33 protein-coding genes (1 of these 33 cut by a window edge) are annotated in these 40,749 nt (G+C 31.6%); 27 read left to right on the top strand and 6 right to left on the bottom strand.

Translation table 11 applies throughout. From position 1 onward, the window contains the following. Positions 1-1,231: DUF1542 domain-containing protein (locus tag NR218_RS03150; protein ID WP_265883243.1), on the top strand; the 1,231-nt coding region annotated here is incomplete at its 5' end. A 96-nt stretch (positions 1,232-1,327) separates the two neighbouring features. Here the strand turns inward: NR218_RS03150 and NR218_RS03145 are convergent. Next, complete coding sequence (locus NR218_RS03145) at positions 1,328-2,578, bottom strand: NAD(P)/FAD-dependent oxidoreductase (protein ID WP_011275468.1); 1,251 nt, start codon at positions 2,576-2,578, stop codon at positions 1,328-1,330. Positions 2,579-2,851: 273 nt separating this feature from the next. On the opposite strand from NR218_RS03145, the gene NR218_RS03140 reads away from it, so the two are divergent. The 8 genes from NR218_RS03140 (at position 2,852) to NR218_RS03105 (ending at position 11,155) form a co-directional block, all read left to right on the top strand. Next, positions 2,852-4,489, top strand: a complete 1,638-nt coding sequence (locus NR218_RS03140) for a putative polysaccharide biosynthesis protein (protein WP_016931417.1) — start codon at positions 2,852-2,854, stop codon at positions 4,487-4,489. Beyond that, positions 4,486-5,178 carry a pseudouridine synthase gene (locus NR218_RS03135; protein ID WP_011275470.1) on the top strand — a complete coding sequence of 231 codons (693 nt, stop codon included), beginning with the start codon at positions 4,486-4,488 and terminating at the stop codon, positions 5,176-5,178. Before NR218_RS03140 ends, NR218_RS03135 begins: the two co-directional genes overlap by 4 nt. Positions 5,179-5,198: 20 nt before the next feature. Next, on the top strand, positions 5,199-5,624 hold the full coding sequence (locus NR218_RS03130; protein ID WP_011275471.1) for a YtxH domain-containing protein: 426 nt from the start codon (positions 5,199-5,201) through the stop codon (positions 5,622-5,624). 290 nt (positions 5,625-5,914) lie between these two features. Beyond that, entirely contained in the window at positions 5,915-7,324 is a 1,410-nt protein-coding gene (gene pepV / locus NR218_RS03125) for a dipeptidase PepV (RefSeq protein WP_011275472.1), read from the top strand. A 3-nt stretch (positions 7,325-7,327) separates the two neighbouring features. Next, on the top strand, positions 7,328-8,176 hold the full coding sequence (dat, locus tag NR218_RS03120) for a D-amino-acid transaminase (protein WP_011275473.1): 849 nt from the start codon (positions 7,328-7,330) through the stop codon (positions 8,174-8,176). A 454-nt stretch (positions 8,177-8,630) separates the two neighbouring features. After that, entirely contained in the window at positions 8,631-9,422 is a 792-nt protein-coding gene (locus NR218_RS03115; protein WP_016930811.1) for a phosphotransferase family protein, read from the top strand. Positions 9,423-9,436: 14 nt separating this feature from the next. After that, on the top strand, positions 9,437-10,081 hold the full coding sequence (gene trmB, locus NR218_RS03110) for a tRNA (guanosine(46)-N7)-methyltransferase TrmB (RefSeq protein ID WP_016930812.1): 645 nt from the start codon (positions 9,437-9,439) through the stop codon (positions 10,079-10,081). A 252-nt stretch (positions 10,082-10,333) separates the two neighbouring features. Next, entirely contained in the window at positions 10,334-11,155 is an 822-nt protein-coding gene (locus tag NR218_RS03105; RefSeq protein WP_011275476.1) for a YtnP family quorum-quenching lactonase, read from the top strand. Positions 11,156-11,271: 116 nt separating this feature from the next. Here NR218_RS03105 and NR218_RS03100 read toward each other — a convergent pair whose 3' ends face one another. After that, on the bottom strand, positions 11,272-11,592 hold the full coding sequence (locus NR218_RS03100) for a hypothetical protein (protein ID WP_029376628.1): 321 nt from the start codon (positions 11,590-11,592) through the stop codon (positions 11,272-11,274). 83 nt (positions 11,593-11,675) lie between these two features. Here NR218_RS03100 and NR218_RS03095 point away from each other — a divergent pair, with 83 nt between their 5' ends. From NR218_RS03095 to ccpA, 10 genes are all read left to right on the top strand, one after another. Beyond that, positions 11,676-12,749: a M42 family metallopeptidase gene (locus NR218_RS03095; RefSeq protein WP_029376629.1), complete on the top strand. Its 1,074-nt coding sequence runs from the start codon at positions 11,676-11,678 to the stop codon at positions 12,747-12,749. 13 nt (positions 12,750-12,762) lie between these two features. Further along, positions 12,763-13,074, top strand: a complete 312-nt coding sequence (locus NR218_RS03090) for a thioredoxin family protein (protein ID WP_011275479.1) — start codon at positions 12,763-12,765, stop codon at positions 13,072-13,074. A gap of 110 nt (positions 13,075-13,184) precedes the next feature. After that, complete coding sequence (locus NR218_RS03085; RefSeq protein ID WP_033080129.1) at positions 13,185-14,042, top strand: DUF1444 domain-containing protein; 858 nt, start codon at positions 13,185-13,187, stop codon at positions 14,040-14,042. A 21-nt stretch (positions 14,043-14,063) separates the two neighbouring features. Beyond that, complete coding sequence (gene ytpR / locus NR218_RS03080; RefSeq protein ID WP_033080128.1) at positions 14,064-14,660, top strand: YtpR family tRNA-binding protein; 597 nt, start codon at positions 14,064-14,066, stop codon at positions 14,658-14,660. A gap of 20 nt (positions 14,661-14,680) precedes the next feature. Further along, entirely contained in the window at positions 14,681-18,574 is a 3,894-nt protein-coding gene (locus tag NR218_RS03075) for a DNA translocase FtsK (protein WP_016930817.1), read from the top strand. Positions 18,575-18,594: 20 nt separating this feature from the next. After that, positions 18,595-19,908 (top strand): UDP-N-acetylmuramate--L-alanine ligase, encoded by a 1,314-nt coding sequence (gene murC / locus NR218_RS03070; protein WP_011275483.1) that lies wholly within the window; start codon positions 18,595-18,597, stop codon positions 19,906-19,908. 81 nt (positions 19,909-19,989) lie between these two features. After that, positions 19,990-20,496, top strand: coding sequence for a DUF948 domain-containing protein (locus NR218_RS03065; protein WP_011275484.1), 507 nt, complete (start codon positions 19,990-19,992; stop codon positions 20,494-20,496). Between the two features lie 71 nt (positions 20,497-20,567). After that, entirely contained in the window at positions 20,568-22,148 is a 1,581-nt protein-coding gene (locus tag NR218_RS03060) for a smooth muscle caldesmon (RefSeq protein ID WP_237450727.1), read from the top strand. Between the two features lie 282 nt (positions 22,149-22,430). Beyond that, positions 22,431-23,522, top strand: coding sequence for a bifunctional 3-deoxy-7-phosphoheptulonate synthase/chorismate mutase (locus NR218_RS03055; protein ID WP_011275486.1), 1,092 nt, complete (start codon positions 22,431-22,433; stop codon positions 23,520-23,522). Positions 23,523-23,842: 320 nt separating this feature from the next. Next, complete coding sequence (gene ccpA, locus NR218_RS03050; RefSeq protein ID WP_016930820.1) at positions 23,843-24,835, top strand: catabolite control protein A; 993 nt, start codon at positions 23,843-23,845, stop codon at positions 24,833-24,835. A gap of 146 nt (positions 24,836-24,981) precedes the next feature. Here the strand turns inward: ccpA and NR218_RS03045 are convergent, their stop codons facing one another. Beyond that, the gene (locus NR218_RS03045; RefSeq protein WP_237450728.1) at positions 24,982-26,139 is read right to left on the bottom strand and encodes an acetoin utilization protein AcuC; all 1,158 of its coding nucleotides are present in this window, start codon (positions 26,137-26,139) and stop codon (positions 24,982-24,984) included. A 34-nt stretch (positions 26,140-26,173) separates the two neighbouring features. Continuing rightward, positions 26,174-26,806, bottom strand: coding sequence for a GNAT family N-acetyltransferase (locus tag NR218_RS03040; RefSeq protein ID WP_011275489.1), 633 nt, complete (start codon positions 26,804-26,806; stop codon positions 26,174-26,176). Between the two features lie 164 nt (positions 26,807-26,970). Between NR218_RS03040 and acsA the strand changes: the two genes are divergently transcribed. Both acsA and NR218_RS03030 read left to right on the top strand, forming a co-directional pair. Further along, a complete protein-coding gene (gene acsA, locus NR218_RS03035; protein WP_037569825.1) occupies positions 26,971-28,680 on the top strand; it encodes an acetate--CoA ligase in 1,710 nt (569 codons plus the stop codon). A gap of 333 nt (positions 28,681-29,013) precedes the next feature. Then, a complete protein-coding gene (locus NR218_RS03030) occupies positions 29,014-30,681 on the top strand; it encodes a formate--tetrahydrofolate ligase (RefSeq protein WP_265848383.1) in 1,668 nt (555 codons plus the stop codon). Positions 30,682-30,823: 142 nt separating this feature from the next. Here the strand turns inward: NR218_RS03030 and NR218_RS03025 are convergent, their stop codons facing one another. Next, positions 30,824-31,738, bottom strand: coding sequence for a biosynthetic peptidoglycan transglycosylase (locus NR218_RS03025; RefSeq protein ID WP_011275492.1), 915 nt, complete (start codon positions 31,736-31,738; stop codon positions 30,824-30,826). A 382-nt stretch (positions 31,739-32,120) separates the two neighbouring features. Here NR218_RS03025 and tyrS point away from each other — a divergent pair, with 382 nt between their 5' ends. The 3 genes from tyrS (at position 32,121) to NR218_RS03010 (ending at position 35,507) form a co-directional block, all read left to right on the top strand. Further along, the gene (gene tyrS, locus NR218_RS03020) at positions 32,121-33,383 is read left to right on the top strand and encodes a tyrosine--tRNA ligase (RefSeq protein ID WP_011275493.1); all 1,263 of its coding nucleotides are present in this window, start codon (positions 32,121-32,123) and stop codon (positions 33,381-33,383) included. A 124-nt stretch (positions 33,384-33,507) separates the two neighbouring features. Continuing rightward, positions 33,508-33,978: a MarR family transcriptional regulator gene (locus NR218_RS03015; RefSeq protein ID WP_016930823.1), complete on the top strand. Its 471-nt coding sequence runs from the start codon at positions 33,508-33,510 to the stop codon at positions 33,976-33,978. 119 nt (positions 33,979-34,097) lie between these two features. Further along, positions 34,098-35,507, top strand: a complete 1,410-nt coding sequence (locus tag NR218_RS03010; RefSeq protein ID WP_046464760.1) for a DHA2 family efflux MFS transporter permease subunit — start codon at positions 34,098-34,100, stop codon at positions 35,505-35,507. Positions 35,508-35,586: 79 nt separating this feature from the next. Here NR218_RS03010 and NR218_RS03005 read toward each other — a convergent pair whose 3' ends face one another. Beyond that, positions 35,587-36,864, bottom strand: coding sequence for a S1C family serine protease (locus NR218_RS03005; protein WP_046464761.1), 1,278 nt, complete (start codon positions 36,862-36,864; stop codon positions 35,587-35,589). 167 nt (positions 36,865-37,031) lie between these two features. Between NR218_RS03005 and NR218_RS03000 the strand changes: the two genes are divergently transcribed. From NR218_RS03000 to NR218_RS02990, 3 genes are all read left to right on the top strand, one after another. Next, complete coding sequence (locus tag NR218_RS03000; protein ID WP_011275497.1) at positions 37,032-37,655, top strand: lysophospholipid acyltransferase family protein; 624 nt, start codon at positions 37,032-37,034, stop codon at positions 37,653-37,655. 335 nt (positions 37,656-37,990) lie between these two features. After that, positions 37,991-39,454 (top strand): N-acetylglucosamine-specific PTS transporter subunit IIBC, encoded by a 1,464-nt coding sequence (gene nagE, locus NR218_RS02995; RefSeq protein WP_011275498.1) that lies wholly within the window; start codon positions 37,991-37,993, stop codon positions 39,452-39,454. Positions 39,455-39,670: 216 nt separating this feature from the next. Continuing rightward, on the top strand, positions 39,671-40,749 hold the 5' portion of the coding sequence (locus tag NR218_RS02990) for an HAD family hydrolase (protein ID WP_011275499.1). It continues 46 nt past the right edge of the window; the window shows 1,079 of its 1,125 coding nt (coding positions 1-1,079); its start codon is at positions 39,671-39,673; the stop codon falls past the right edge of the window.

The following is a 40,749-nucleotide window of genomic DNA, read 5'->3' as shown; positions in this document are numbered from 1 at the left end:
TCAAGCAACAAATAATGACGGTGTAGACACTGCGAAATCAAATGGTTTAGATTCAATTAACAATATCCAACCAACGGTTGTTAAGAAAGATGAAGCAAAAGCGGCGATTGATAAAGCCGCGGAAGCTAAGAAAGCAGAAATCGATCAAACACCAAATGCGACAGATGAAGAGAAGGCAGCAGCAAAAGCTAAAGTTGATGAAGCAGTAACAACAGCTAAGAATGCGATAGACCAAACAACAAATAACGTAGGAGTGGACGCAGCAAAAGAGAGTGGAGTCGAATCAATCAATCAAGTGCAACCAGCGGTTGTTAAAAAAGATCAAGCAAAAGCAGAAATAGACAACGTTGCACAAGCTAAGAAAGCAGAAATCGATCGAAACTCAAATGCGACAGAAGAAGAAAAAGTAGCAGCAAAATCAAAAGTAGATGAAGCCGCAACAACAATAAAACAAGCGATAGATAAAGCGGTTAACAACTCTGAAGTCGATAATGCGATTGATGTAGGTAAAACGGCCATCAATAATATTGAAGCTGATAATTCAGCAAAATCAAAAGCAATTAAGCACTTACAGGAATTAGTCAAACAACAGATGACAAAAATAGATTCTAATCATTTGGCAACTGAAGAAGAAAAAGCCAAAGCAAAACAAATGATTAAACTACTTTTTGAAAAAGCTAAAATTGAAATAGAAAAAGCTAAGACATCTTATGAAGTGACTAAAATAGATGCAGAATATAGCAAATTAATTACTAAAACTTTACCTGAAAATAAAGCTAAATTAAATGCAAAGAAAAAAATTGAAAAAATAGCTAGACAATTGAAAAATAAATTAAATAATATGAATGGCGTTTCAAAAGAGGAAAAAGATAGAATTAAAGTCATCATTGAACAAATAGTTAAAAAATCATTCAAAGATATTGATCTTGCTTCAAGAAATAATACAATAAATAAGATAGTAAATGATGTTAAAATTCAATTTGCAAATATTAAAATTAACAAGCAAAATAATAAAAAATCACTTATCAATAATGAAAATGCATCTGTGATAATAACTACTGAGCAACATAAAACTAATAAAGCTTATCATAAAGTTAGAAATGAAAAAGGAAGATATCAATTACCAAACACTGGTATAAATAATGATACATCAAGTCCATTAATTTCATTCACATTTGTAAGTGGTTTATTCTTAATTTTAAGATCAATGAGAAGAAGAGCGTCGAAGTAAAAAATCACATTTATATTTATTGGATTGCAAGATGAATAGTAAACTCCCTAAGATTATTCTACATATTACTAGAATAATCTTAGGGAGTTCTTTTTATTAAAATTTACCTGCTTCGTAACCTGCTACATGTCCTGTAACAAGTGCACTTGTAATATTATAGCCACCTGTATAACCGTGAATATCTAATACTTCTCCACATAAAAATAATCCAGGTTGTAATTTTGACATCATCGTTTTTGGCCAAATTTCTTTTAAACTTACACCACCACCAGTTACAAAGGCTTTATCAATTGGTAAAGTGCCGTTCACTTTAAAGGTAAAGGCTTTAAAACAGTCAACTAATTGTTTTAGTTGTTGGTTTGATAGGTGATGATATGTAGTATTTTCATCGATTTGAGCTTGATTCAGCATAAATAACAAATAGCGTTCTTCTATAAGTCCTCTTAAACTATTTTTTATATATTTATCAGGTTCTTCATTTAAAATAGATGTTATTTTTTTCTCTAGAACATGATTTTTGTATTCTGGAAAAACATCTAATTGCATATTAATTTCTTTTGTCTTTTGGTTTTTTTGTTCTTTATAAACAAATTGACTACATCTTAACGCTGCAGGACCACTTATACCAAAATGAGTGAATATCATATCCATTTTATGACTTATTCTTTTTTTACCATTTTTCTTAAGTACAGATAATTCTACGTCTTTTAGGCTTAAACCTTTAAGTTCTTTGGATTTAATAAAGTGCTCTGCTGAAGTGATAGGGACTTCAGTAGGGAAGAGTTCAGTGATACTATGTCCTAATTTTTTAGCAAACTTATAGCCGTCACCCGTTGAACCTGTTTGAGGCACACTAGTTCCACCAGTTGCAATAATGACACTTTTACTTGAAAAAATACCTTTATCGGTTGTAACTTCAAAAGTTCCGTTATCTTCTACATTAATCTCATTGACGATAGTTTCCTCTTTTATGTCAACTTTGTTTTGTTTTATGGTATTTACAAGTGTATCAACTACATCTTGAGATTTATTTGAGACAGGGAACATACGGCCATGGTCTTCTTCTTTTAATTTGACGCCTCTAGATTCAAAGAAGTCGATTATCGATTCATTATCAAATACTGAAAAGGGACTATATAAAAATTTTCCATTACCAGGGATATTTTTTATAATTTCTGCGTAAGGTAAACGATTTGTAACATTGCATCTACCACCACCTGAAATTTTAAGTTTTCTACCCAGACCCTTTTTCTTCTCTAATAAGAGTACATTTTGACTTTGTTCTGATGCAGCAACCGCTGCCATAAGCCCACTAGGTCCACCACCTATAATAATCGTTTGATACATAGAGTAACCTCCATTTGTTAATCATAGTTCTCTTATTATAAATTAAAATACGTTTGAATTCTCAATAAATTTAGTTATAATTTAAGATTGGTTCATCATTAATTAATTATATATCTTGATTTATTATGCGTTTAAACTTAAATTTAGTAAAACTATTAAAGTAATTAGTAAACAATTAGTATTTTGTGATATATTTTATAGTAATGCAAGCCCTTAAAAATTACAGTTTTTAAATTAAATAATTTGATTATTAAAAAGGCAGGAAGATTAAATATGAGTGAAAATAAGGAAATGGTAAGAGGTACCTTTCTCATTACATTAAGTATTCTTATTACTAAAATTTTAGGTGTACTTTTTGTAATTCCTTTTTATGCCATTATGGGTGCAAATGCGGAAGAAAAGTTAGCACCATTTAACTATGCTTATGTTCCATATAATATTGCAATTGCAGTAGCAACCGCAGGCATACCGTTAGCGGCTTCAAAATTTGTAGCTAAATATAATGCCTTAGGTGCGTATAAAGTTGGACAAAAATTGTATAAATCGAGTTTTATAGTGATGTCCATTTCTGGAATAATTGGATTTTTAATATTATTCTTCTTAGCACCAGACATTGCTGCTTTAACGTTAGGACGTAAAGAAGGCAAAGGCGGTTGGACAATAGATGATATCACATGGATTATCCGAGTTATTAGTATGGTAGTTATGTTCATACCATTACTTGCTACTTGGCGTGGAGTATTTCAAGGTTATGAATCTATGGGTCCTACAGCAGTTTCAGAAGTAACAGAACAAATTGCTAGAATAGTTTTTATTCTTATAGGTAGTTTTTTAGTATTAAATGTTTTTCATGGTTCTTATCTACAAGCAAATGGTATAGCAACATTTGCAGCTGCTATAGGTGCAATTGCTGGTTTGTTAACGCTTTGGTATTACTGGCGTAAACGTAAACCACATATACAGAAAATGGTAGCTTCTGATCATACCGGTTTGGACGTGCCATACACAAAAATGTATAAGGAAATTATTTCATATAGTGTTCCATTTGTTATTGTAAGTTTGAATTTCCCTTTATTTAATTTAGTGGATCAATTTACACATAATAATGCACTAGATGCAGCAGGATTTCATGCGAATAAAGACTATTTCTTTACAATTTTAAACTTTACAACAAATAAAATTGTCATGATACCAACATCTTTAGCAGCTGGATTTGCTGTTAGTTTAATACCATTTATTACCAAAACTTTTGCAGAGGGTCGCTTAAATGAAATGCATCGCCAAATTAAAACTTCAATTGGTGTATTAATGTATATAACAGTTCCGGCTAGTCTAGGTATAATGGCATTGTCTTCACCATTATATACAGTATTTTACCAGTACAATCCAGATGGTAATAAAATATTATTTTATTATGCGCCTGTTGCAATATTAATTTCTTTATTGAGTGTTACTGCCTCAATGTTACAAGGAATAAACAAACAAAAATTAACAGTTTTTGTAATTTTAGGCTCAGTATTTGTTAAATTAATCTTAAATATTCCTTTAATTATGATATTCCATACATCAGGAGCTGTTTTAAGTACTGCAATCGCATTAATGGTTGCCAATGTTGCAAACTTAATGATTTTAAAAGTTTATGCCAAGTTCCACTTTACAGATACATTGGTTCAAGTTGCTAAAATTTTCATTTATAGTTTAATCATGATGATAAGTGTTGAAGTAGTATACTTCTTACTAAGCTTATTTATTTCTGTAGATCGAAAATCTGGTGCATTTATAATACTAATTATAGGTGTTATAGTTGGTGGACTGATTTATGGAACAATAACAATTAAGAACAGATTAGCTGATGAGTTTTTAGGGGATTTACCTGGTAAGATTCGTCGTAAAGTTGGATTCCTAAGATGAGACTAGATAAATTTTTAGCAAATATGGGTGTTGGAACGCGTACTGAAGTTAAACATCTTTTAAAAAAAGGAAAGGTCACAGTTAACACCTCAGTTGAGAAGTCACCTAAATCTCACATTAATCCTACAGAAGATATAGTTCATGTAAATGGCAAGCAAGTTGAGTTCGTTAACAATGTTTATATTATGCTTAATAAGCCAAAAGGTTATATTTCAGCTACACACGATGAATCAAATCGTACTGTAATTGATTTAATTCCGGAATACCAACATCTAAATATCTTTCCTGTTGGAAGGCTAGATAAGGATACTGAAGGTTTACTACTTATTACTAATGATGGTCAATTTAGTCATGATTTAATGAGTCCCTCTAAACATGTTTCTAAGACATATGAAGTGACATCGAAAAAACCCGTTACTAAAGTTGATATTGACGCATTTAAGAAAGGCATCATCCTTTCTGACGGTCCAGTCAAACCAGCACAATTAACTAGAATAAATGAAACTATATCACATGTTACTATCTATGAAGGTAAATATCATCAAGTTAAAAGGATGTTTCACGCCATTGAAAATGAGGTATTAGAATTAAAACGTCTTAAAATCGCTAATTTGGCGTTAGATGAAAATCTCAAATCTGGAGAGTATAAGTTACTTTCAGATAAAGAATTAAAACTTTTACAGCATTAACAAAGGAGAAGGTGTTTAATATGGCTAAAACTACAGGTTTATTTAGAATAATTGCTGGTGTTGGCGCTGCAGCTGTAGCAGTAGTATTATCTCGAAAAGAAAGCAGAGATAAATTAAAAGAACAATATAATAAATATAAAGAAGATCCAGAGGGTTACAAAGAAAATGCAAGAGGCTTAGCAAGTCAATTAAGTTCTAAAGCTAATGAAACAATTCAAGAAGTTAGAAATAATCCTCAAGACTATGCTAATCGTTTAAAAAATGATCCAAAATCATTTTTAGAAGAAGAAAAATCAAAATTTACTAATTTAGATGCTAATAAAGAAGATTCATTAGAAGAAGGTAAATTTGATGATGAAGGTGGCGCAACTGTTAATAACAATTTAAGAGTTGTCACTGAAGAAGACTTAAAGAAAAATAATAATGCATTAGAAGATAAAGACTAATCTTGATTTTATCTAAGATGTTTTTGAACCTGAACATTGAAAAATGTATCAGGTTCTTTTTTATTTAATAAGAAGATACGTTAGAAAATAAGTAACTATAATTATTACTAAACATGCTAACGTACAATCTTGTTAAATATAACTACATAAAAGGGTGTCAAATGTATAAACTCAATATAGTTAATAATATTTTTTATAAAATCTATAAATATTCTGACATCTTACTGTAATTTATCGCCATAGTTATGTAGAATAATATGTATATCTATTGAAAAGGAAGTTGATCTCGAATGTGGAAAGAAAAAGTTCAAGAATATGAAGGTCAAATTATCGATGATTTGAAAGGTCTGCTTTCAATTGAGAGTGTCAGAGATGATTCAAAAGCATCTGATGAAACTCCAGTTGGTCCTGGACCACGACAAGCACTCGATTATATGTACGAAATTGCACAAAGAGATGGTTTTTCTACCCATGATGTAGATCACATTGCAGGCAGAATTGAAGCGGGCAAGGGTGACGATGTATTAGGCGTTTTATGCCACGTTGATGTTGTACCCGCCGGAGATGGTTGGGATTCAGACCCATTTAACCCAGTTGTAACTGATGATGCAATTATTGCTAGAGGTACGTTAGATGATAAAGGCCCTACAATAGCTGCTTATTATGCAGTTAAAATTTTAAATGACATGAAAGTTGATTGGAAGAAACGTATTCATATCATTATAGGTACGGATGAAGAATCCGATTGGAAATGTACTGAAAGATATTTCCAAACTGAAGAAATGCCTACATTAGGATTTGCACCGGATGCAGAATTTCCAGCTATTCATGGTGAAAAAGGTATAACAACTTTCGATTTAGTCCAAAATAGCACTTCTGAAGACCAAGATGAACCAGATTATGAATTAATATCGTTTGAATCTGGACAACGTTATAATATGGTGCCAGATCATGCACAAGCTAGAGTATTTGTAAAAGAAAATATGACAGACGTTGTACAACATTTTGAACACTACTTAGACCAACATAAATTACAAGGTGAGAGTGTTGTTGATAGTGGTGAGTTAGTTTTAACGCTAGAAGGTAAAGCTGTTCATGGTATGGACCCTTCATTAGGAGTTAATGCTGGTTTATATTTATTAGATTTCATATCAACATTAAATTTAAATCAAACGGCAAGAGAGTTTGTAGACTTTAGTAATCGTTATCTTCATGAATCACACTTTGGTGAGAAAATGGGTATGAAATTCCATACAGACGTCATGGGTGATGTAACAACAAATGTTGGTATAATTTCTTACGATAACAAACAAGGTGGACGTTTTGGCATAAACTTACGCTATCCTCAAAAATTTGAGTTTGAAGAAGCAATACAACGATTTACAAAAGAAATTAAAGCATATGGATTTGACCTTGAATTAGGAAAAGTTCAACAACCTCATTTTGTAGACAAAAATGATCCATTTGTACAAAAATTAGTTAAAGCTTATAGAAATCAAACTGGTGATATGTCTGAACCATATACAATAGGTGGGGGAACATATGCTAGAAATCTTGATAAAGGTGTAGCGTTTGGGGCTATGTTTGAAGATTCAGAGGATTTAATGCATCAAAAGAATGAGTATATTACTAAAAAACAATTGTTCAACGCGACAAGTATCTATTTAGAAGCAATTTATTCACTATGTGTGGAGGGATGATCTATGACAAAAGTTTTTATTAACGGCGAATTTATCGACCAAAATGAAGCTAAAGTATCTTATGAAGACCGTGGTTATGTATTTGGTGATGGAATTTATGAATACATTAGAGCATATGATGGGAAATTATTTACAGTAACAGAACACTTTGAACGATTTATTAGAAGTGCAAGTGAAATTCAATTAGATTTAGGCTATACTGTCGAAGAATTAATAGATGTAGTTAGAGAATTATTAAAGGTAAATAATATTCAAAATGGTGGTATCTATATTCAAGCTACGCGTGGTGTAGCACCAAGAAATCACTCGTTCCCAACTCCAGAAGTAAAACCAGTTATTATGGCATTTGCTAAAAGTTATGACCGTCCATATGATGATTTAGAAAATGGTATTAATGCAGCTACTGTTGAAGATATTAGATGGTTACGTTGTGATATTAAAAGTTTAAACCTTCTAGGAAATGTACTTGCAAAGGAATATGCGGTTAAATACAATGCTGGTGAAGCAATTCAACATAGAGGGGAAACTGTTACAGAAGGCGCTTCTAGTAATGTATATGCGATTAAAGATGGTGCTATTTATACGCATCCCGTTAATAATTACATTTTAAATGGTATTACTCGTAAGGTTATTAAATGGATTTCTGAAGATGAAGATATTCCTTTTAAAGAAGAAACATTCACTGTTGAATTCTTAAAAAATGCTGATGAAGTCATTGTTTCTAGTACATCTGCTGAAGTGACACCAGTTGTTAAGATTGATGGTGAACAAGTTGGTGACGGTAAGGTAGGTCCTGTGACTCGTCAATTACAAGAAGGCTTTAATAAATATATTGAATCTAGAAGTAGTTAATTCATTAAAATAATTAATTGAAGAGCGTACTAATTCTTAAAAGATAGAATTTTAGTACGTTCTTTTTTATTTTTCAGTGTGAATAAATTAAATGAATTAAATTAAAAATACTCAGTTTAAAGATATGAAAATGTGTTATAATGAAACCTAAAGATTGAATCGAATTTTAGCAAGTATCGACTAGTAAAATGTATCTTTTTGTTTCTCATTTTCAGTTGAAAAAGAAGGCTAAAAATTATAAAATCAACATTGAGTGATAAAAGAGACGTATTTATTTAAATAAGTGTTAGGGGACAATAACATATTATTTAAAATTATGACTTATATGTAAAAACATAACTATTTTGAAATAAATAATCTATTTTCCAACAAATGATTATAATAAATTAGAATATATGGCTCTTGAAAACTATATTTCTCGAGCCATTTTCTAATTGAAAGTGAGGTGAACGAGTTGGAGCAGTTTTATCAATTAGGGTGGACACTTGATTCTGCAGGTGGCGCTTCAGGTGAAGCATACATGGCTGAACAAGATGGACAAAAGCTATTTTTAAAGCGTAATTCTAATCCATTTATAGCAGCGCTTTCAGCTGAGGGGATTGTACCTAAATTAGTTTGGACTAAACGTATTGAAACAGGTGAAGTAGTTACAGCACAACATTGGAAAAATGGCCGAGAATTAGAACCTGATGAAATGTATCAATCACGAGTTGCTGCATTATTAAAAAAGATTCATGGTTCAAAACCTTTACTCAATATGCTTAAACGAATGGAAATGGAACCAATCACACCTAATATTATGTTAAAAAAGATTAATGCTTCATTATCAAGAGAAGTATTAACACATCATATTATTCGTAAATCATTAACATATTTAGAAGAACACATACCTAACCTAGATTCTCGCTTTTTTACTGTTGTACACGGAGATGTGAATCATAATAATTGGTTATTATCTGATAGGGATGAGTTGTTCTTAGTAGATTGGGAAGGTGCAATGATTGCTGATCCTGCAATTGATATTGGAATGCTGCTTTATAACTACGTTCCCGAAAAAAACTGGTCAGACTGGTTTAAAACATACGGTGTAGAAGAGAACATTGAATTAAATAAGCGTATGAAATGGTATACGGTAATTCAATCAATCGGAATGGTTCAGTGGTATGAAGAACAGAAAAGATTTAAAGATATGAATAATTGGTTGAAATTCTTAAATGAGGTTATGAATAGTAATTTATTTATCTAAGGGAGATTTCGTGTATGAGAGTTCGCTATAAACCATGGGCGGAAGATTATTTAAAAGAACATCCTAATTTAGTTGATATGGATGGGGCGCATGCTGGAAAAATGTCAGAGTGGTTTGATAAAGAGCAACCGATTTATATAGAAATTGGATCTGGTATGGGGCAATTTATAACAACACTAGCTTCTAAATTCCCAGAAATAAATTTTGTTTCTATGGAACGTGAGAAAAGTGTAATGTATAAAGTGTTGGATAAAGTGAAGGAACTAAACCTGACAAATTTAAAAATGATATGTAATGACGCTATAGAATTAAATGAGTATTTTAATGATGGTGAAGTCTCTCGAATCTATTTAAATTTCTCAGATCCTTGGCCAAAGAAAAGGCATGCTAAACGTCGATTGACATATCATACTTTTTTAGCTTTATATCAACAAATTTTAAAAGAAGATGGAGAAATTCATTTTAAAACGGATAATAGAGGTTTGTTCGCTTTCAGTTTAGAAAGTATGTCGCAATATGGGATGTACTTTACGAAGTTAAATCTAAATCTACATGATGAAGATGATGAAGATAATATTTTGACAGAATATGAAAAGAAATTTTCTGAAAAAGGTTCTAGAATTTATCGTATGGAAGCAAAATTTCATAAATCTATTTAACATTAGTTAGTAAAGTTTCAATAGTAAGTATTATTGAAATAATGTATTACAAATATTAAATTAGTGATAGAAAAGTGAAGTTAACACCAATAAAATTTACTCAGTTCTAATCACCCTACAGGAGTGGTACAATGATTCATTATGAATGATGTGCCACTCCTGTTTATTTATTTTTAAAGTGGATATTGTATTGTAAGTTAGTTTGATATGTGAACACTTGATAGATAAAAAGACAAATGGAGGGTGTTTAATATGAAATTAGGCGCATTTAACATCAATTATTTAAATGGTGGTATAACACAAATGGATGGTGGGGCCATATTTGGAGTAGTTCCTAAACCATTATGGACTAAACGATATGCTGTTAATGAGAAAAACCAAGTTCCAAATTTAACTTATCCAATTTTAATTCAAACAGGGGATAAAAATATTTTAATTGATGCTGGAATTGGTAATCATAAATTAACTGATAAACAACTTAAAAATTATGGTGTCACGTATGAAAGTCAAATACATGATGAACTAGAAAAATTAAATTTAAATGTTGAAGATATAGATATGGTACTTATGTCCCACATGCATTTTGATCATGCAACTGGTCTAACAGATGTTGACGGCAACTCAATTTTTTCGAATGCTACTCATTTTGTGCAACAAGACGAGTGGCATGAATTTACAAGTCCTAACATCCGTAGTAAGGCAACTTATTGGGAAATCAATAGAGGTACTTATGAAAATAAATTAATACTTTTTGATAAAGAGGTTGAAGTCTATCCAGGCATTCATATGAAACATGTTGGTGGTCATAGTTATGGACAATCAATTATTACGATTGAAAGTGAAGGAGAGAGAGCTGTCCATATGTCTGATATATTGCCTACGAATGCACATATTAATCCGTTATGGGTTATGGCATATGACGATTATCCAATGCAATCCATTCGAGAAAAAGAAAGATTAATTCCATATTACATTTATCAAGATTATTGGTTCTTGTATTATCATGATAATGTATTCTTCGCGGCTCAATATGAACGTGATGGCAAAACAATTAAGCAGTCAATTAAGCGTTAATGATTGACTAGTGAAATGTTGGTTTTAGGATTGCTTTAATAATAGAAATTACATGTAAAAAAATGGTAAGAGGAGTGGGCATATTTTATTTCCCACTTCTCTTGCCTTTTACTTTATTATAATTCTACAATATTAATGATTTCTCCCGATTTAGCATCCGCATAAAATATATATTCAACTTGCTGATTATTCTTAATTTGAGTTATGCCACCTTGAAAGATTAATCTGTTTGGATATAAATTGTCATCTACATACGGCTCATGAAGAATAAATGAGCCTTTAACATTCATAAAGTAAGATTTGGCTTCTTTCAGAACATTACTAGGATTTTGGATTTTATTCTTTTCTCTAAGAAAATAAATAAATGTAATAGTAGCAATACTTGTAAGTAAAGCAACTGAAATTGAGATGTATTTGTAAGTTTGACGTGTCATAATCTTTACCTCTCTATTAATAGTTCTTATCATTAGTGTACCATATTCAAAATGATATAATACATTTAAGGAGTGTGTTAGTTAAGATGGACAAGAAAAAAACTTTAGAGCGAATTAAATCATTAACTGAATTACATGGTGCGCCTGGTTTTGAAGAAGACGTACGAAATTATATGAAAAAAGAAATGGCACCATATGTTGATGAATTTATTGTAAATCATATGGGTGGTTTCTATGGAGTCAAAAAATCTAAGAAAGCTAACGCCAAGAGGGTAATGATAGCTGCACATATGGATGAGATTGGATTTATGATTACAAATATTACAACAAATGGTATGTTACAGTTCACCAATCTTGGAGGAGTAGCAAATGATATATGGCAGGGTCAACGCCTTCAAGTTAAAAACAGAAAGGGAGATATAATTGTAGGGATTGTTTCTAATATACCTAAACACTTTAGAACTGGAAATGAAGCGGTACCTGAAATCAAAGATTTATTGTTAGATATAGGTGCAAGTTCTGATGAAGAAGTAAGGGAATTAGGTATTGAAATAGGAGATACAATAGTTCCAAATACTGAATTGACGCAGTTATCTGAATATCGATATAGTGCTAAAGCATGGGATAATCGATATGGTTGTGTCATTGCAATTGAAATACTAGAATTGTTGAGTGATGTAGAATTGGATGTCGATTTATATGTTGGTGCTAACGTCCAAGAAGAAGTAGGATTACGTGGTGCTAAGCCAGCTGCTGAATTAATTCAGCCTGATGTTGCTTTGGTTGTAGATTGTTCACCTGCGAATGATATTAAAGGTGTAAATCAATTATCAGGTGAATTAGGTGGTGGAACATTAATCCGTATTAAAGACGGTACTATGATTCTACAACCAGAATTTAGAGATTATCTAATTAAGTTAGCTGAAGACAATCATATAAATTATCAATACTACATATCTCCAGGCGGTACAGATGGTGGAGAAATACACAAAGCTAATATTGGTATTCCAACTGCAGTAATTGGTGTTTGTGCTAGATATATTCACAGTACGAATGCAGTTTTTGATATTAGAGATTACTATTCTGCTAGACAATTACTTGAACAAGTTATATTAAATTTAAATATAGAACAAATTAACAAATTACAATTCCAAGATTAAGGAGTAGATTAAAATGATAAAATTAGAATCTGAATCTCAATTTAATTCACTTAAGAAAGAAAACACAGTATTTGAATTTACAGCAGGATGGTGCCCTGACTGTCGTATCATCGAACCTGATTTACCACGTTTAGAAGAGAAGTATAATCATTTTAATTTTGTTTCAGTTGATAGAGATGAATTTATAGATTTAGCTATTGAAAATGATATTATGGGTATCCCAAGCTTTTTAGTGTATAAAAATGATGAATTAGTAGGTAGTTATATTGGAAAAGAACGAAAATCTATTGAACAAATTGATGAATTCTTGAGTAAATATGTTTAATTAAAAAGTAATTTGAAAAATAGTAGAATTTAAACTCTAACTTATTTTTTTGTAATTGACTACAAATTTATTGTAAAATAGCATAAGGTGCGAATATAGGAGTGTTAAACATGAATGTTTTTCAAATAAGAGATAAATTAAAACAACGTTTAGCGCATCTAAATGTTGATTTTAAATTTGATCGTGAAGAGGAAACATTACGTATATATAGACAAGACAATTATAAAGGTGTAACAATCAAATTAAACGCAATTGTCGCTAAATATGAAGTCCAAAAAGAGAAAATTATAGATGAAATTGTTTATTATGTCGAAGAAGCAATCGCTCAAATGGATGATGAAAGCATTGAAAAAATGACTAACATCCAGATTATGCCTGTCATACGTGCTACAAGCTTTGATAAAAAAACAAAAGAAGGTCATCGTTTTATCATTGAAAAGCATACAGCTGAAACCAATATTTATTACGCACTTGATTTAGGTAAATCTTACCGACTAATTGATGAAAGTATGTTGGAGTCACTTGGTTTAACTGAACAACAAGTTAAAGAAATGTCATTATTCAACATACGTAAACTCAAAAATGAATATAAAACAGATGAAGTTAAAGGAAACATTTTCTATTTTGTAAATTCAAATGATGGGTACGATGCTAGTCGTATCTTGAATACGAAATTTTTAGATGATATCTATCAACAGTGTGAAGGTGAAATGTTAGTAGCTGTTCCACATCAAGATGTCTTAGTTATTGCTGATATACGTAATAAAACTGGTTATGATGTAATGGCTCATTTGACAATGGAATTCTTCACTAAGGGATTAGTTCCAATTACATCATTATCATTTGGTTATGAAAAAGGACATTTTGAACCTATATTCATTTTGGGTAAAAATAATAAACAAAAGCGAGATCCAAATGTTATTCAACGATTAGAAGCAAATCGAAAAAGATTTAATAATAAGAAATAATTGATATAGAGGAGATTTTAAATGAATTTATTTTACAATAAAGATGGAGTAGGGGATGTAGCTTTTCTACAAATAGAACCTACTGATGGACCGTTTGAATATAAAAAACAAGGCGATATTGTTGAAATTAGTAAGGAAGGAACAATAGTCGGTTTTAATATATTTGAATTTTCAAGATATAACAAAATAAGTGGAAACGGACATATTAAATTAACTTCTGAACTAGTGGATGCTGTTCAGAAAGCCATAAATAAATCAGGATTAGACTATCAATTAAATGCAGATTTATCTCCTAAGTTTGTAGTTGGATATGTTGAAACTAAAGAAAAACATCCAGATGCTGATAAATTAAGTGTTTTAAAAGTAAATGTTGGTAATGAGCATTTACAAATCGTATGTGGTGCACCAAATGTTGAGGCAGGCCAAAAGGTGGTTGTCGCAAAAGTAGGAACAGTAATGCCAAGTGGTATGGTTATTAAAGATGCTGAATTACGTGGTGTAGCTTCTAGTGGAATGATTTGTTCTATGAAAGAATTAAATTTACCAAACGCACCTCAAGAAAAAGGTATAATGGTATTAAGTAATGACTATGAAATTGGTCAAGCATTTTTCGATTAATATAGGAAGGAAGTGAATTTATGAGTTGGTTTGATGATTTATTTAGTAATAAAGAGAATTCTGATGAAGAATTGCTCAGACGCAAAAGTAAACGTCGTAATGGCGATCTAACTCAAAATAAAGATGATTCATTACTTCCTGAAAACAACGATATATATGATCGTCCAAGAGGTAAGTTTCGTTTCCCTATCGATGTGGGTCAAGACGAGAATTATGAAGAAGCAATTTATCGTGACAGTAATGATGATATTGGTAGTTATAGACCACATTCTAGTAATGACCATAGTTCATATGATTCATTTGATTACGAAGGTCATACAAATCAATCTAATAATTATGCTAAGTATGATAGTTCAGAAGATTCAAGAAGACGACGTAGAAGAAATCATATAAATCAAGATGATACTGGTATACCTTCTATTAAATCAAGAAGCCCTAAGTCATCAAATAAATATATTGATACACGTGAGTCACAACGCTTTAATAAACATCAAAACAATTACTCTAGTACCAATGTTTCAAATTATTCAAAAGCTAATTCAAATCACCAATCTAGAGTTAAGTTACAATCAGAGAGATTTAAATCAAACTATCATTTAAGTTCTGAACCTACATATCACCGTTCAAGTTTTAAAACATCGGAAGTACCATCTGCTATTTTTGGAACTAAAAAGCGTAGACCAATCGAAAACGGTGTAATACCACCTGTTAAAGATGATGAAGATTCAAAAGAGTCTATAACAAAATATAGTTCAAGCACAGTTGAACATGTTCCCCATGAAAGTAATCATGCTATAGCTGACAATTCAAATAAGGAAGATACTAAACGTTCCTCACAATTAGATTCATCAATTACCATTGAAAATGAATCAACTATAGAATCAAGTTCTAATACCTCTAATAATAATGAGCGTACTCCAAATTATTCAAAACGTGATAACACGGTGAATATTGAAAATATTTATGCTTCTCAGATTGTAGAGGAAATTAGAAAAGAAAGAGAGCGTAAAGTTCAACAAAAGCGTAAATTTAAAGAAGCCTTACAAAATAAACGACAACAAACTGATGAAGAAGATAGTATACAAAGAGCAATCGACGAAATGTATGCTAAGCAAGCAGAACAATATACTGGTGAAAGTTCACTTAATCAAGGTGACAATGTAAGCAACAAATCGAATGAAAGTGAAATCGATAAAAGCAAGCATAGTTATCATAGTAAGGACAAATCATTAGCTGATGAGCATAATAGGCTAGTTCAAAATCAAACTGATGAACAAACTAATAGTGATAATGTTGATAATCAAACAGAAGTTTCAAATGAATCTCTTGAACCCTACAATTATGAAGAAATTGATTTAAATCAAGTTTCAAGCGTCCAACAAGTTAGACAGGATGATGTACAAGTTAAAGATGTATTAGAAGAACAATCGTCAAAAATTAACAATAATAAAGTGGAAAGTTATTCAAATGAAAAATTTGATGACTACTTAGAGGACACCAATAGTCATGAAGAAATGCTTCATGATGATGATTTACATGAGCAAGTCATGGATGATGATGAAAATGAAGGTATTAGTAATAAAACAACTGATGAAAACAATGATGAAAAAATAGACGATGCTAATTATAGAGAGATTAATGAATCAGAATCACTTATGCAAGATAAAGCGAATGATTTAAAATTTAATGATGAAGTGAATAACTCTGAAAATCAACAAAATTCATCTGAAAATAATATCAATAATGCTGTTCGAAATGCTGTTTCTTCTGATATAGAATACGCAACTAATGAAGATGAAGAAAATGATGAAAGATTGGCACAAGATACGAATAAAGAAGATCAAAAGTTATCACAATCAGAAGATATACAACATGAATCTTTAAATAACGAAGATGTATCATTAACGTCTAATAAAACAGATGATTCAGAACATCTTGAAAAAGATAGTTTAAATGAAGATAAAAAAGCTGAACCATCATTTAATAAAACTAATAAAGCACCACAAAAAATGTCAATCAAGCCTGGTAGTAAACCATTTAATGTAGTAATGACACCTTCTGATAAGAAACGTGTAATGGATGCTAAAAAAAATTCAGTTTCAAGAAACAAAGTTAATGTGCCTGAATTAAAACCAGAAACAAAAAAAGAAGCACAAGATGAGAAAATGAATGCAGAATTCGACAATCATTTAAATGAGTCACAATTAAATTCTGACGAATCATCTGATTTTAATGTGGCATCACTTGAATACAATGAAAGTTCCGAACATTCGGTTGAAAAAGACAATATTATTAATGACGAAAACACAAGAGAAAATGAACATCAAGATGTTGATAATAGTCAAAACAATGATATGCCTAAAGGAAATCAATTTAGTAAAGTTCAAAATTCAAATAATCAAAATGATAATAAACATGATATTAATGAGTTTGTTTCTAAAGAGGGTTATTCCGAAGTTACTTCAACAAAGAATCATAAAGATGGAGATGACGCTAATCATAAGGCTCCTATAAGAAGAGGACCTAATATTAAGCTACCAAGCCTTGATCTATTAGAAGATCATGAAGAACATGAAATAGATGAATCATGGATTGAAGAAAAAAAACAAGAATTAAATGACGCTTTTTATTATTTTAATGTACCTGCTGAAGTTCAAAATGTTACAGAAGGACCAAGTGTAACTCGTTTTGAATTGGCGGTAGAAAAGGGTGTCAAAGTTTCAAGAATTACAGCTTTACAAGATGATATTAAAATGGCTCTAGCTGCTAAGGATATTCGAATTGAAGCACCAATTCCTGGAACAAGTTTAGTTGGTATTGAAGTACCGAATTTAAATCCTACGAAAGTCAATTTAAAATCTATTTTAGAGAGTCCAAAATTTAAAAATGCCGAGTCTAAATTAACAGTAGCAATGGGTAATCGAATCAATAATGAACCATTATTGATGGACATAGCTAAAACACCTCACGCATTAATTGCAGGGGCGACTGGTTCAGGTAAATCTGTGTGTATCAATAGTATTTTAATGTCATTACTTTACAAAAATCATCCTGAAGAATTAAGATTATTACTTATTGACCCTAAAATGGTAGAACTTGCACCATATAACGATTTACCACATTTAGTTTCACCAGTTATTACTGATGTAAAGGCAGCTACACAAAGTTTAAAATGGGCAGTAGATGAAATGGAAAAACGTTACAAATTATTTGCGCAATTCCACGTAAGAAATATTACTGCTTTCAATAAAAAAGCACCATATGAGCAAAGAATGCCAAAAATTGTTATTGTAATTGATGAGTTAGCTGATTTAATGATGATGGCACCTCAAGAAGTAGAACAATCAATTGCTCGAATAGCTCAAAAGGCTCGTGCATGCGGAATACACATGTTAGTTGCAACACAACGACCTTCTGTCAATGTCATTACTGGTTTAATAAAAGCTAACATACCTACACGTATTGCATTTATGGTATCTTCAAGCGTTGACTCAAGAACGATTTTAGATAGTGGCGGTGCAGAACGCTTGTTAGGATATGGGGATATGCTTTATTTAGGTAGCGGAATGAATAAACCAATTCGTGTCCAAGGTACTTTTGTTTCGGATGATGAGATTGATGATGTAGTTGATTTCATTAAAGATCAAAGAGAACCTGACTATTTATTCGAAGAAAAGGAATTACTTAAAAAGAATCAAACACAAGCTCAAGATGAATTATTTGATGATGTGTGTGAATTTATGGTTAAAGAAGGACATATATCTACTTCATTAATTCAAAGACATTTCCAAATTGGTTATAACCGTGCAGCTCGAATTGTAGATCAACTTGAACAATTAGATTATATTTCAGGTGCAAACGGTTCTAAACCTAGAGATGTATTTATAACTGAAGCAGACTTAAAGAAAGAATAATTTAAAGGAGTTTTATGTATATGACGCATTATCATTTTGTTGGTATTAAAGGCGCTGGAATGAGTTCATTAGCACAGATCATGCATGATCTTGGTCATGAGGTGCAAGGGTCTGATATTGAAAAATATGTATTTACCGAAGTAGCATTGAAAAATAAAGGAATTAAAATACTACCATTTAATGCAGATAATATTAAAGAAGGGATGGTAGTAATACAAGGTAATGCGTTTCCAGATACTCATGAAGAAATTGTTAAAGCGCATGATTTAAAATTAGATGTTATTCGCTATCATGACTTCTTAGGTCATGTAATTGATCAATATACATCAGTTGCAGTTACAGGTGCTCACGGAAAAACGTCAACAACTGGTTTATTATCACATGTTATGAATGGTGATAAAAAAACGTCATTCTTGATTGGTGATGGAACTGGTATGGGATTACCTGCGAGCGATTATTTTGCATTTGAAGCATGTGAATATCGTCGACATTTCCTAAGTTATCATCCAGATTATGCAATTATGACAAATATTGACTTCGATCATCCTGATTACTTCAAAGATATTGATGATGTAGCAAGTGCTTTCCAAAGCATGGCGCACAATGTCAAAAAAGCAATTATTGCTTGGGGTGATGATGATCATCTAAGACAACTTAAAGCTGATGTTCCAATTTATTACTATGGATTAAATAAAAATGATGATATTTACGCAGATAACATTCAAATCACGGATAAAGGCACTCAATTTGATGTTTATGTTAATGGTGAATATTATGATCAATTTTTATCACCTCAGTACGGTGATCATAATATCCAAAATGCATTAGCTGTTATCGCAATTAGTTACCTAGAAAAGATGGACGTTAACAACATTAAAGAGGCATTAGAAACATTTGGTGGTGTAAAACGTCGCTTTAATGAAACAAATGTTGCTAATCAAGTATTAGTAGACGATTATGCTCACCATCCAAGAGAAATTAGTGCTACAATTGAAACAGCACGTAAAAAATATCCAAATAAAGATATTGTGGCAGTTTTCCAACCACATACTTTCTCAAGAACACAAGCCTTCTTAGATGAATTTGCAACATCATTAAGTAAAGCGGACCATGTTTATTTATGTGAAATATTTGGTTCCATTCGTGAAAATACTGGCGATTTAACGATTCAAGATTTGATAAATCGTATTGACGGATCTGCGCTTATCGAAGAAAATAATATTGACGTATTAGATCAATTTGATAATGCAGTCATCTTATTCATGGGTGCTGGTGACATTCAAAAGTTACAACGTGCATATGAAGAACATGTCGGCATGACAAATGAATTTTAATATGTTTATATATAATTATGTTGGGTATTTATAATTAATAGCTTTTATTTAAAAGTAAATGGTAATTAGGAGGCGTTTTTAATGGATTGGATTTTACCAATTGCTGGAATTATCGCTGCGATTGCATTTTTAGTATTATGTATTGGAATCGTTGTTGTTTTAATTTCAGTTAAAAAGAATTTAGATCACGTTGCTAAAACACTTGATGGTGTTGAAGGCCAAGTTCAAGGTATTACTCGTGAAACAACTGATTTACTTCACAAAGCTAATCGCTTAACTGAAGATATTCAAGGAAAAGTTGAACGTTTAAACTCTGTTGTCGATGGTGTTAAAGGCATCGGTGATTCAGTACAAAACTTAAATGGTTCAGTTGATCGTGTAACTAACTCAATTACACATAATATTTCTCAAAATGAAGATAAAATTTCTCAAGTAGTTCAATGGTCAAATGTTGCAATGGAAATTGCTGACAAATGGCAAAATAGACACTACCGTAGAGGAAGTGCAAACTACAGAAACACATCTGTAGGTAATGATGCAAATCATTCTAACGAAAATTACACTACTAACGTTGAGAAAAACTTTTAATATGATTCAATCAAATGCACTTAAATGAGGTTTTTACTTATTTAAGTGCTTTTCTTATAGGAGGAGTTAATATGAGCAAGAAATATAATCGCGACGCATTTGAAACTACAAATTCTGGTAATGATTTACATGGAAAAGGTGCTAATCAACAAGACAACACATCACAATCAAATGCGACAAAGCATTATGACAGAGATTCATTTGCAACATCTAATACAGGTAGTGATTTGCATGGACAAGGTGCTAATCAACAAGATAGTGCAGCACAATCAAATGCGACAAAACATTACAACAGAGATGAATTTGAAAAAAATAATTTTGGTCATGATTTACATGATAATGGACCAAACCAAAAAAATGGTAAATCTAGACAAGGTTTAAATACAGAACATTATAATAGAGACGAGTTTGTGACTAACAACACTGGTAAAGATTTACACGGTCAAGGTGAAAATCAAAATTCTAATAATTATGATGTTTCAAATTCTCAATATAGTCACAACAAGTTCAGTTCTCATCCTTCACGTAAGGACTTTGTAATTAGTTTTATTACAGGTGCTTTAATCGGTTCAGCTGTAGGTTTATTTTATAAAAATAAAGCTGAAGAAAAAATTGATGGTGCGAAGACTAAAGAAAAAGAATTGAGAAATCGTTACCAAAATATTAAGCAACAAACTGAAAGTAACATCGAAAATGTTAAGCAAAAAATTGATGACTTTAAAAACAGAGACAATTCAGAAGTTAGCAATGATGAACTTGTAGCTCAACAAAATGCAATCAAAGCTGAAACGTCGAATAATTTAGCAGATCAATCACCACAAGCGCAAGAAATACAAGAAGCTAAAAAAGATTCAAAATCGAAAGAAATTAGTGCTACAGAATTAGCTGCACAACAAAATGCAATCAAAGCTGAAACGTCAGATGATTTATCAGACCAATCACCACAAGCACAAGAAATACAAGAAGCTAAAGCTGATGAAATTCAGAATTTAAGAAATAATGAAGATAATAGTGCTGAAGAAATTGTAGCTCAACAAAACGCAATTAAAGCTGAAACGTCAGATGATTTATCAGACAAGTCACCACAAGCGATAGAAATACAAGAAGCTAAAGCTGAAACAGAGAAAGAAGAAGAAAATGAACCTAAAGAGGTTAAGGTTAGTGCAACTGAATTAACAGCACAACAAAATGCAGTAAAAGTTGAATCATCAAATAATAATTTATCAGATTCTTCAATTAAGGATAATGCAAGCCATAATAAACATGTTACTGCGAAAAATCTAGCATCAGCTGCTAAAACAAAAAAAAGTAAATTAGATAATGACTTAAACGTAGCCAATAAAACAAAAACTTTATTAGAAGAGCCTTCTGTTGCTAAATCAATTGGTAATAAAACTGTACCTAATTTAGTAACAAAAAATAATAATACTTTTAACAATGATGAAGATCAAGTTAAAAATAATCAAGCTCACGCTACTTCTAAATTTGAAAATGGTGTTATCACACACGATACAAAATCAAACAATGAAAAATCAACAGGGAATAGTAAGCAATCACAAAACGAACCAAAAGCTAAAAATAAAACACCTAAACAACAACAAAGAGCTGAAAAAGCTAAAAGTAAAATAGATAAACGTACTTTTAATGATTAATGATACTTTAACTTATTGATTAAGTTAATATTCATTCATTATATGGAGTGGATTCAGAAATCTATATATATTAGATTTTTGATTCGCTCCATTTTTTATATCGAAAACGATTAATTAAACATTTCACAATAATAATTAGATAATTCATAAATTTTAGAAAATTTTTGGACTTCTAAGGTTGAACTATTATTTTTAAATTGTTAGAATATTATCTAACTAATATTATTTTATCGCTTTAAAGTAATATAATTGATTAAGTAACTTTTATTGAGGTGAGTAGTAATGTCAACGAAATTAGAACAATACAGAGAAGAAATTGTTTCGATTAATAATCAAATTTTAGAATTATTATCTAAACGTGGAGAGTTAGCTCAAAAGATTGGTGAAGAAAAAATAAAACAAGGCACAAAAGTTTATGATCCACAGCGCGAAAAGGAAATGATTAATGAATTAATGGATCGTAACCAAGGACCTTTTAATGATAATGTTATTAAGCAATTATTCAAAGAAATCTTCAAAGCGTCAACTGACTTGCAAAAATCTGAGAATGAAAAACATCTATATGTATCACGTAAATTAAAACCTGAAGATACAATTGTTAAATTTGACAACGGTGGCATTATTGGCGATGGGAATAAATCATTTGTATTCGGTCCTTGTTCGGTAGAATCTCAAGAACAGGTGGATGCAGTTGCAAAAGATTTGCAAGCTAGGGGAGAAAAATTTATTCGTGGTGGCGCATTTAAACCTCGTACATCACCTTATGATTTCCAAGGTTTAGGCATTGAAGGACTTAAAATTTTAAAAAATGTTAAAGATAAATTCGGTCTAAATGTTGTTAGTGAAATTGTAAATCCTGCTGATTTTGAAGTTGCTGATGAATACCTAGATGTATTTCAAATTGGCGCGCGTAACATGCAAAACTTTGAATTACTGAAAGAAGCTGGCAGAACCAATAAACCTATCCTATTAAAAAGAGGATTGTCTGCCACTATTGAGGAATTTACTTTTGCAGCTGAATATATTGCATCACAAGGGAATAAAAATATTATCCTGTGTGAAAGAGGCATCCGTACTTATGAAAAAGCAACACGTAATACTCTAGATATATCTGCTGTTCCAATTTTAAAACAAGGAACGCATTTACCTGTAATGGTAGATGTAACGCATAGCACAGGACGCAAAGATATTATGTTACCAACTGCAAAAGCTGCTTTAGCTGTTGGTGCAGATGGTGTAATGGCAGAAGTTCATCCAGACCCATCTGTTGCACTAAGTGATAGTGGTCAACAAATGGATTTAAATGAATTTGATCAATTTTACAATGAATTAAAACCATTAGCTGAATTATATAATTCAAAAAAATTAAAATAATAAGTTCACCTAATAAGATAATTGATATACATGAGCTATTTGTTTTACTGAATTATAAGTATGTTTTGTAATACTTATTCTGGTAATAATGAATAGCTCTTTAAATTGTCAAACTTTAGCTATTCAATTTATTAATCAACGATTTCATTTTTATTTAATAATATGACAAATCACTCTTTTGTAATTAAAATAATATAAAATATGACATAAATGTGAAATTATTAACAATAGGTTTGAATGAAAGCGATTTTGTGGTAAACTTTGAAAATGAAATGAAAACACGTTATAATAACAAATAAAACGCTTACAAGGAGGAAATTATGACAGTAACTATTTATGATGTTGCTAGAGAGGCCCGAGTATCTATGGCAACCGTTTCACGAGTAGTGAATGGTAATCAAAATGTTAAACCTGAAACTAGAAAAAAAGTTAATGAAGTAATCAAAAGATTAAATTATCGACCAAACGCTGTTGCAAGAGGACTAGCTAGTAAACGAACAACAACAGTAGGCGTTATCATTCCTGACATATCCAATATCTATTATTCTCAATTAGCTCGTGGTATTGAGGATATAGCAACAATGTACAAATATCATTCTATAATTTCTAACTCAGATAATGATTCTGAAAAAGAAAAAGAAATATTTAATAATTTATTAAGTAAACAAGTAGATGGTATTATCTTTTTAGGTGGAACGATTTCTGATGAAATTAAAGATTTAATTAATCAATCATCTGTTCCAGTCGTTGTATCAGGTACGAATGGAAAAGATGACAATATCGCTTCCGTTAATATCGATTTCAAAACTGCAGCAATGGAAATTACTGAGCAACTAATTCAATCAGGTGCTAAAGAATTTGCATTAGTAAGCGGTGATTACTCTAAAAAAGCTCAAGAAGATGTATTTAATGGTCTTAAAGAAGTAGTGGATTGTCATCAATTAAAATTAAATGAAACTGTGCAATTCTCTGGATCTGAAAGTTATAAAGACGGCATTAAAGTATTCGAGGATTTGAAAGGGAATTTACCTGATGCCATTTTATCAATAAGTGATGAACAGGCAATAGGTATTATGCATAGTGCATTAGATGCTGGTATTAGAGTACCAGAAGATTTACAAATTGTTAGCTTCAACAATACACGATTAGTAGAGATGGTAAGACCAAAACTATCTAGTGTTATTCAACCATTATATGATATCGGTGCTGTAGGTATGCGTTTATTAACAAAATATATGAACGAAGAAGAAATTGAAGAACCTAATGTTATTTTACCTCACCGTATTGAATACAGAGGTACAACCAAAGACTAGTAGTAAAAAAATAATTTATTATTAATAGTTACAATTTCAACACATATTAACTGACTAACAGAGAAGGTATGTTATAAACTTTTAAGTTATAGTTGTTTTAAGGGAGCGGTATGATGATTTTAAAATTAAATCATCATACCGCTCCCTTAGTGTGTATACCAATGAACGATTCTACTTGCTCGTTCGTTGTTTTTCTGTGAGATTTCATATGTTCTGGGTATTGTTTGATAGTCGCGATAATCTTCTGTCCAATGTTTAGGTAGGTTTACTGGTGAGTACGGACGCCATTTTTTAATCCATTGTTCTGGTAAAGGACCTTCTTGAATAGGTTTATTAATTAATGCTAAAAATATATGACTCCACGCTCTTGGGACTACTTGCCAAATATTATAACCTCCACCACCAAACATTAAAACTTTTCCATCTGTAAATTTGTGCGCTAATTTATTAATTATATACGGAATTTCGTATAAAGTTTCTAATGAACAACTCATGTGTGTTAAAGGATCTAAGTAATGAATATCCACACCATGTACACTAAGTAGGATATCAGGTTTATAAGCCTCAATAACACTTGTCACGGATTCTTCAAAGACTTTTAAATAATTATCATGTTCAGTATAAGGTTCTAACGGTAAATTTACTGTATAACCATAACCCAAATCTTCGCCACGTTCAGTGTAATGTCCTGAACCTGGAAATAAAAATTTACCTGTTTCATGGATGGAATAACACATGATCGTATTATCAGTATAAAGGCTCCATTGAGTCCCATCACCGTGATGCCCATCAGTATCAATGACCATCACACGCTGGTTATATTTAGTAGCAAGATATTTTGCTGTAATGGCAACATCATTATAAATGCAAAATCCATTGGCACGTCCGGGTAAACTATGATGTAATCCGCCACCTAAGTGACAACCATTTAATATATTTTCATTCATTATTTCATCTGCCAAATTAAGTGCACCGCCAACAATCCTTGCGCTATGTCTGTGCATATGTCGAAATTGGAATGTATCATCTGTATTTAATCCATATTTATTAGCCTCCGATGGACTTAAAATTCCATGAGACGCATGTTTAATTGCTTGTATATAATCATATTTATGAATTAAAGCCAATTCCTCTTCAGTGGCTATTCTAGGATAAATAATTTGATCATCCTTCAACAATTTCATCATTTGGAGTAATTCTGTAGTTAATTTTAATCGCATTTGATTAAAAGGGTGGTTATCATTAAAACGATATTTTAATAGTTCATCTGAATAGACATAACCCGTTCTTAAATTATTTTGCATAAATATCATACCCCTTAAATTTTTAACAGAAATCTTAAAATAAAAATCGATTCTTATAACGTAAATCATCAAAAGACTGTTGCTGATCTAATGTAATTCTGTTACCAATTCTCGCCATTAAACAATTAGCTGGATGACTCGTAATTTCTGGATCATCAGTAGCAAATACTTCTAATCCACCTTTAGACATTAATTTTTGCATCATTTTTTTATATTCAAAAACATCTAATTTAGCTGATTTCAAATCCCAATGCCAATAATACTCAGTTGTCAAAACAATATAGTCTTCAAACTCATCTTGAGAAAGACTTAATGAAATAAGTTCACCACCAAGATGAAACTGTCTAAAATCACGATGTACTTCTATTGCACCTAACTCAATTAAATAGGGTAGCTGTCCTTCAGCCCATCTTTCAAATTCATCGGGATAGTGATATGTTACATACCCTATGACGTGTTTGTTTTCTCGAGCAATATAAATACGACCTTCAGGTAATTGCGTAATTTCTTTCAAAGCGTCAAATTGATCTTTTGCCGGTCTAAAGGCATTTAAGGACTCATCGAAAGAAAGCGTTTTCAAATAATTGCATGAAACAGGGCCTTCAATAGTGAAATGCTTATTGTTAATTATAAGGTGCTTGGTTACGTTTGTTTTAATGTGTTTCATTCATCTCACTCCCAATATGAACTACTATTATAGTTATTTTATATTTATTTAGAGAAATAAACAAATTAAATTGTAATAATTATCTAAAAATTTTGAATAACACAAAAATTAATGTATAATACTTTTTAAAGAAAGCGATTTCATTAAACAAGGGGGAGTTTACAATGAAAGTAGAAGTATTTGAAAGCGAGCAAGGTAATTATAATTTACAAGACTATGAAAAGACATATCAGGACTTTGATTGGGATGAAGTGAAAAAAGCTTTCTCATGGAATGAAACAGGAAAAATAAATATGGCTTATGAGTGTATTGATCGTCATGTTGATAATGGTAAAGGCGATAAAATTGCACTTAATTATAGAGATGAAAAACGTAAAGAACAATATAGTTTTAATGAGTTGAAAGTGCTATCAAATAAGGCTGCCAACGTTTTAGTAGATAAAGCGAATGTTCAAAAAGGGGATCGTGTATTTATCTTTATGCCAAGAACGCCTGAACTATATTTTGCCTTTCTGGGTATTCTAAAAATTGGTGCTATCGTTGGTCCATTATTTGAAGCTTTTATGGAAAAAGCGGTAACTGATAGATTAGAAAATAGTGAAGCAAAAGTCATTGTTACTACAAATAGTTTACTAGGCAGAATTCCTAAGGATAAATTACCTCACTTAGAAACAATAGTAGTTGTTGATGATGAAGTTGATGAACAATATGTTGATTTCAATAAAGAATTGAATCAAGCAAGTGAAGAATTTGATATTGAGTGGTTAAAAGAAGATGATGGTTTAATCTTACATTACACATCAGGTTCTACTGGTCAACCTAAAGGGGTATTACACGTTCAAAAAGCAATGTTACTTCATTATATTTCAGGTAAATATGTATTAGATTTAAAAGAAGACGACATTTACTGGTGTACAGCTGATCCTGGTTGGGTTACAGGTACATCTTATGGTGTGTTTGCACCGTGGTTAAATGGTGTTACAAATTGTATAGCGGGTGGTCGATTCTCCCCTGAACAATGGTATAGCATGATTGAAACATTTAAAGTAACAATTTGGTATACTGCGCCTACAGCATTAAGAATGTTAATGAGCGCTGGTGATGATGTAGTAGAAAAATATGATCTATCATCATTACGTTCAATTTTATCTGTTGGTGAGCCACTTAACCCTGAAGTTATTAAATGGTCTAAAGATGTATATGATAAACGTGTATTAGATACATGGTGGATGACAGAAACAGGGGGCCATATGATTGTGAATTATCCTGCAGTTGACGTTAAATTAGGTTCTATGGGTAAACCATTACCGGGAATAGAAGCTGCTATTATAGATGACTCAGGTAATGTATTACCACCGAACAGAATGGGTAATTTAGCTATTAAAAAGGGTTGGCCATCTATGATGTATTCAATTTGGAAAAACCCTGAAAAATATAATTCTTACTTTATTGGAGATTGGTACGTTTCAGGTGATTCAGCATATCAAGATGAAGATGGTTATTTCTGGTTCCAAGGCCGTGTTGATGACGTTATTATGACTGCTGGTGAGCGTGTAGGTCCATTTGAAGTAGAATCGAAATTAGTTGAGCATGAAGCAGTAGCTGAAGCGGGTGTTATCGGTAAACCAGATCCTGTCAGAGGCGAAATTATCAAAGCCTTTATTTCATTACGCCAAGGCTATGAACCTTCTGATGAGCTAAAAGCAGATATTCGTAAATTTGTTAAAGAGGGGCTATCAGGTCATGCAGCACCAAGAGAAATAGAATTTAAAGATAAATTACCTAAAACACGTTCTGGTAAAATTATGAGACGTGTGTTAAAAGCTTGGGAGCTTAATTTAGATGCAGGCGATTTAAGTACGATGGAAGATTAAACTTTAATGAATATAAGTAAGCTAGGACAATTATTGGTCCTAGCTTTTTTAATGATTAAAGTTGACCTAAGTCGAAATAAAGGTTTTTGAGTTCATACTATGATGTATTTTTACTTTAAATGTTTATATTTATAAAATAAATTTATTTAAATTAGCAGATTTATCATAAAATTAAGTTAAATTTTACACAAATCATTGGAAACGCTCTCAAAAATTCGACATCGCTTACATTGTTAGTTATTATTAATATGTAAGATTAAAAGAAACCTTAAGCAACTGATTTGAGGTATTCTTACATAAATCAAATTATAATTAACAAGGGGTTGAAATAAGTTGGCACATTTATCAGATTTAGATATTGCTAATCAATCAGAACTAAAACCTATTGGAGAAATCGCTGAAAAAGCTGGAATCCCAGCAGACGCATTAGAACAATATGGTCACTATAAAGCTAAGATTGATATCAATCAAATCAAACCAAAAGACAACAAAGGGAAAGTCGTTTTAGTAACTGCAATGAGTCCAACACCAGCAGGTGAAGGTAAATCTACAGTTACTGTTGGATTATCTGATGCGTTCAACGAATTAAAGAAAAATGTAATGGTAGCTTTACGTGAACCAGCATTAGGACCTACATTTGGTATTAAAGGTGGGGCAACTGGTGGAGGTTATGCGCAAGTATTACCAATGGAAGATATTAACTTACACTTCAATGGTGACTTCCACGCAATTACTACTGCAAATAATGCTTTATCTGCATTTATCGATAACCATATACATCAAGGTAATGAATTAGGTATTGATGTACGTCGTGTTGAATGGAAACGTGTATTAGACATGAACGACCGTGCATTACGTCATGTAAATGTTGGTTTAGGTGGACCTACTAACGGTGTACCTCGTGAAGATGGTTTCAATATTACAGTTGCCTCAGAAGTAATGGCAATCTTATGTTTAGCTCGTAATATTAATGACTTAAAAGAAAAAATTAGCCATATTACTATTGGTTACACTCGTGATCGTAAACCAGTTACAGTTGCAGACTTAAAAGTTGAAGGCGCATTAGCAATGATTCTTAAAGATGCTATTAAACCTAACTTAGTTCAAACTATTGAAGGTACACCTGCATTAGTTCATGGTGGACCATTCGCTAACATTGCACATGGTTGTAACTCAATTTTAGCTACTGAAACAGCACGTGATCTTGCAGACATCGTTGTAACAGAAGCAGGATTCGGTTCAGACCTTGGTGCTGAAAAATTCATCGACATTAAAGCTAGAGAAGCTGGTTTTGAACCTTCAGCAGTAGTTTTAGTTGCAACAGTCCGTGCCCTTAAAATGCATGGTGGCGTAGCTAAAGATGACTTAAAAGAAGAAAATGTTGAAGCAGTTAAAGCTGGTATTGTTAACTTAGAACGTCATGTTAACAACATCCGTAAATTTGGTGTTGAACCAGTTATCGCATTAAATGCATTTATTCATGATACAGATGCTGAAACTGAAGCTGTAAAAGCTTGGGCTAAAGAAAATAACGTTAGAATCGCTTTGACTGAAGTATGGGAAAAAGGCGGTAAAGGTGGCGTTGAATTAGCTAACCAAGTACTTGAAGTTATTGAACAACCAAATGATTTCAAATTCTTATATGATTTAGATCAATCATTAGAAGAAAAAATTGAAACAATCGTTAAAGATATCTATGGTGGTTCTTCAGTTACATTTAGTAAAAAAGCTAAAAAACAACTAAAAGAATTTACTGACAATGGTTGGGGTCAATATCCAATCTGTATGGCTAAAACTCAATATTCATTCAGTGATGATGCAACTGCTTTAGGTGCTCCAACTGATTTTGATATTACTATTAGAGAATTAGAGGCTAAAACAGGTGCAGGATTTATTGTTGCATTAACAGGTGCAATCATGACTATGCCTGGATTACCTAAAAAACCAGCTGCATTAAATATGGACGTTACAGAAGACGGCCATGCAGTAGGCTTATTCTAGTAGATTGAAGTACCGACTATTATAATGTATTATTATGTTACGTTGAAAACTGTCGACAAAGCGCAAAACTTTGGCGGCAGTTTTTTTATGAATTTGCTTTTGAAACAAAATATGAATTTAGTTAAATAAGATATTTCATCAGTTATGCAGATTGATTATTATTTAATTGCGGTTTTGTAAGTAAATGGTCATAGATATGATAACGTTTAGCGTGGCGGTATTCCTCTTTATCGATTACACCTTCAACAAGCATTCGTTTTAATACATAATGTTGACGATCAACACTGATTTTGACTTCTTTATAAGTTTTTAATTCACCATTCTCTTCATACGGTGTATACATATACGGGCTTTGTAATAAACCAATAAGGTAAGCAGACTGTGCAATATTTAAATCTTTCGGTGGAATACCGAATAAACTATAGGACGCAGACGCAATACCTGTAATATTGTTACCTTCATAATCTCTACCGAAAGGTACAATATTTAAATATGTATAGATGATTTCATTTTTTGACAATAAATTTTCAAGACGCATTGCTAAAATAAGCTCATTTGCTTTTCGACTATATGTTTTTTTACTTGATAGCACTTGGTTTTTAACTAATTGCTGAGTAATTGTACTACCACCAGTGCTTTGATCAAGATTAAATACATCTTGTATCATTGCTCGTACGAGTGCTTTTGGAAGGATACCTTTATGTTTATAAAACATGGTATCCTCGGAAGAGGTAAGGGCTTTAATAACATTTGGATTGACGTGTTTAGGACCTACTATTAGAGAGTTCTCAGATTTATCATATTCACTTAAGACATCAGAATTTTCATGATTTATTAAATCGTCACCTGCAAAATGCAAGACTTTCTGTTTTAATTCACGGTCACTTATTTTAGACGATTCATGCGTTAAATGATTAAAATAAATAACTGTACCTATAAATCCTATTAAACATATAAATAACCCAACACTAAATAATCCTACAATTGCATGTTTCGTTTTTTTGTAGAACTTTTCAAATGAATTAAACTTAGTATCTCTATTAATGTTGGTTAACATCTCTTTCACCTTAAGCTTCCTGAAATTTAAATATAGTATACCATAATCACTGATTTGACTTTTATATTTTTAATACTTATAATTAATTACAATTCAATATATTTTGGATAAGAGGACAAGTAATATATTTGTGATTTCCAGAGAGTTAGTGGTAGCTGTGAACTAATAGTTGCACTTATATGAATACACCTCATTATGAATTGTCCAACGTTTATTAATGAACGTATCATTGATAGAGTGAATAGCAATATGCTATTTAAGTATGGTGGTAACGTGCTCAAGCGCCCTTACATTTAACGATGTATGGGTGCTTTTTATTTTTCATAAATAGAGTATAGATCACTAAATATTAAAAATAAGTCTTTGTTTAGGAGGAATATAGATGTCAAACGCTTTAATTGAAGAGTTACAATGGAGAGGTTTAATTTATCAACAAACAGATGAAAGTAGCATTGAAGAATTATTAAATAAGGAACAAATTTCTTTATATTGTGGTGCTGACCCTACTGCTGATAGTCTGCATATTGGTCATTTACTTCCCTTTATGACTCTAAGACGTTTCCAAGAACATGGTCATCGACCTATCGTTCTAATTGGTGGGGGAACTGGTATGATTGGTGATCCATCCGGTAAATCTGAAGAACGTATACTACAAACAGAAGACCAAGTAGAGGCTAACGTTGAGGGTATTAGTGCTCAAATGCATAAATTATTTGAATTTGGTACTGATAAAGGTGCCATTTTAGTTAATAACAAAGATTGGTTGAGTCAAATCTCATTAATTAGTTTCCTAAGAGACTATGGTAAACATGTTGGTGTGAACTACATGTTAGGTAAAGATTCTATTCAATCTCGCCTTGAGAATGGTATATCTTACACTGAATTCACTTATACTATACTTCAAGCTATCGACTTTGGTCATTTAAACCGTGAATTAAATTGTAAATTACAAGTTGGTGGTTCAGATCAATGGGGTAATATCACTAGTGGTATTGAATTAATGCGACGTATGTATGGACAAACTGAAGCATATGGTTTAACAATTCCTTTAGTTACGAAATCGGATGGTAAGAAATTTGGTAAATCAGAATCAGGTGCTGTATGGTTAGACGCTGACAAAACAAGCCCTTATGAATTTTACCAATTTTGGATTAATCAATCAGATGATGATGTCATTAAATTCTTGAAATACTTCACATTTTTAGATAAAGATGAAATTAATCGTCTCGAAGAATCTAAAAATCAAGAACCTCATTTAAGAGAAGCGCAAAAAGCCTTAGCGGAGAATGTTACAGAATTTATTCATGGTAAAGAGGCATTAGATGATGCCATTCGTATTTCTAAAGCTTTGTTTAGCGGCGATTTAAAGTCATTATCAGGCAAAGAATTAAAAGAAGGCTTCAAAGATGTTCCTCAAGTTGAATTATCAACTGAAACTTCAAATATTATTGATGTCTTAATTGAAACAGGCATTGCGACGTCTAAACGCCAAGCACGTGAGGATGTTAATAACGGTGCTATATATATTAATGGGGAAAGACAACAATCAGTAGACTATGAATTAAGCAATGAGGATAAAATAGATGATGAATTTACAATCATTCGTCGTGGTAAGAAAAAATATTTCATGGTTAACTATAAATAATAAGGTGTAATTTTATTGGCAATGTAGCGAAATCTTATAGACTTTGCGCATTGCCCTTTTTATGAAAAATAAATAGAGTACGGGTATAATAAATATGTTATAAAGATTAAAAAGAAGTGATGAAATGACTAATAATAAAGAAGAAATTTTAATGAGTAGCTTTAGAGATTTGTTTAATAAAATAGGTTGGCTAAATAAGGATAAAATGGAACAGGCACTTAAGGGGTTCAAATCATCTGAAGTTCATTGCGTTGAAGCGATTAAAGAATATCAGAATCCCAATGTACAATATTTGGCGAATAAGCTATTTATGACAAGAGGTGCAATTAGTAAATTAACAAAACGTTTGCAGCAAAAAGGTTTAATTGAAAGTTTTAAAAGTAAAGACAATAAAAAAGAAATATATTTTAAGTTAACTACACAGGGTGAAAGCGTTTATCAAATTCACTCTGAATTACATGAAACGTTTCAAAAAAGAGATCAAAGTGTTTTTGACAGCATGACAGAAGATGAATTTAACAATATGATGACCTTCATTAATAGGTATAATCAACATTTGGATCAACTAATCGAACAAGAGCATCGATCATTATAAGAGATTAAACTTAAAAACTCGCTTACAAGTTAAGCGAGTTTATTTGTTATATATTGTTGACAAGGAAACAAAAAGAGAGTTTATTTTGTTGACGTGGAAACAATATATAGGAGGCACATATGTCAAAATTAAATGATAGTCAAGTATCTAGAGAAATTATGATAGCTGCTTGGGCAATAGCATTGGGAGCTATAGCACCTATGTTAGATTTAACAATGATTAACATTGCAATCAAACAGCTTAACAACACATTTAATACAACAATTGAAATCACTCAGTGGGGGATAACAGGATATGTCCTTGCTTTAGCGCTAGTTATTCCAATAGCAGGATGGCTGGTTAATCAATTTAATGGTAAGTATGTATTTATCGGAGCCTCAATTCTATTCGGAATTACATCTGTATTAGCTGGTATTAGTTGGAATGCAGAGAGTTTTATTGTGTTCAGAATAATTCAGGGAATGTCTGCGGGCATAATTACAACGTTAATGTTCACGCTATTGATTAAGACAACGGGTCAAGACAATATTGGGAAAGTCATGGCTGTCGTAAGTACACCTATGATATTCGGGCCCATCTTAGGACCAGTTATTGGTGGATTTATAATTCATATTGTGTCTTGGCGCTGGATGTTCTTTATTAATGTCTTAGTCGTAATCATCGCTATATTATTGCAAATTAAATATTTACCGAACTTTGTCCCTTTTAATAAAAGTAAGTCCATTGACATTTTAGGAATGATACTGTTAGGTCTTATTAGCATATCAACCATATACGGCTTAACAAAAGCAAGTGATTACCATAGTTTTTATAATAGAACTACTATTCTTCTTTTGATTATTGGTTGTATTATGATACTTATATATTATATTCATAATAAAGTTAAACATGATAATACTATTTTGCCGTTGTCACTTTTTTGTAAAGGAAATTATACAGCATCGTTTATAGGCTTATTTCTCTCAAACATAGGTATAATGGGACCTATGGTCATAATTCCGTTATATTTTCAGACATTTAAGCATTACACTCCTATTGAAGCTGCTTTAGCTCTGATACCACAGGGAATAGGAATGCTTATTACAAGACCATACTTGGGGAAATTAATCGATCAGTATGGAGCGAAATGGGTGGTTTTAATAAGTGTTATAATCTCGATGTTTGGATCAATACCTTTATTATTTATTACAGATCATACTAGTATCATTGCTCTATCCATCATCTTATTTTTAAGAGGATGTAGTATTGGGGGCATTAATTTAGGTTTAACTACTTATGCATATATGGGCATTAAAGAGAGTGTATTAGCTGAAGCGGGTGTGGGAATTAATATGATTGAAAATATTGGTTCGAGTTTTGGAACAGCTTTCATAGCAACAATTATTAGAGTTGTAATAAATCAATTAGGTAAATCCTTGACGCACAATATAATCGCTTATCATGCTGGATTCTTAGTATCAGTCATTACATTATTTTTAATCATCGTTCCAGGACTATTTCTTACCCAGAAGTCAAAGGCGACAATTTAAGCATTAAGAAGGCCAGTAATTGATTTTGAATAATCATTTACTAGCCTTATGAGTATGTTCTGTTCTTTTGTTAGAAAAACTATTGTATAAATTGACTGTTTCGACTATTGTCTGATTCAGAGTCAGATGATTGATTAGATGATATATCGGACTGGCTTTTTAGATTAACATTAACTGTTAGCATTTTTCCATCACGTATAACAGTTAGTTTAGCAGTCTCACCAGGCTTCTTATTTTGATACAGATAAGTTCTTAAATCAGTATCTTCTTTTACAGTTTTATCATCTATTTTAGTAATGATATCTCCTGTTTTTAATTCACTTGAGCGACTTACTTTAGCAACATAAATACCATCATCACGATCTGTGTTTAATTCTTTTTTATAAGAATCAGGAATATCACTTAAATTTAGTAAACCAATTCCTATAGAAGGGCGTTCAATTTTACCGTTTTTAACAAGTTGTTCAATAGTTACTTTAACTTCATTACTTGGAATAGCAAAACCAATACCTTCTACTTGCTCAGCGGCTATCTTCATAGAGTTGATACCAACCAAGTTACCATTAATATCTACTAATGCACCACCAGAGTTACCAGGGTTTATTGCAGCATCAGTTTGCAAGACGTTAACTTTAGTACCACCAGAAGTAGTATTTGACTCAATTGTACGCTCATTCGCTGAAATAATTCCAGAAGTAACTGAATTAGCAAATTCCAAACCTAGAGGATTACCCATAGCGAATACACTATCTCCTGTTTGCACTTTAGAAGAATTAGCAAATTTAATTGATTTGATACCCTTAGTATTATCTATTTTCAAGACAGCTATATCTGATACAGTATCCTTCCCAATTAACTTCGCTTTAACTTGTTTACCACTATGTAATTGGACTTTAATTTCAGAAGCACCACTTATCACATGGGTGTTTGTCACAATATAAGCAGAATTATTATTGATTTGATAGATGACACCAGAACCAATACCTGCTTCTTCAGATTCGGATGATGATTTACCTTGTAAAAAATCTTCTAAACCATTAGCTTTTTGCATATTAATGACACCTACTATCGCAGGTGATACATCTTTAATCATTGCATTAACAGATTTATATTTATCACTTTTTCCGTCTAATACATTTCCACCTTTACTATTATTGGCTTCTTGAACTTGGGCACCACCATTATCTATTCCAACTAAACCCATTATTTTACTAGCACCTAAGACAAGTAAAGCACCTATCACACCAGCAATCAATGCAACGATAATTGTTTTAAACCATGGGAATTTAGGTTTTCCAGGTTGAGGTTGCTGATAGTTGTTATAAATTGATTGATTCTCTTGATTAAATTCAGACATATTTAACCTCCATTATAATATTAACCCTTTATTTAATTATGAAAGGTTTAATTAAATTTTGCCAGTAATCCACCATCAGACTTTAGATGTATCTTTTGATTAGTTGTTCATAAATAAGGATAATGATAAAATCAATAAAGTATAGAAATCAATAAGCAGGTGACATGATGTATCAATTTATAAGTAGACTATTAGATTTGATATTAGTCAAAATGGCTAAATCATTGTATGTTATTGGAAAGGAGAATATACCTAAAGATAACAAATACGTAGTAACATGTACTCATGAAAGTTATAATGAAGTGATTATGTTAGGTATGGCATTAGTTCCTAATGAAATTCATTACATGGCTAAAAAGGAATTATTTAATAACAAGTGGTTTGGACAATTTTTAACTTCATTGAATGCTTTTCCTGTTGACCGTGAAAATCCAGGACCAAGTACATTGAAAAGACCAGTTAATTTGTTAAAAGAAAATAAAACTGTTGGTATCTTCCCAACGGGACATCGTACATCAGCTGAAGGGGCTCCATTAAAAAGAGGCGCTTCAACTATTGCAATGTTAGGCAAAGCGCCAATTTTACCAGCAGCCTATGTAGGACCTAAAAAATTACATGGCTTAATTACTGGTCAGGCACTTATTAAATTTGGTGAGCCAATTTATCAATCAGATATTCCTAAAGATTTAAAAAGAAATGAAAAAATAGATTATTTAACACATGAAATTGAAAGACGTACAGCACAATTACAAAAAGAACTACACTTAATTCAAGATAGTTTAGAAAAATAAATTATAGTAACTAATTAACAATAAACACTCTATTTAATGACTCTAATAGTTATTTTAATAGGGTGTTTTTGTTTTTAAATATACACTTAATTAATTTCGGTGAGTTTAATATGTGAATTGTTATTTTTATAAACTTATTTAAATTTAAAATTTTACATTTATATGTTTAAGAGCTTTAACGTGTTAGATACCTATATGCTCATTATATTTTTAAAATGATTTAAAATTGACACATCAAAAGCGCTTACATTTATGATAAATTAATAAAGGAACTATATACATAACTTAGTTATATATAAATTATTTGAATAATACGTGTTTTGGGAGTGAGTAGAATGTTTAAGTTTTTTCAAAATTTAGGTAGATCTTTAATGCTACCAGTAGCTGTTTTGCCCGCTGGCGCAATTATCGTAGGTATAGGTAATTTGCTTAAAGCATTAAGTTTATTACCAACAGTGTCGTTGTTCTTCACTACTGTGGGGACAGCAATACTAGGCCAACTAGGGCTTATCTTTGCAATTGGTGTAGCAATAGGCATGGCTAAGAAAAACGATGGTGCAGTGGCTTTAGCAGGTGCATTAGGATATGCACTGGTTGTAAAAGTTTTATCTCCAGAGTTTATAGCACCATTATTTAATATAAAAGAAAGCGCTGTGAACGATGGATTTAGTAAGATGGATAATTCAAATGTGTTTATAGGGATTATTATTGGATTAATCGCGGCTTATTGTTATAACAAATTCAGTGATGTTGAATTACCAACAGCGTTATCATTCTTTAGTGGTAAGCGATTAGTTCCAATCATGACTGTTTTCTATTGTACGTTCTTAATTGCGATTTTATTATTTGCTTGGCCATTTATATATTCAGCAATTGTAGCTTTTGGTAAATGGCTAATTGGTTTTGGACCATTCGGTGCATTCCTATACGGCTTCTTTAACCGACTATTAATTCCTACTGGGCTTCACCATGCATTAAATGCTGTGTTCTGGTTTGATACAGCAGGAATTAACGATATCGGTAAATTCCAAACTGGACAAGATGCAATCAAAGGTATTACTGGTCGATATCAAGCAGGGTTCTTCCCAATTATGATGTTTGGTATGCCAGCTGCAGCGTTGGCGATGTATCACACCGCTGAATCTGCTCAGAAAAAACAAGTATATGGTTGGTTTATAGCAAGTTCCATTTCTGCATTTATTGTTGGTGTAACTGAACCGATTGAATTTGCATTTATGTTTGTTGCACCGGTATTATTTGTAATCCATGCATTATTAACCGGTTTGTCATTATTTATAGCTGCACTATTCCATTGGACAGCAGGATTCTCATTTAGTGCAGGTTTAATTGATTACGCATTATCACTAATCAATCCAGTGGCTAATCATCCGTTAATGATTTTAGTTCAAGGCATTGTATTCTTCGCTTTATATTACTTTATCTTTAGATTTGTCATTAAAATCTTTAACCTCAACACAATTGGTCGTGGTGACAATTTATTAGCTGATCCAACTGTTAATACGACTGGGAAAGATGGGGCAGAAACTACAAGTAAAAGCAAATATCATCACACAGCAAGTCAAATCTTAGAAGGATTAGGTGGTAGTGAAAATATTACTACATTAACCAATTGTGCTACTAGATTAAGAATGGAATTAAAGGATAATTCTATTATTGACGAACAAAAAATTAGAAATGCAGGAGCGGTAGGCGTAACCAAAAATGGTCAACACTCAGCACAAGTTATAATTGGCACTCATGTACAGCAAGTCGCAGATGAAATTGAAAAGCAAATGTAAAATTTATAGTTTCATTTTTTAAAAGTATTAAGACAGACAAAATATGTCTTACTGATTTGATAAGATATAACCATATTGATAAATATCTGTTGTTCAATTAACTGATGAATTTTAGGAGGCTACCTAGAATTCATCAGTTTTTTATTATTGACATTGAGATATAAGACGTTAAGATTATAAGTATCAGAATATTCAAAAATAATGGAGCGAAAAGTCATGAAATCAATTTTGTTTGATGTAGACGGTGTATTCTTAAGTGAGGAACGTTGTTTCGATACATCAGCTTTAACTATAGAGACATTACTCAAAAGTGAACATTTTTTAGGTTTAGATAAATCATTTAAATTAAATGCGTTAAGTGACGAAACTATAAATGATATTCGCAGTAAAGTATTTAATGATGATATCATTCTTAATCGATTAAAATCAATGGGATTAAATTCAAATTGGGATATGTTATTTGTCGTTTTTTGCATACATTTTATCCATTTGATGAAAGAATTTACAGTTCAAGAGATTAAAGACATAATAACTGATAATCATTTTTCAGTAAAAAGTATTCAAGAAATTCAATCAATGATTAACAAAAATTTTAGAATTGATTATGAACTTCCTATGAATTTTATTAGTCAAAGTCAAGGTGGTAAAGATAATATTTATGCCGAGTTGCAACAATATGCTAGAGAAGAATTAAATGTTAATGATGCAAGCTTCTTTAAACTTAAAGGACCTCTATGGTTTGTTGCAAGAGATTTATACCAAGAATTATACTTAGGTTCTGAATTATTTAAGCAAGTTGAAGAAAAGCCATCTATTCTTGAGGGCATTAATGGTTTTATTTATCACGAAACTGTTCTTAGACCTGTTGAAGAGATTAAGTCCTTGCTTAGTACTTTAAAAGAAAGAGGCTATCATCTTGCAATAGCTACAGGTAGACCTAGAACTGAAACATTAGTTCCATTTGAATCTTTAGGTTTAAAAGCGTTCTTTTCAGATAATCACATTGTTACTGCAAGTGATGTTATAGAAGCTGAAAATGAATATCCTGACTTTATACCTCTAGGTAAGCCTAATCCTTTTTGCTATATTGCTACTCTATATGGAAATAACAAGGAGAATTATAAACAATTCATTAGCCAACAAGATCAAATTGTAAATAAAGAAGATGTAATCATTGTTGGTGACTCACTGGCTGATTTATTCTGTGCTAAACAAATAGGTGCTACTTTTATAGGAACATTAACAGGTTTAAAAGGGCAAGAGGCTCGTAAAGAATTGGAGCATCATGAAGCGGA

The organism is Staphylococcus sp. SUC_1.2, assembly GCF_026222585.1.
Note: the sequence above shows the minus strand (reverse complement) of the source record. Positions and strands in the feature narration are given on the sequence as shown.

Excerpts from the sequence above, each read along its gene's own strand:
- NR218_RS03145 (WP_011275468.1), bottom strand. The coding sequence starts at position 2,578 with ATGTATCAAACGATTATTATAGGTGGTGGACCTAGTGGGCTTATGGCA.
- NR218_RS03140 (WP_016931417.1), top strand. The coding sequence starts at position 2,852 with ATGAGTGAAAATAAGGAAATGGTAAGAGGTACCTTTCTCATTACATTA.
- NR218_RS03135 (WP_011275470.1), top strand. The coding sequence starts at position 4,486 with ATGAGACTAGATAAATTTTTAGCAAATATGGGTGTTGGAACGCGTACT.
- NR218_RS03130 (WP_011275471.1), top strand. The coding sequence starts at position 5,199 with ATGGCTAAAACTACAGGTTTATTTAGAATAATTGCTGGTGTTGGCGCT.
- pepV (WP_011275472.1), top strand. The coding sequence starts at position 5,915 with ATGTGGAAAGAAAAAGTTCAAGAATATGAAGGTCAAATTATCGATGAT.
- dat (WP_011275473.1), top strand. The coding sequence starts at position 7,328 with ATGACAAAAGTTTTTATTAACGGCGAATTTATCGACCAAAATGAAGCT.
- trmB (WP_016930812.1), top strand. The coding sequence starts at position 9,437 with ATGAGAGTTCGCTATAAACCATGGGCGGAAGATTATTTAAAAGAACAT.
- NR218_RS03105 (WP_011275476.1), top strand. The coding sequence starts at position 10,334 with ATGAAATTAGGCGCATTTAACATCAATTATTTAAATGGTGGTATAACA.
- NR218_RS03095 (WP_029376629.1), top strand. The coding sequence starts at position 11,676 with ATGGACAAGAAAAAAACTTTAGAGCGAATTAAATCATTAACTGAATTA.
- NR218_RS03090 (WP_011275479.1), top strand. The coding sequence starts at position 12,763 with ATGATAAAATTAGAATCTGAATCTCAATTTAATTCACTTAAGAAAGAA.
- NR218_RS03085 (WP_033080129.1), top strand. The coding sequence starts at position 13,185 with ATGAATGTTTTTCAAATAAGAGATAAATTAAAACAACGTTTAGCGCAT.
- ytpR (WP_033080128.1), top strand. The coding sequence starts at position 14,064 with ATGAATTTATTTTACAATAAAGATGGAGTAGGGGATGTAGCTTTTCTA.
- NR218_RS03075 (WP_016930817.1), top strand. The coding sequence starts at position 14,681 with ATGAGTTGGTTTGATGATTTATTTAGTAATAAAGAGAATTCTGATGAA.
- murC (WP_011275483.1), top strand. The coding sequence starts at position 18,595 with ATGACGCATTATCATTTTGTTGGTATTAAAGGCGCTGGAATGAGTTCA.
- NR218_RS03065 (WP_011275484.1), top strand. The coding sequence starts at position 19,990 with ATGGATTGGATTTTACCAATTGCTGGAATTATCGCTGCGATTGCATTT.
- NR218_RS03060 (WP_237450727.1), top strand. The coding sequence starts at position 20,568 with ATGAGCAAGAAATATAATCGCGACGCATTTGAAACTACAAATTCTGGT.
- NR218_RS03055 (WP_011275486.1), top strand. The coding sequence starts at position 22,431 with ATGTCAACGAAATTAGAACAATACAGAGAAGAAATTGTTTCGATTAAT.
- ccpA (WP_016930820.1), top strand. The coding sequence starts at position 23,843 with ATGACAGTAACTATTTATGATGTTGCTAGAGAGGCCCGAGTATCTATG.
- NR218_RS03045 (WP_237450728.1), bottom strand. The coding sequence starts at position 26,139 with ATGCAAAATAATTTAAGAACGGGTTATGTCTATTCAGATGAACTATTA.
- NR218_RS03040 (WP_011275489.1), bottom strand. The coding sequence starts at position 26,806 with ATGAAACACATTAAAACAAACGTAACCAAGCACCTTATAATTAACAAT.
- acsA (WP_037569825.1), top strand. The coding sequence starts at position 26,971 with ATGAAAGTAGAAGTATTTGAAAGCGAGCAAGGTAATTATAATTTACAA.
- NR218_RS03025 (WP_011275492.1), bottom strand. The coding sequence starts at position 31,738 with ATGTTAACCAACATTAATAGAGATACTAAGTTTAATTCATTTGAAAAG.
- tyrS (WP_011275493.1), top strand. The coding sequence starts at position 32,121 with ATGTCAAACGCTTTAATTGAAGAGTTACAATGGAGAGGTTTAATTTAT.
- NR218_RS03015 (WP_016930823.1), top strand. The coding sequence starts at position 33,508 with ATGACTAATAATAAAGAAGAAATTTTAATGAGTAGCTTTAGAGATTTG.
- NR218_RS03010 (WP_046464760.1), top strand. The coding sequence starts at position 34,098 with ATGTCAAAATTAAATGATAGTCAAGTATCTAGAGAAATTATGATAGCT.
- NR218_RS03005 (WP_046464761.1), bottom strand. The coding sequence starts at position 36,864 with ATGTCTGAATTTAATCAAGAGAATCAATCAATTTATAACAACTATCAG.
- NR218_RS03000 (WP_011275497.1), top strand. The coding sequence starts at position 37,032 with ATGTATCAATTTATAAGTAGACTATTAGATTTGATATTAGTCAAAATG.
- nagE (WP_011275498.1), top strand. The coding sequence starts at position 37,991 with ATGTTTAAGTTTTTTCAAAATTTAGGTAGATCTTTAATGCTACCAGTA.